The sequence below is a fragment of the Corallococcus sp. CA053C genome (assembly GCF_003611675.1).
GTDB lineage: Bacteria > Myxococcota > Myxococcia > Myxococcales > Myxococcaceae > Corallococcus.
The window spans coordinates 1-47,669 of the sequence record NZ_RAWA01000028.1 but is presented as its reverse complement, the minus strand read 5'-3'; the positions used below and the strand labels follow the sequence as shown (position 1 = coordinate 47,669).

Annotated in this window: 45 protein-coding genes and 1 pseudogene; 27 read left to right on the top strand and 19 right to left on the bottom strand. The window is 70.5% G+C overall.

The genetic code is table 11. The features are described 5' to 3' along the window. Positions 1-58, top strand: a pseudogene (locus D7V97_RS46745) (hypothetical protein); the annotation flags it as partial. 58 nt (positions 59-116) lie between these two features. Here the strand turns inward: D7V97_RS46745 and murQ are convergent. The 4 genes from murQ to D7V97_RS06300 form a co-directional block, all read right to left on the bottom strand. Beyond that, entirely contained in the window at positions 117-1,262 is a 1,146-nt protein-coding gene (gene murQ, locus D7V97_RS06315) for an N-acetylmuramic acid 6-phosphate etherase (RefSeq protein ID WP_233582542.1), read from the bottom strand. A gap of 17 nt (positions 1,263-1,279) precedes the next feature. Continuing rightward, positions 1,280-1,471, bottom strand: coding sequence for a 50S ribosomal protein L28 (gene rpmB, locus D7V97_RS06310; protein WP_120609685.1), 192 nt, complete (start codon positions 1,469-1,471; stop codon positions 1,280-1,282). Between the two features lie 104 nt (positions 1,472-1,575). Further along, complete coding sequence (locus tag D7V97_RS06305; RefSeq protein WP_120609684.1) at positions 1,576-3,096, bottom strand: NAD(P)-binding protein; 1,521 nt, start codon at positions 3,094-3,096, stop codon at positions 1,576-1,578. Between the two features lie 86 nt (positions 3,097-3,182). After that, the gene (locus D7V97_RS06300; RefSeq protein WP_120609683.1) at positions 3,183-3,872 is read right to left on the bottom strand and encodes an HAD family phosphatase; all 690 of its coding nucleotides are present in this window, start codon (positions 3,870-3,872) and stop codon (positions 3,183-3,185) included. Between the two features lie 83 nt (positions 3,873-3,955). Here D7V97_RS06300 and D7V97_RS06295 point away from each other — a divergent pair, with 83 nt between their 5' ends. Then, a complete protein-coding gene (locus D7V97_RS06295) occupies positions 3,956-5,035 on the top strand; it encodes an enoyl-CoA hydratase/isomerase family protein (RefSeq protein WP_120609682.1) in 1,080 nt (359 codons plus the stop codon). Here the strand turns inward: D7V97_RS06295 and D7V97_RS06290 are convergent. The 3 genes from D7V97_RS06290 to purM all read right to left on the bottom strand — a co-directional run bounded on the left by D7V97_RS06290 (position 5,032) and on the right by purM (position 7,330). Continuing rightward, entirely contained in the window at positions 5,032-5,538 is a 507-nt protein-coding gene (locus tag D7V97_RS06290) for a DUF523 domain-containing protein (protein WP_233582541.1), read from the bottom strand. The two genes, D7V97_RS06295 and D7V97_RS06290, sit on opposite strands and share 4 nt — an antisense overlap. Before the next feature lie 92 nt (positions 5,539-5,630). Then, positions 5,631-6,296, bottom strand: coding sequence for a phosphoribosylglycinamide formyltransferase (gene purN, locus D7V97_RS06285; RefSeq protein ID WP_120609680.1), 666 nt, complete (start codon positions 6,294-6,296; stop codon positions 5,631-5,633). Next, entirely contained in the window at positions 6,293-7,330 is a 1,038-nt protein-coding gene (gene purM, locus D7V97_RS06280) for a phosphoribosylformylglycinamidine cyclo-ligase (protein ID WP_120609679.1), read from the bottom strand. The genes purN and purM overlap by 4 nt, the downstream gene beginning before the upstream one ends. Positions 7,331-7,415: 85 nt before the next feature. Here purM and D7V97_RS06275 point away from each other — a divergent pair, with 85 nt between their 5' ends. The 12 genes from D7V97_RS06275 (at position 7,416) to D7V97_RS06220 (ending at position 22,172) form a co-directional block, all read left to right on the top strand. Then, entirely contained in the window at positions 7,416-9,785 is a 2,370-nt protein-coding gene (locus D7V97_RS06275) for a CHASE2 domain-containing protein (protein WP_158623291.1), read from the top strand. 93 nt (positions 9,786-9,878) lie between these two features. After that, positions 9,879-10,529, top strand: coding sequence for a Crp/Fnr family transcriptional regulator (locus tag D7V97_RS06270; protein WP_120609677.1), 651 nt, complete (start codon positions 9,879-9,881; stop codon positions 10,527-10,529). Position 10,530: 1 nt separating this feature from the next. Then, positions 10,531-11,286: an MBL fold metallo-hydrolase gene (locus D7V97_RS06265; RefSeq protein ID WP_120609676.1), complete on the top strand. Its 756-nt coding sequence runs from the start codon at positions 10,531-10,533 to the stop codon at positions 11,284-11,286. Between the two features lie 74 nt (positions 11,287-11,360). Continuing rightward, the gene (accD, locus tag D7V97_RS06260) at positions 11,361-12,212 is read left to right on the top strand and encodes an acetyl-CoA carboxylase, carboxyltransferase subunit beta (protein ID WP_120609675.1); all 852 of its coding nucleotides are present in this window, start codon (positions 11,361-11,363) and stop codon (positions 12,210-12,212) included. Positions 12,213-12,225: 13 nt separating this feature from the next. Next, a complete protein-coding gene (locus D7V97_RS06255; protein ID WP_199728718.1) occupies positions 12,226-13,539 on the top strand; it encodes a folylpolyglutamate synthase/dihydrofolate synthase family protein in 1,314 nt (437 codons plus the stop codon). A 9-nt stretch (positions 13,540-13,548) separates the two neighbouring features. Further along, complete coding sequence (locus D7V97_RS06250) at positions 13,549-14,820, top strand: alpha/beta fold hydrolase (protein ID WP_120609674.1); 1,272 nt, start codon at positions 13,549-13,551, stop codon at positions 14,818-14,820. A 92-nt stretch (positions 14,821-14,912) separates the two neighbouring features. Then, entirely contained in the window at positions 14,913-16,433 is a 1,521-nt protein-coding gene (locus D7V97_RS06245) for an AMIN domain-containing protein (RefSeq protein ID WP_120609673.1), read from the top strand. 51 nt (positions 16,434-16,484) lie between these two features. After that, positions 16,485-19,178 carry an LPS-assembly protein LptD gene (locus D7V97_RS06240; protein WP_120609672.1) on the top strand — a complete coding sequence of 898 codons (2,694 nt, stop codon included), beginning with the start codon at positions 16,485-16,487 and terminating at the stop codon, positions 19,176-19,178. Between the two features lie 68 nt (positions 19,179-19,246). Continuing rightward, positions 19,247-19,597: a helix-turn-helix domain-containing protein gene (locus D7V97_RS06235; protein WP_014398120.1), complete on the top strand. Its 351-nt coding sequence runs from the start codon at positions 19,247-19,249 to the stop codon at positions 19,595-19,597. 148 nt (positions 19,598-19,745) lie between these two features. Further along, the gene (locus D7V97_RS06230; protein WP_120609671.1) at positions 19,746-20,480 is read left to right on the top strand and encodes a TetR/AcrR family transcriptional regulator; all 735 of its coding nucleotides are present in this window, start codon (positions 19,746-19,748) and stop codon (positions 20,478-20,480) included. Then, entirely contained in the window at positions 20,429-21,211 is a 783-nt protein-coding gene (locus D7V97_RS06225) for an enoyl-CoA hydratase/isomerase family protein (RefSeq protein WP_120609670.1), read from the top strand. The genes D7V97_RS06230 and D7V97_RS06225 overlap by 52 nt, the downstream gene beginning before the upstream one ends. Positions 21,212-21,278: 67 nt before the next feature. Further along, complete coding sequence (locus D7V97_RS06220) at positions 21,279-22,172, top strand: 3-keto-5-aminohexanoate cleavage protein (protein ID WP_120609669.1); 894 nt, start codon at positions 21,279-21,281, stop codon at positions 22,170-22,172. On the opposite strand, the gene D7V97_RS06215 is transcribed toward D7V97_RS06220, so the two are convergent. Then, the gene (locus D7V97_RS06215) at positions 22,149-23,135 is read right to left on the bottom strand and encodes a M23 family metallopeptidase (RefSeq protein ID WP_120609668.1); all 987 of its coding nucleotides are present in this window, start codon (positions 23,133-23,135) and stop codon (positions 22,149-22,151) included. The two genes, D7V97_RS06220 and D7V97_RS06215, sit on opposite strands and share 24 nt — an antisense overlap. Positions 23,136-23,449: 314 nt before the next feature. Between D7V97_RS06215 and D7V97_RS06210 the strand changes: the two genes are divergently transcribed. The 9 genes from D7V97_RS06210 (at position 23,450) to D7V97_RS06170 (ending at position 29,857) form a co-directional block, all read left to right on the top strand. Then, positions 23,450-23,959 (top strand): hypothetical protein, encoded by a 510-nt coding sequence (locus tag D7V97_RS06210; protein ID WP_120609667.1) that lies wholly within the window; start codon positions 23,450-23,452, stop codon positions 23,957-23,959. A 22-nt stretch (positions 23,960-23,981) separates the two neighbouring features. Further along, on the top strand, positions 23,982-24,746 hold the full coding sequence (locus D7V97_RS06205) for an endonuclease/exonuclease/phosphatase family protein (RefSeq protein WP_120609666.1): 765 nt from the start codon (positions 23,982-23,984) through the stop codon (positions 24,744-24,746). A 147-nt stretch (positions 24,747-24,893) separates the two neighbouring features. Beyond that, positions 24,894-25,364: a phage holin family protein gene (locus tag D7V97_RS06200; RefSeq protein ID WP_120609665.1), complete on the top strand. Its 471-nt coding sequence runs from the start codon at positions 24,894-24,896 to the stop codon at positions 25,362-25,364. Then, on the top strand, positions 25,354-25,569 hold the full coding sequence (locus D7V97_RS06195) for a DUF3618 domain-containing protein (protein ID WP_120609664.1): 216 nt from the start codon (positions 25,354-25,356) through the stop codon (positions 25,567-25,569). The genes D7V97_RS06200 and D7V97_RS06195 overlap by 11 nt, the downstream gene beginning before the upstream one ends. Before the next feature lie 68 nt (positions 25,570-25,637). After that, positions 25,638-25,835, top strand: a complete 198-nt coding sequence (locus tag D7V97_RS06190; protein ID WP_120609663.1) for a hypothetical protein — start codon at positions 25,638-25,640, stop codon at positions 25,833-25,835. 37 nt (positions 25,836-25,872) lie between these two features. After that, entirely contained in the window at positions 25,873-26,256 is a 384-nt protein-coding gene (locus tag D7V97_RS06185; RefSeq protein WP_120609662.1) for a hypothetical protein, read from the top strand. Positions 26,257-26,309: 53 nt separating this feature from the next. Continuing rightward, the gene (locus D7V97_RS06180; protein WP_120609661.1) at positions 26,310-26,621 is read left to right on the top strand and encodes a YtxH domain-containing protein; all 312 of its coding nucleotides are present in this window, start codon (positions 26,310-26,312) and stop codon (positions 26,619-26,621) included. Between the two features lie 106 nt (positions 26,622-26,727). Continuing rightward, a complete protein-coding gene (locus D7V97_RS06175) occupies positions 26,728-28,833 on the top strand; it encodes a putative metal-binding motif-containing protein (protein WP_120609660.1) in 2,106 nt (701 codons plus the stop codon). 28 nt (positions 28,834-28,861) lie between these two features. Beyond that, positions 28,862-29,857 carry a hypothetical protein gene (locus D7V97_RS06170; protein ID WP_368668883.1) on the top strand — a complete coding sequence of 332 codons (996 nt, stop codon included), beginning with the start codon at positions 28,862-28,864 and terminating at the stop codon, positions 29,855-29,857. A 6-nt stretch (positions 29,858-29,863) separates the two neighbouring features. On the opposite strand, the gene D7V97_RS06165 is transcribed toward D7V97_RS06170, so the two are convergent. Further along, positions 29,864-30,730 carry a hypothetical protein gene (locus D7V97_RS06165; RefSeq protein ID WP_120609659.1) on the bottom strand — a complete coding sequence of 289 codons (867 nt, stop codon included), beginning with the start codon at positions 30,728-30,730 and terminating at the stop codon, positions 29,864-29,866. 104 nt (positions 30,731-30,834) lie between these two features. Here D7V97_RS06165 and D7V97_RS06160 point away from each other — a divergent pair, with 104 nt between their 5' ends. Further along, complete coding sequence (locus D7V97_RS06160; RefSeq protein ID WP_120609658.1) at positions 30,835-33,441, top strand: adenylate/guanylate cyclase domain-containing protein; 2,607 nt, start codon at positions 30,835-30,837, stop codon at positions 33,439-33,441. Between the two features lie 16 nt (positions 33,442-33,457). On the opposite strand, the gene D7V97_RS06155 is transcribed toward D7V97_RS06160, so the two are convergent. The 7 genes from D7V97_RS06155 to D7V97_RS06125 all read right to left on the bottom strand — a co-directional run bounded on the left by D7V97_RS06155 (position 33,458) and on the right by D7V97_RS06125 (position 41,346). Further along, positions 33,458-33,820 carry a ferredoxin gene (locus tag D7V97_RS06155; RefSeq protein WP_120609657.1) on the bottom strand — a complete coding sequence of 121 codons (363 nt, stop codon included), beginning with the start codon at positions 33,818-33,820 and terminating at the stop codon, positions 33,458-33,460. Between the two features lie 171 nt (positions 33,821-33,991). Beyond that, positions 33,992-34,762 carry an NADH-quinone oxidoreductase subunit I gene (locus D7V97_RS06150; protein WP_120609656.1) on the bottom strand — a complete coding sequence of 257 codons (771 nt, stop codon included), beginning with the start codon at positions 34,760-34,762 and terminating at the stop codon, positions 33,992-33,994. 48 nt (positions 34,763-34,810) lie between these two features. Next, the gene (locus tag D7V97_RS06145) at positions 34,811-36,232 is read right to left on the bottom strand and encodes a complex I subunit 1 family protein (RefSeq protein ID WP_120609655.1); all 1,422 of its coding nucleotides are present in this window, start codon (positions 36,230-36,232) and stop codon (positions 34,811-34,813) included. A 2-nt stretch (positions 36,233-36,234) separates the two neighbouring features. After that, a complete protein-coding gene (locus D7V97_RS06140; RefSeq protein ID WP_120609654.1) occupies positions 36,235-38,115 on the bottom strand; it encodes a 2Fe-2S iron-sulfur cluster-binding protein in 1,881 nt (626 codons plus the stop codon). After that, positions 38,112-39,368, bottom strand: coding sequence for an NADH dehydrogenase (quinone) subunit D (gene nuoD, locus D7V97_RS06135; RefSeq protein ID WP_120609653.1), 1,257 nt, complete (start codon positions 39,366-39,368; stop codon positions 38,112-38,114). Before nuoD ends, D7V97_RS06140 begins: the two co-directional genes overlap by 4 nt. A 13-nt stretch (positions 39,369-39,381) precedes the next feature. Next, entirely contained in the window at positions 39,382-39,900 is a 519-nt protein-coding gene (locus tag D7V97_RS06130) for an NADH-quinone oxidoreductase subunit C (protein WP_120609687.1), read from the bottom strand. A gap of 171 nt (positions 39,901-40,071) precedes the next feature. After that, entirely contained in the window at positions 40,072-41,346 is a 1,275-nt protein-coding gene (locus tag D7V97_RS06125) for an adenylate/guanylate cyclase domain-containing protein (RefSeq protein ID WP_120609686.1), read from the bottom strand. Between the two features lie 152 nt (positions 41,347-41,498). Here D7V97_RS06125 and D7V97_RS06120 point away from each other — a divergent pair, with 152 nt between their 5' ends. Together D7V97_RS06120 and D7V97_RS06115 are read left to right on the top strand one after the other, a co-directional pair. Beyond that, positions 41,499-43,697 (top strand): sulfatase-like hydrolase/transferase, encoded by a 2,199-nt coding sequence (locus D7V97_RS06120; RefSeq protein WP_120609652.1) that lies wholly within the window; start codon positions 41,499-41,501, stop codon positions 43,695-43,697. Continuing rightward, positions 43,687-44,055 (top strand): PaaI family thioesterase, encoded by a 369-nt coding sequence (locus D7V97_RS06115; RefSeq protein ID WP_199728717.1) that lies wholly within the window; start codon positions 43,687-43,689, stop codon positions 44,053-44,055. Before D7V97_RS06120 ends, D7V97_RS06115 begins: the two co-directional genes overlap by 11 nt. An 87-nt stretch (positions 44,056-44,142) precedes the next feature. Here D7V97_RS06115 and D7V97_RS06110 read toward each other — a convergent pair whose 3' ends face one another. Both D7V97_RS06110 and D7V97_RS06105 read right to left on the bottom strand, forming a co-directional pair. After that, positions 44,143-44,706 carry an NADH-quinone oxidoreductase subunit B gene (locus D7V97_RS06110; protein WP_120609650.1) on the bottom strand — a complete coding sequence of 188 codons (564 nt, stop codon included), beginning with the start codon at positions 44,704-44,706 and terminating at the stop codon, positions 44,143-44,145. Between the two features lie 6 nt (positions 44,707-44,712). Then, complete coding sequence (locus D7V97_RS06105) at positions 44,713-45,081, bottom strand: NADH-quinone oxidoreductase subunit A (protein ID WP_120609649.1); 369 nt, start codon at positions 45,079-45,081, stop codon at positions 44,713-44,715. Positions 45,082-45,260: 179 nt separating this feature from the next. On the opposite strand from D7V97_RS06105, the gene D7V97_RS06100 reads away from it, so the two are divergent. Continuing rightward, complete coding sequence (locus D7V97_RS06100) at positions 45,261-46,808, top strand: methyl-accepting chemotaxis protein (RefSeq protein WP_120609648.1); 1,548 nt, start codon at positions 45,261-45,263, stop codon at positions 46,806-46,808. A gap of 16 nt (positions 46,809-46,824) precedes the next feature. Here the strand turns inward: D7V97_RS06100 and D7V97_RS06095 are convergent, their stop codons facing one another. Next, positions 46,825-47,652, bottom strand: a complete 828-nt coding sequence (locus D7V97_RS06095; RefSeq protein WP_120609647.1) for a PHP domain-containing protein — start codon at positions 47,650-47,652, stop codon at positions 46,825-46,827. Between the last annotated feature and the right edge of the window lie 17 nt (positions 47,653-47,669).

The following is a 47,669-nucleotide window of genomic DNA, read 5'->3' as shown; positions in this document are numbered from 1 at the left end:
GCTCCAGCAGGACGAGCCGGACGACTACGTCGTCTCCACCAACGAGACGCACACCGTGAAGGAGCTGGTGGAGATCGCCTTCGCGCGCGTGGGCCTGGACTGGCAGAAGTACGTGTTCACCGACCCGACGTTCGGGGCTGCTTGCCGCGCCGCGTCTCCGCTGCCTGCTCGGAGGTGGGTGCCGCTGGGGGCACTGCCGGGTTCGATGCTCGGAGGCGCTTGCCTCCACGCGTCTCCGCTGCCTGCTCGGAGGTGGGTGCCGCTGGGGGCACTGCGGCGCTCGACGCTCGGCGCAGGCCTCGCCCCGTCTTCGCTGGGGGAGGGGGCCCTGGTACGCCCCGCTTCGGTGCCCGCCCGGACGCAGGAGAAGCGAGCGCCCGCAGGCCCCCGGCCTGGAGTCTGCGCCGCGCCTGGGCCGCCGGAAGCCCGGTGAAGTGCATGGCCAGCGCCAGCTTCACGCTGTCTCCGGACGCATCGAGCAGCGACCGGGCCCGGGCGGGAGGCAGGTCCGTCAGCTCCGCGACCATGCGCGCCGCGCGGGCCCGCAGCTTCGCGTTCGTCGGGCGCACGTCCACCATGCGCCCCCGGTACACCTTGCCCAGCGCCACGAAGGCCGCCGTGGTGATGGCATTCAGCACGAGCTTCGTCGCCGTGCCCGCCTTGAGCCGTGTGGAGCCCGCCACCACCTCCGGCCCCGTGCGCGCCAGCACCACCGTGTCCGCCCGCAGGGCACTGCCGGGTGGGTTGCAGCACACCAGCACCGTGTGGGCCCCCAGGCGGCGGGCTTCATCCAGGGCGCCCCGGACATAGGGCGTGGAGGCGCTCGCGGAGATGCCGCACACCACGTCGCTCGGCGTCGCCCGGAAGGCGCGCACCGCCCTGACTCCCGCGTCGACGTCGTCCTCGGCGCCCTCCACGGCGTGCGTCAGGGCCCGCCTTCCGCCCGCGATGGCCGCCTGGACGCAGGTGGCCGGCACGCCGAAGGTGGGGGGACACTCGCTGGCATCGAGCACGCCGAGCCGTCCGCTGGTGCCGGCGCCCACGTAGAGCAGCCGGCCGCCAACGCGCAGCGCTTCCGCCACGGTCCGGGCCGCCGCCGCGACCGCGGGCAGGGCCTCACGCACCGCGTGGAGGGCGATCAGGTCTTCTTGATGCAACCGTCGAACGACCGCCTCGACAGGGAGGAGGTCCAGGTCATCCGCGCGGGGGTGGAGCCGTTCGGTGGGCGGAAGCGCTGCCTTGATAGCGCGCGTCGTGCCCACCGGAAGGACCCCGGACTTCAGGCGGCCTTGGTCACCTTGCCCGCTTTGATGCAGCGGGTGCAGGCCAGAACGCGCTCGATGCTGCCCGAGACATTCGCCCGCAGCTTCTGCAGGTTCGGCAGGCTCCGCTTCTTGGTCTTGTTGTTCGCGTGGCTGACGTTGTTACCCACCAGCGGACGCTTCCCACAGAGGTCGCACTTCCACGCCATGACTGCTAACTCCTTGAAAACTGGGGCGTTCTACGGCAGCCCTAAAAGAGCGGCGGACCCTACCAGAAACAGTCCGAAAATCCAGCCGGATCCGTGCCGGACGCCTACCGCTTGAGAGGATCCTTCTTCTTCAGCATGTCCTGCACCAGCTTCGCGGCCCGCATCCCCGCGAGCAGCTCGCCCTCCAGGCCCAGGCCGGGCAGCACCTCGCGGCCCGCGAGGATCACGTTCTTGGCCGGCGTGCGCTGATTCAACCCCGTGACGCCCAGGAAGGCTTCCGACTCGAAGCTGTAGAGGGGGTGGGGCATCAGGCGGCTGCCGCGCACTCCCCCGGCGTCCAGGTAGGGGGCCGACCGCAGCGCCCGGTGCTGCTTCGTGAAGGGCATCAGCCGGTCCAGGTGCTCGTCGATCTTGAGCGCCAGGGCCTGCAGGTGCTCCTCGCCCAGGTCGCGCGCGGAGGCCGGCACGAAGGCGCCCGCGCACACCACGCGCACGCCCTCCACGTCCTTGCTCGTCCCGGAGGAGACCGTGCGCGCCGGGTGCTGCTGCACGAGCAGCGGGCCCAGCTCCGGGTCCTGGGTGTCCACCAGCACCAATTCGCCCATGCCGCGCGGGAGGGCCGCTTCCGGCACCACCCAGTTCACGGCGAAGAGCAGCGACTTGGTGTTGGACTGGTCCAGGTGCTCCAGCAGGCCCCGGTGGTGCTTCTTGTCCGTCACCAGCCGGCGCAGCGCGCCGGAGTCCGTGGCCGTGACGAGGCAGGAGGCCCGGTAGAGCGTGTCCGAGCGCACCAGCTTCACGCCCGCGAACTTGCTGCCGTCGAAGGCCAGCTCCTCCACGATGAAGCCCGCCGGGTTGTCGCGGCCCAGCACGTCGCCGCCCAGCTCCGCGAGCCGCCGGGTGAGCACGTCGCGCAGGGCGTCCATGCCGCCGGGGTAGGTGGAGGGCGAGGTGAGCACCTGCGACAGGGCCCGGGTGAGCGACAGGGGCGCGGAGGGCTTCTCCAGGTGCACCAGGAAGGGCAGCAGGCCGCGCACCAGCGACAGCGCGGGGTCCTCGCTCGCGAGCCGGGGCGTCGCCGTGAGGCCGGGGTGTTCCTTGATGAGCCCCTTGAGCTTCCAGGCCTCGAAGAAGCCGTCGGGGGGCAGCTGGGGGCCCTCCTTGAAGAAGGCGTCGGTGGCCTCGTGCTGGGCGGCGCTGCCCGTCAGGGCGCCCTGGATGCCCTCGCCGGCCTCACCGAACTCGCGCGTCAGCTCCGCGCGGCGGCGGGCGGCGTCCGCCGTGAGGTCCACGCGGTTCCTGGGCAGGACGAGCTGGAGCTCCGGGACGTGGGGGCGCAGCGCCCGGCCGATGGACGTCGCGAGCCCCAGTTCGGCGAGGGCCTCTTCCACCACGGGCATCGCCTTGAGGGGCGGCGCGACGAAGGGGGCGTAGGGGAGCACGAAGCCGTCGTGCTCGTAGCCGGGGCCCATGCCGTCGTGCTCCACCAGCAACACGCGGTGGTTGCGCTTCGCCAGGAGCGCGGCGGCGAGCGCGCCTCCGACCTGGCTGCCCAGCACGATGACGTCGTACACGTGCCGGGACGGGCCCGAGGGGAGCTTGAGTTTGGCGGCGGACGTCGACATGGCGGCCGAACACTACACAACGTCACCGCGTCTGGCGCCCTTTTGGCACGCGCCCTTCCGGGTCCGACAGGCCCCCCGGCTTGCCCTCAGGGACGGGCGTCGAAGAGGCGCGCCAGCAGCGCCGGCGGCAGTGTGTCGAAGTCGGCGGCGGTGAAGTGGGCTCCCGCCTGCTTGAGCTTTTCGGCCGTGGTGGTGGTGGTGATGCCCACCGTGACCATGCCGGCGGCGCGCGCGGACAGCACGCCGTTGATGGCGTCCTCGAAGGCCACGCACGCCTCCGGGGGCACCTTCAGCGCCTCGGCCGCCGCGAGGAAGATGTCCGGCGCGGGCTTGCCGCGCTTCACCTGTTCGGCGCCGACGACCGCCACGAAGAGCGGTCGCACCCCGAGCCCATCCAGCACCAGCTCGCGGTTGCCCTGCGGCGCGGCGGTGGCCACGGCCATGGGCAGGCGCGCGTCCCGCAGGCGGTGGAGGAACGCCTCCGCGCCCCGGTGCAGCGCCAGGTAGGGCCGGTAGATGGCGCGGTAGTGGGACTCCTTCTCCTCCGCGAGCGCGTCCAGCTCCGCCACGGACAGCGTCCGCCCGAGCAGCTCCGGGAAGATCTCCTCGTTCTTCTTGCCCGCGAAGTCGTTCTGGAACCGTTCGGCGGTCAGGCCTTCCAGGCCGAGCCTCCGGGCGAGCGTCACCCAGGCCCGGTTGTGGAAGTCCATGTTGTCGACGAGCGTGCCGTCCATGTCGAAGACGGCGGCGCGCAGGAAGGGCGCTGCGGAAGTCATTTTCTCCCCATACCTTTTTTAGGCGCCATGTCACCCCCGGAATCTCCCAAGCGTGCACGGCCGGGCCTGATATCCCCGCGCGCATGAGCGAGGACGTGCTGCTGGAGACCCGGGGGCCCGTGGGCCTTGTCACCCTCAACCGCCCGAAGGCGCTCAACGCGCTCTCCCTGGAGATGTGTCGGGCGCTCCATCCCCGGCTGGACGCATGGGCGGGGGATCCGTCCGTGAAGGCGGTGGTGATCCGCGGCGCGGGGGGCAAGGCGTTCTGTTCGGGAGGAGACGTGCGCGCGGTGGCCGGGTCGCTCGGGCGCCCGGAGGCGGAGGGGGAAGGCCCCCTGTCGCGTGAGTTCTTCCTGGCGGAGTACGCGCTCAACCACCGGATCCACCACTTCCCGAAGCCGTTCATCGCGCTGGTGGATGGCATCTGCATGGGCGGTGGGCTGGGGCTGTCGGTGCACGGCGCGTTCCGGGCCGTCACGGAGCGGCTGGTGCTCGCGATGCCGGAGACGGGCATCGGCCTGTTCCCGGACGTGGGCGGGGGCTGGTTCCTGCCGCGCTTCCCGGGCGAGACGGGCACGTACCTGGGGCTGACCGGCGCGCGGTGTGACGCGGCGGACGCGGTGTGGCTCGGGTATGCGACGCACCGGGTGGAGTCCTCGCGGCTGGAGGAGGTGCTGGACGCGCTGGTAGCCGCGGACTGGAGCGGGCCGGGTCACCACGTGGCGGCGCATGTCCTCGCGGGCTTCATCGCGGAGCCGGGGACTTCGGCGCTCGAAGCGCGGGCGGGCGACATCGCTCGGTGCTTCCGGGGGGACCGGGTGGAGGACCTCCTCGCGGCGCTGGAGCGCGAGGGTTCGCCGTGGGCGGAGGAGACGCGCGCGACGCTGCTGCGCATGTCGCCCACGAGCCTCAAGGTGACGCTGCGCCAGCTCCGCGAGGGTCGCGGCAGGGACTACGACACGATGGCGCGGGTGGAGTACCGCTTGAGCCAGGCGCTGACCGCGCGGCCGGACTTCCGGGAGGGGATCCGGGCCGTGCTCGTGGACAAGGATCAGAAGCCGCGCTGGAGCCCGGCCACGCTCGCGGACGTGACGGATGCGGAGGTGGAGGCGTGCTTCGCGCCGCGTCCGGGGGATGAGTTGGTGTTGCCCGCGCGGGGCTAGAGGTCTTCGTCGCTGACGACGGTGCGCCCGTCCGCGCGCAGCAGCGCGGTCGTGATGCCTTCACCGGGCCGCAGCACGCCGGTGTCGTAGACGCGCTGGCTGCCGCACGAAGGGCTCTTTTCCTTCAGCAGCGCCACCGGGACGTCGAACCGCCGCGCGGCGTCGAGCGCCATCCGCGCGCCCTCCTGGAACGCGGCGGTGCGGTCCTCGCGCGTGTCCCGAGTCAGGGCCCGTGCGCGGCCGGCCCAGACGTCCACGCCCGTGCCACCGGACAGGTCCACGGGAGGGCGGGGGATGCCCATGCCCGCGGCGGCCTCCGGACAGATGGGGACCACGGCCTTGCCTTCGAGTGCCGCGAGCACCCGCTCCGAGCGCTGCGAGCGTCCGTCGTACCGACAGGCTTCGCCGAGCAGGCACGCACTGACGAGGACCACGGGCGCGTCGCGCAGGGCCTTTCGGCGTGTGTCGCGGGCGGCTGCTTCGGACGCCTGCGCATGATCCACCGCGCCGCCGCATGCGGACGGATCCGCTGATCCCGAAGCCGTGGTGTTCGCAGCAGGACCCTCGGAAGCAGCAGGCCCCCGCACCGCGTCCTTCACTTCGGGGCACCCGGACTGCGCAGCGCGCGTCCATCCCCGGTGACGATGGCATCCACCCGCGTGCGCATCCCGTCCAGCGTCACCGCGCCCGTCACGGCCAGCCGCACCGCGAGCGGATACAGCCGATGCTCCTCCGCGAGGATGCGCGCACTGAGGCTCGCCTCGTCATCCTCCGGCAGCACCGGCACCGCCGCCTGCGCGATGATGGGCCCCGTGTCCGTGCCCGCGTCCACGTAGTGCACCGTGCACCCGGCCACCTTCACGCCACGCTCCAGCGCCTGCCGCTGTGCATGCAGTCCCGGGAACGCGGGCAGCAGGGAAGGGTGGATGTTCAGCACGCGCCCGGGGAAGTGCTTCAGGAAGTCGGCGCTCACCAGCCGCATGAAGCCCGCCAGGCACACCCACTCCACGCCCGCGTCGGCCAGCACGCCTCGCAGCGCGGCCTCGAAGTCCGCCTTCGACCCGAAGCCCTTGTGATCCACCACCTCCGCGCGCACGCCCGCCTGCCGCGCGCGCTCCAGCCCGTAGGCGGTGGGCACGTTGGAGACCACGCACGCCACCTCGGCCGGGAAGTCCTCCTGCCGGGCCGCGTCGAGCAGCGCCTGCAGGTTGCTCCCGCCGCCACTGACGAGCACCCCCAGCCGCGCCCGTCGCGCGCTCATGGGTCGATGACCGCCGTGGCCTCGCCCTGGCCTGCTTCCACCCGGCCCACCTCGGACGCTTCCACGCCCCGGCCGCGCAGCACCTCCAGCGCCTTCGCCACGTCCTCCTTCGCCACCACGACGATGAGGCCCAGGCCCATGTTGAACGTGCTGAACATCTCGTCGCGCGCGACGTTCCCCGTCTTCGCGATGACGTCGAAGATGGCCGGCTTCTTCCACGTCGACTCGCTCAGCACCGCGCGCGTCCCGTCCGGCAGGCACCGGGGCAGGTTGCCCGGGATGCCGCTGCCGGTGATGTGCGCCATGCCCTTCACCTTCACCGCCTGGCACAGCGCGAGCGCGTCCTTCACGTAGATGCGCGTGGGCTCCAGCAGCGCGTCACCCAGCGGGCGATCCAACCCCTCGGGCGTCACGTCCAGCGGGAGCTTCGCGTCGTCCAGCAGCACCTTGCGCGCCAGCGAGTAGCCGTTGCTGTGCAGGCCCGACGACGTCAGCCCGATGAGCGCATCCCCCGGCTTCACCGTCTTGCCGTCGATGATGGCCGAGCGCTCCACCACGCCCACGCAGAAGCCCGCGACGTCGTACTCGCCCCGCGCGTAGAAGCCCGGCATCTCCGCCGTCTCCCCGCCCAGCAGCGCGCACCCCGCCTGCTCGCACCCCAGCGCGATGCCCTTCACCACCTCCGCCGCCGCGTCCACCTCCAGCTTGCCGGTGGCGAAGTAGTCGAGGAAGAAGAGCGGCTCCGCGCCACAGGTGAGGATGTCGTTCACCGACATGGCGACCAGGTCGATGCCCACCGTGTCATGGCGCCCCGCGAGGAAGGCCACCTTGAGCTTGGTGCCCACCCCGTCGGTGCCCGCCACCAGCACCGGCGCCTGGTACTTGCCGGGCGGCAGGGCGAACAGACCGCCGAACCCGCCCACCCCGGCCAACACCTCGGGGCGCGTGGTGCGCGCGGCATGGGGCTTGATTCGTTCGACGAACGCGTCGCCGGCCTCGATGTCTACTCCGGACTGCTTGTAGGTCGTTCCCACGGGCCGGCCTTGTATCCCTCCCGGAGCCCCCTGTCTCGGGCCTCGGAGCCCCCGTGTCAGGTTTGCGGCTACCATGCCCCCCGGCATGAAGACCGTCCTGTCACGCCACCGCTTCGAACTGCTCGCCCTCCTGGTGGCCGCGCTCTTCTGTGGGCTCCACGCCTGGGTGGAGGCCACGCCCGCCATCGGCCTCGTGTCCGAAGGCGCTCCGCCCGTGCCCCTGCTGGTGCGCGGCGTCCACGTCCTCGAAGGCCGCATCACCGACCTCCAGTTCCAGGTGCGTGGCCCGCGGGCCCCCCACCCGGACGTCACGGTGGTCGCCGTGGACGAGCGCAGCGTGCAGCGCCACGGCCGCTGGCCCTGGCCCCGCGAGAAGCTGGCCCTGGCCGTGGATCACCTGCGGGAGGCCGGCGCCACCGCCATCGGCCTGGACATGGTCTTCGCCGACGAGGACCCCGGTGCCGCCTCCCAGGCGCGCGCCGAGGCCGCCCGCACCCTCGACCGCGTGCTCCAGGAGTCCCCGGAGGCCTTCACCGTGGCCCCGGCCCTCGCCACCTGGAGGAAGCAGCTGGCCGCGAGCGCCACCGACACCGGGGACGCCGCGCTGGCCGCCGCGCTCGCGCGCACGCCCCAGGCCGTGCAGGGCGTCATCGTCTATCCCTCCGGGGACCAGGCCCTCTTCGCGGCCCAGGAACAGGAGCGCGCCCCGCTCCTCGCGCCGCACCTCTTGCGCCGGTTCTTCAGCCCCCTCACGCCCGCCGCCGGTATCGCGCACGACTTCGCCGGGGTGCCCGGGTGGCGCAACCACTCCGCGCAGACGCCGCTGCCGGAGCTGGCTCGTGCCAGCGCTCGCCTGGGCTTCTTCAGCGCCGTGCCCGATGCGGATGGGACGCTGCGCAGGCTGCCTCCGCTCGCCAAGCTGGAAGGGGCAGGGGGCTTCCTGCCGTCGCTCGATGTGCAGGTGGCCGCCGCCTACGTGGGCGCGGAGGCCGTGGAGCCGATGCTGGACGTGGACACGGGCCGGCTCGTGGGCCTGCGCCTGCGACGGCCGCATTACGCGCACCGCTACGTCCCGCTGCCGGAGTCCGAGCCCTTCCTCCTGGTCAACTACCCGGGCGACGCCAGCGTCTTCCCCACGCTGAGCCTGGGGGACGTGGTGGACGGCCGGTTCGACGCGGCCGCCGTGCGCGGCAAGGCCGTGCTGGTGGGCCTGACGCTCACGGGCAACTTTGATCAGCGCGTGACGCCGTTCCGCGAGCTGGAGCCCGGCGTCTTCGTCCACGCGGCCGTCCTCTCCAACATCCTCCGGCAGGACTTCCTCACCCGGCCCGCCACGGCGTGGCGGCTGGAGGCGGCCTTCATGCTCGCGGCGGCGTGGGTCCTGGCCCGGCTGCTGCCGCGCGTGCGCACCGCGTGGATGCTGGTCGCGGCGCTGGTGCTGGTGGCCACGTACCTCCAGGTGGATCAGACCCTGTTCGGCATCGGCCTCCAGGTGGCCACGGTGGTGCCCGTGGCCTCGCTGATGACCACCGCCGTGGGGCTCCTGTTCCTGAGCTACCTCTCCGTGGACCACGAGAAGGCCCGCCTGCGCCACGCGTTCCAGCACTATCTGGATGCGAGCGTGATGGAGCAGGTGCTCGCCCACCCGGAGCGACTCAAGCTGGGCGGCGAGCGCAAGGAACTCACCGTCCTCTTCTCCGACATCCGAGGCTTCACCACGCTGTCGGAGCGGCTGTCACCGGAGCGGCTGGTCGCCCTGGTGAACGAGTACCTGACCCCGATGACGGACGTGGTCTTCCAGCACGGGGGCACGCTCGACAAGTACATCGGCGACGCCATCATGTGCTTCTGGGGCGCGCCGGTGGATCAACCGGACCACGCGCTGCGCTCCTGCCGCGCGGCGCTCGCGTTCCTGGACACACTGCACGCGCTCAACGCCCGCTGGCGCGAGGCCGGCCAGCCCGAAGTCGACATCGGCGTGGGCATCCACACCGGCTTCATGAACGTGGGCCACATGGGCACCCACGACCGCTTCAACTACACCGTGATGGGCGACGCGGTGAACCTCGCCTCCCGCCTGGAGGGCCTCAACAAGGAGTACGGCACCCGCGTCCTCATCTCCGAACACACCCACGCGCTCGTGAAGGACCACGTCACCGCCCGCCGCCTGGGCGCCGTGCGCGTCAAGGGCAAGCGCGAACCCGTGGGCCTCTACGAACTGCGCGCCCTGGGAGCGCCTTCACCCGTGGACGTGGAGGTCCTGGCCACCTTCGAGGACGCGGTGACGTGCTTCTCCGCCCGCGACTGGGACGGCGCCAGCGAGCGCTTCCAGGCCGTGCTCGCCCGCTGGCCAGAGGACCCTGTCTCCCGCCGCTACCTGGACGCCGTGGCTTCCTACCGCCTCCAGCCGCCTCCCGGGGACTGGGACGGCGTCTTCACCGCGACGACCAAATAGGTCGGGCCCAGGAGCAGGAGGCCTCAGCGGCCTGCGATATCGCTCTCGCGATATTTGACCGGTGGGGTGGGGGCTGATTGACTCGTTGGTCAGATGGGCGCCGAGGAAACCCTCTTTCAAAGATTTGGCAAGGAGTTCCCCAAGGGCACCGAGCTCTTCCGTGAGGGAGAGATCGGCAAGGAGATGTTCGTCATCCAGTCGGGGAAGATCGCCATCTCCAAGCGCGTGCGCGACGTGGAGAAGGTCCTTGCCGTGCTGGGGCCGGGCGAATTCTTCGGGGAGATGGCCATCATCTCCAACAAGCCCCGGAACGCCTCCGCCGCTGTCTACGACGACGCGAAGCTGCTCGTCATCGACCCCAAGACGTTCGAGGCGATGATCCGCGGCAACGCGGAGATCGCCGTCCGGATGATCAAGAAGCTGGCCGAGCGCCTGTCGGAGGCGGACGCGCAGATCGAAAACCTGCTCCACGGGGACCCGGCCAGCCGCGTGGTCCACCAGATCCTCCAGGCCTGCCAGACGCGGGGCCGGCCGCTGGAGGAGGGCGTGGAGATCGACTTCGCGGTGCGCGAGATGCCCCGGCAGATCGGCGTGGGCGAGCCCGCCGTGCGCAGCATGCTGGACCGGATGGAGCGCGCGGGGCTCATCGAGCGCAGCGGTGACAGACTGACCGTGTATGACACGGCACGGCTGCATGACTTCCTCAACTACCTCGAGATGAAGTGGAAGTTCGGAGACCTCTAGCGTGAAGCTGCAAGTCCTCGGGTGCCACGGTGGCGAGCTTCCCACGTGCAGGAGCACCTGCTTCCTCGTGGACGACGTGCTCGCGCTCGACGCGGGCGCACTCACCGGGACGCTCACGCTGGAGCAGCTCTGCAAGGTCGACGACATCCTCGTCGGCCACAGCCACTTCGACCACGTGAAGGACCTGCCGCTGCTCGCCGACCTGGTCATCGGCCGCAGGGACAAGCCCGTCACCATCCATGCCTCCCGCGAGTGCGCCAAGGCGCTGCGCGAGAACATGTTCAACAACGCGCTCTGGCCGGACTTCACCCGCATCCCCACGCGGCTCAAGCCCGTCCTCGCCATCAAGACCTTCCGCGCCGGCAGCACCTTCCAGGTGGGCCCCTACACCGTGAAGAGCGTGCCGGTGAGCCACCCCGTGGAGTCGTGCGCCTTCATCATCTCCGACGGGAAGTCCTCGCTCGCCATGAGCGGCGACACCGGCCCCACGGACAAGCTGTGGAAGGCCCTCAACGCCACCAAGGATCTGAAGGCCCTGCTCCTGGAGGCCAGCTTCCCCAACAGCCTCCAGGCCCTGGCGGACATCTCCGGCCACCTGACGCCCGCCACCGTGGGCTCGGAGCTGCGCAAGTTCGACCGCAACGGCGCCCAGGTGATGCTCTACCACCTGAAGCCCGCCTTCGTGACGCAGCTCAAGAAGGAGCTGGCCCCCCTGCCCGTCAACGTCCTGGAACTGGGGGAGATCTTCCAGTTCTAGCAGGCCCTGTGCCGCGGCGCGCCGTACGGGGGTATTGACGGTGGGCGGCAGGCGGATTAACCCCCGGTGCCCTCATGGCCTGGTTCTCCAAGAAGCCCCGCATCGCCGTCGAAGCCGAGCCCGCCGCAGAGCCCCAGCCGTCCCGCATGCAGGGCCTGTGGGCCAAGTGCGAGAGCTGCGACGAGATCATCTACCGTCAGGAGCTGGAGAAGAACTGGATGGTGTGTCCGCACTGCGAACACCACCACGCCTGGACGGCGCGCTCGCGGCTCGCGGCCACGTTGGATCCGGACTCCTTCGAGGAGTTCGACAAGGGGCTGGAGCCCCTGGACCCGCTCGGCTTCAGCGACACCAAGAAGTACAAGGACCGGCTGAAGTCCACGCGCAAGAACCTGGACGAGAACGACGCGTTCATCTCCGGCGTGGGCCGCATCGAGGGCCACCAGGTCTCCGTGGGCTGCTTCCTCTTCGAGTTCATGGGCGGCTCCATGGGCTCGGTGGTGGGTGAGAAGGTGACGCGCGTGTTCGAGCGCGCCTACGAGCTCAAGTGCCCCGCGCTGGTGTTCTCCGCGTCCGGCGGCGCGCGCATGCAGGAGGGCATCTTCTCCCTGATGCAGATGGCGAAGACGTCCGCGGCCATCGCGCGCTTCCGCAACAGCGGCAAGCCGTACGTGTCGGTGATGCTCAACCCCACCACCGGCGGCGTGGCCGCGTCCTTCTCCTGGCTGGGCGACATCATCCTCGCGGAGCCGCACGCCCTCATCGGCTTCGCGGGCCCGCGCGTCATCGAACAGACCATCCGCCAGAAGCTGCCGGAGGGCTTCCAGCGCTCGGAGTTCCTGCTGGACCACGGGATGATTGACGCCATCGTCCACCGCAAGGAGCTGCGCACGAAGCTGGGCCAGCTCCTGGGCCTGCTGGGGTAGGGCGCTTCCCGTCATGGACGCGCCCTCCACCCCCGAGGAGGCCCTGCGCTTCTTCCAGGCGCTCAACCCCTCCGGCATCAAGCTGGGCCTGGAGCGGGTGAAGGACGCGTTGGCCGCTCTGGATCACCCGGAGCGCGACTACCCGGCGCTGCATGTCGCCGGCACCAACGGCAAGGGCAGCACCTGCGCCTTCGTGGCCAGCGCGCTCCAGGCCGCGGGCCACCGGGTGGGCCTGTACACGTCGCCGCATCTGGTGCGCGTCAACGAGCGCATCCGCGTCGCGGGTGACGACATCCCGGACGACGTCTTCGGGCAGCGCATCCTCGAAGTGCTGGAGCGCTACCCCTCCGCGCTGTCGGATCCGATGACGTACTTCGAGTTCGGCACCGTGGTCGCCCTCTGGCACTTCTCCCGCGAGCGCGTGGACGTGGCGGTGCTGGAGACGGGCCTGGGCGGACGGCTGGACGCCACCAGCGCCGCGAACCCCGTCGTCACGTGCGTCACCCCCGTGTCCTTCGACCACATGGAGTACCTGGGCCACACGCTCCGGGAGATCGCCGGGGAGAAGGCGGGCATCTTCAAGCCGTCCGTGCCGGTGGTGCTCTCGCGGCAGGACCCCGAAGCGCTGGACATGCTCCTGCTCCGCGCGGAACAGCTCGGCGTCCCCGTCCGCCTGGAGGGGCGCGACTTCGAGTTCGACGTGCGTGACACCGGCAGGCTTGCGTACCAGGGGCTCGCCTGGACGCTCGAGGACCTGACGCTGTCCCTGCGCGGGCCCTACCAGCGCCAGAACGCCGCCGTAGCGCTGGCCTGCCTGGAAGAACTCCAGGCGCGGGGCGTGGCCGTCACTCCGGAGGCCGCCCGCGTGGGGCTGGCCACGGCGCGCTGGCCCGGACGGCTGGAGGAGGTGGCCACGCGCCCCTCCGTGGTGGTGGACGGCGCGCACAACCCGGCGGGCGTGGCGGTGCTGCTGGAAGCCCTGCGCGCGCTCTACGCGGGCAGGCCCCTGCACCTCGTGTTCGGCGTGGTGGCGGACAAGGATCGCGGGCCGATGATGCGCGCGCTGTTTCCGCTGGCGGCCTCCGTTCACCTCACGCCGTTGGACACGTCACGCTCGCTCGCCCCGGAGCGCTATGCCGACGAAGCGCGGGCGTTGTGTTCACGCGTCGTCGTGCATGGTGCCCTGGAGGAGGCCCTCGCGGCTGCGCGCGTGGATGCGGAGAGCACCGCGGACGGGCTCGTGTTGTGCACGGGCTCATTGTTCCTGGTAGGCGCGGTGAAACGATTGCTCGCACGAAACCTTGGCGCGATGCAGCACCGGCAGTAACTTTGAAACATGCGCTTGCCGGACTGGAGATCGGCCCTTCCGGGCCCTCCGATGCCCACCGTCGATGAAGTCGACTTCCGGCAACTGTACTCAAAGACGAACTACGTCGTGGAGACGGCGGACGGATGGTCGCTTGTCATCACGCGCTACCGGCCGGTGAAACAGGCGTTCGCGCAGCCGCTGTTCGGTGAGCCGCTGCTCCTCGTGCACGGCTTCTCCCAGAACCGGCACACCTGGACCAGCGGACAGTTCGTCAAGAACCTCCTCTTCTTCGGCGTGGACATCCACATCCTGGAGCTGCGCGGACACGGCAAGAGCTCCATCGCCTTCCAGAAGGAGCGCGCCGAACGCTTCAAGCGCCCGCTGCCCCCGGACCTGGACTACGGCTGGGACCTGGACAGCTACTTCCTCTACGACCTGCCGGCGGCTGTCTCCGGCGTCAAGCGCATCACCCGCCGCGAGCGCGTCTTCTACTGCGGCCACTCCATGGGCGGCATGCTGGGTTACGGCTACGCCGGCATCCACGACGACTTCGAGGGGCTCATCACCATTGGCGCGCCCGCGGACCTGGGGCGCGGCTTCATGCTGCTGCGCATGCTGGCGCACGGCTCGCCGCTCGTGGCGAGCGCGGTGGACCTCACCCTGGGGGGCATGAACCTGGAGCGCCGCGCGAGCGCGTTCGGCAAGGGGCTCCTGGCGAAGGGGGCGGGCGTCTTCAGCCCCAGGCTCCAGAAGCACCTGGCGGCGGACACCCCCAGGTCGCTCGTCTTCAACGCGGTGCCGGTGGACGTCGTCCTCAAGTTCGTGGAGCGGCAGCTCGCGCAGGCGGATGACTCGCCGCTGTATCAACGTTTCACGCGCAAGCTGAACCGGCTCGTCAACACCGAGCGCGTCAGCCGCGACGACATCCGCTGGCTCCTGCGCGAGGGCGGCGAGCGTGAGCCGCGCAAGGTGATTGAACAGTTCGCCCGGTGGATCCGCCGGGGCGAGATGGTCTGCTACCGCACCGACTACGACTTCAAGCGCGGGTTCGGGAAGATTGAAATCCCCATGGCCATCATCTTCGGGGACCTGGATCCGCTGGCATCGGTGGAGTCCACCCGCAGCGTGTATCGCGCCGCCAAGAGCGAGTACCTCCTGTGGCGGCCGGTGAAGGGCAACAGCCACGTCGAGCTCACCATGGGGCACGACATCCGGCAGATCTGCTACGACATCAAGAACCTCATCGAATACACCCGCACGCACCGCACGCGTTCGCCCGTGCTGCCCCGCTTGCGTTGAAGCCCGGACGTTCCCGCGGGCCTGAAAAGTTGGAGCCCCCCGGCTGCGTGCTAGTTTCACGCCCCTCTGGCGAACGTCAACGGGAGTGGTCGATGAAGGCCTTTGCGGTGTCGCTGCTCGGATGGGTGCTCGTGCCCCTGGTGGCGCTGGCGCAGCAGTCGGCGCCGGCGGACCTCAACACCATCACCGGTATCACCGTCAGCGGTGGGACGGTGGAGATCAACGGTAGCAAGAAGCCGGACTTCAACAGCTTCACCATGACGGACCCGCCCCGGCTCGTCATCGACGTGTCTGGCGCCGTCTTCCAGGGCGTGGAGGCCGAACTGCCCGTGGCCAACGGCACCGTGACGGGCATCCGCACCGCCATGTACGGCACCGAGTCCGCGTCCATCGCGCGCATCCTCATCGGCTATGAGCGCGAGGTGGAGACGGACATCCAGTCCGCCGGCAACAAGCTGGTGGTGAAGGTCCTGGGCGCCGGAGGCGGCACCGCCGTCGCGGCCAACACGCCGCCCCCGCAGCAGCAGGGCACGGCGGAGATCGCCTCCGCGACCAACACCCCCGCGGGCGCCAATGCCCAGGACGCGGCCCGCGCCGCCGCGTCGGACCGGGACGCGCAGGACAAGGCCGCCAAGGCCGCCGCCGACGCCGCCCGCGCGGACCGCGAGGCCCAGGAGAAGGCCGCCGCCGAGGCCGCCGCCCGCGCCAAGGAGGACGCCGAGTCCGAGCGCAAGAAGCAGGAGGAGGCGCGCCTCGCCTCGCAGCGCCAGGACGAGGAGCGCCGCGCGTCGGAAGCGGCCGCCATCGCCGAGCGCAAGCGCCAGGAGGAGGACGCCCGCGTCGCCACGAAGCGCGCGGAGGACGAGCGCCGCGCCACCGAACAGGCCGCCGCCGAGGCGAAGCGCCAGCAGGCTGAACAGGCCCAGGCGTCCGCGAAGAGCACCGCCGAGGAGCGCCGCGCCGCCGCGCAGGCCGCCGCCGAGGCGAAGCGCCAGGAGGCCCAGTCCGCCGCCGAGGCGAAGCGCCAGCAGGCCGAGGAGGCCCGCACCGCCGCCGCGGATGCGAAGCGCCAGAAGGCCGAGGAGGCCCAGGCCGCCGCCCAGGCCCGCCGCGAGGAACAGCAGCAGGCGCGCGTCGCCGCCGCCGAGGCGAAGCGCCAGCAGGCCGCCGAGGCCCGCGAGCGCCGCCAGGAGCGCACGGTGGCGTCCCGGGAGTCCACCCCGCGCCCCAGCCAGGGCAGCGCCGCGCGCGAGCCCCGGGAGAGCGGTGGAGGCGCCACGTCGTCGCGCCGCAAGACGATGACGCTGGTGGGCTTCCAGCAGCAGCCGGACAGCTCGCGCGTGTTCGTGCGCACCAACGAGCCCGTGCGCTACACCGTGAACGACGCCAGCAACCAGGTGGTGCTGGAGCTGGAGAACACGCGCGTGGTGGAGTCCAACAACACGCTGCCCCTGGACACGCACTTCTTCCCGTCGGCGGTGTCGCGCGTGGAGGTGTTCTCCGGCGCGGGCCACAGCGTGCGCGTCGTCATCCAGCTGAAGCAGGGGGTTCGCTACCAGACACGTCAGGAAGGCGGGCTCATCACCCTCGACTTCCCGCGTCCGGGCCGGTAGGACGGGCAGGGCGCCGTTGCCGGCACGGCGCCCACCTCCGACGCACCCCGCATGACCTTCCTCGCACCGGTTGCCCTGACGCTCCTGGTGTCGGCCCAGATTCCGCTGGCCACCCAGGTGGAGTTGCCCACCGGCGAGGTGGTGGAGCTGGCGGCCGACTACGTCGTCTACGAGTCGGACGTCCTCACCGCGCGCGGCCACTGCGAGCTGAGAAGCGGCCCCAACGTCCTGCGCGCGGACGAGGTGACGTACAGCGAGGCCACCCAGGTGGCCACCGCCACCGGCAACGTCATGTTCGTCAGTGGCATGATGGCCGCCGTCGCGGAAGACGTCCGCGTGGACCTGCGCTCCAACGAGGCCAACGTGAAGGGCGGCCTCTTCATGCAGAAGAAGGGCGTCACCCCCGAAGCCCTCCAGGCCGCCAAGACGCCGGACGAGCTGCGCAAGCTGGGGGAGACGCCCATCCTGATGAGCGGCACGCGCATCCGCCGCACCGGGGAGGCGGCCTTCTCCGTGGACGGGCTCGCCTTCACCCCGTGCCAGTGCGGGCCGGGGGAGCCGGGCTGGCGCGTGGAGGCCAAGGAGGCCAACGTCGTCATGGGCGAGCGGGCCATCCTCACCTGGCCCGTCGTGTACGTGCGCTCCGTGCCGGTGTTCGCGCTGCCGTGGCTCTACCTGCCCCTGGCCGAGCGGCGCACGGGTCTGCTCATCCCCCGGCCCTCCAACTCCGGGCTCAACGGCTTCGCGCTGGACGTGCCCGTCTTCGTCACGCTGGGGGAGAGCTACGACCTCACCTTCACCCCGGGCTATTACACGGGCGGCGGGGATGTGAACGGCCCGTTCCAGGACGCGGAGGGCAACCCCATCCGCGAGACGCGCCCCAACGGCGTGCAGGGGCCGCGGCTGCTCACCGAGTTCCGCTACGTCCCCAGCGACCACACGCGGGGCCGCGCCACGCTGGGCTTCCTCTATGACTTGCGGCCCCGCCTGGATCCCACCACCGCGGCGTTCTTCCGCGTCTGGGACCGCTCCAAGCCGGAGGCGCCGGTGCTGACCCCGGAGATCATCCGGGACCGGCGCGGGCTGCGCGGCGAGGCGTCCTGGCAGCACACGCAGGAGCTGGGCGACGGCTGGCGCGACCGGGTGGACGCGTACTTCGTGTCGGACGGCTTCTACACGCGCGACCTCACCGCCGACGTGCTCGTGCAGAACTACAGCTACCTGCGCAGCACGGCCGTCGTGTACCAGCGCCAGGACGACCGCTACCTGGGGCTGGACGTGTCGCTGCGCCAGGACCTGCGCTACCCGTACCGCTTCTTCAAACCGAACCCCATCCCCGCGGAGGCCACCCCCTACAACACCGTGCCGGTCGAACCGCACGGCCCGACGACCTTCCAGCGGCTGCCGGGCATCACGCTCGCGCTGCCGGACCGGCCCCTGTTCGGGGGGCTCGCGACGGGCGGGTTGCAGGTGGAGTACAGCCGGCTCGCGCCCCTGCGCAGCGCCTTCGCGGATGATGGCCGGGACGCGCTCTTCGCGCCCCTGGGCCAGTGGCGCCCCGCGTCCGCGCCGCTGAACATCAACTCCTTCTACCTGCCCAAGGACGACCTGGAGGGCAACGGCCGCTTCGACACCACGGAGCGCGAGGCGCGCGACCGCGTGTCGCTGTTGTCGCGCGTGTCCCGCTCCTACGGGCTGGGCACCTGGGCCCGGCTGACGCCCTCGCTGGGCGTGCGCCAGGACGTCGCCGTGGGCGAGTACTCCGGCCGCACCTCCCAGCGCGGCTACCCCCTGGCGGACCTGGTGCTGGACTCGCAGCTGGCCCGCACCTTCACGGACAAGGACACGCTCTACCGCCACACGCTCTCGCCTTCAGTAAGCCTGCGCTACGTGCCGGGCGGCTGGGGCCAGGGCCTCACCGCCACGCGGCCGGTGGGCTCCAGCCCCGTCCCCGTCGTCTACGACGAACTCGACGCCGCGGTGCCGCTCCAGTCCGACGGCCGCGTGCGCGGCTTCCTCCACGCCGTGCTGGCCGTGGATCAGACGTTGCGCGTGCGCAAGGGCCCCACGAACCGCGAACCGCTGCGCCTGCGCATCGGCCAGGGCTTTGACTTGTCCCGCCACGCTCCCGTCGCGGGCCGCGACACCGTGGGCGGCGGCGTGCTGCGCGACACCTTCGCGCGCCTGTCCGCCAGCGCCGGCGTCGTCACCGCGGGCGGGCTCGTGCGCATGGACCCCACGACGGGGGACATCACGCAGCTGGGCGCCGACTTCACCATCGACAACGGCCGGGGCAACGCGCTGTACGCGCGCTATGACGACCTGCTCGCCGTGAAGCAGCTCTCCCTGGACCGGGGCCTGGATCCCTTCGCCCAGGGCCCCGACTTCGTGCGCCGGGGCGTGGACATGCTGGTGGGAGACGCACCCCGCCCCCTACCGTCCCACACCGATCAACCCGACCCCTCTCCGACCGAACGGGCCCAGGCCCTCACTGTCGGTACGCGAATCAAGCTCGGATTCGGGCTCGGGTTGCGATACGAAGCATTGGTGCAGCCGCTGTATAAAGATGTGAATTCCCAGGAAAGTCAGCCCCTTGCACAGCAGACCTTCGGCGTGTCCTATGGACCCGCCTGTGACTGCTGGCGTATCGAGGGGGTGATGATCCTGAGGCGCAATCAGTCGCCGGAATTCGCAGGCATCAACCTCAGTGTCGCCGGTTTCGGGTCCTTTGGTTCAGGTGGGTAGGAATCACCCGCCGTGCGCGATGGTTGCACTCACCTCGGAACATTCCCCCCCCCCAGGAGTCGTCTTTCGTGTCGGACCTCGGAAAAAGAATTGGCCAGCGCATTCGCGAGCTTCGCACGCAGCGCCCGGAGCGATGGACGCAGGAAGAGCTCGCCGAGCGGGCACAGATCAGCGTGTCCTTCCTGTCCATGATCGAGCGCGGCGAGCGTGTACCCCATGTGGAGACCCTCGCGGCGCTCTCCAACGCCCTCAGTGTCAGTCTCGGTGAGCTCTTCACGGGCACCGAGCAGACCCCAGCCCAGACGGAGGACCTGTTGCGTCCCCTGTCGGACTTCGCCCGCGCCCGGGGCCTCAACGCCCGCGACGTGGACCGTCTGCTGGGGGTCGCCCGGGTGATGTTCAACGGCTCGGCCGCCTGAAATCACACCTGGCAGGCCGCTGCCCGTGAGCGCCTTCCGCCCGCCACCCCCTCGGCGTGGCGGGAGGCCCCACGTAAGGATTGACGCCGGAGGTCCGCGTCCGTACCGTGGCTGATTGATTCTTGAATCAACCAGCCGTGGAGGACGCGTGGGCCAGCAGAAGTCGGCGTCGGAAGGCGGGACGCGGGAGAGCGAGCGTCGCCGGACCATCCTGCGTGCCGCCATCGACGTGTTCGCCCGCAAGGGCTACCACGGCTGCCGCATCGCGGACGTCGCCAAGGAGGCGGGCGTCGCGTACGGGCTCGTCTACCACTACTTCAAGAACAAGGATGAGCTGCTGGAGACCGTCTTCGAGACGGGCTGGAGCGGCTTCATCGCCCGCGCGCGCCTGGTCGCGGAGAGCGAAGGCCCGCTCGTGGAGAAGGTGCGCCGCATCGCGGACGTGGCCTTCGAGGCCTACCGCGTCGACCCGCGCGCGGTGAAGGTCCTCATCCTGGAGATCGCCCGCAGTCCGGCGGGTGCCCGCATCAACCGGCAGACGGCCTTCGTGGACGTCATCCGCCTGAGCGCGCAGATGTTCACGCGCGCGAAGGAGGCGGGTGAGCTGCGTCCGGACGTGGATCCGCTGCTCGCCTCCGCGCTGCTCTTCGGCTCCATCGAGATGGGCCTCACGGCCTTCGTCGTGGGGCTCGCGGACGCGCGTGACACGGTGATGCTGGAGCGCGCCAAGGCGCAGATCGCCGACTCCTTCCTTCACGGCGTCCTCGTCCCCCGGAGTGAGCCGCCGCAGGGCGAACTTCCGAAGAGCGAGGCCCCTCCAGAGGTGTCCACATGGAAGCGGGAGAAGTCCGGTACGAAGTCCAAGGCCCCCAAGCGCACCTGACCATCGACCGGCCCAAGGCGCGCAATGCGCTGTCGCCGGGCGTCATCCAGGGACTCAACGACGCGCTGGACCGCGCGGACGCGGACCCCGCCGTGCGCGTGCTCGTGCTCACCGGCGCGGGTGAGAAGGCCTTCTGCGCGGGCGGGGACCTGGGGCAGTTCGGCGGAGACGGCGGCTTCCTCGCCACCCATGAGGGCCGGCGTGCCTACGGCCGGCTGCTCACGCGCTTCCAGGACGTGCGCAAGCCCACCGTGGCGCGCGTCAACGGACATGCGTTGGCGGGCGGGCTGGGCCTGGTGCTCGCGTGTGACCTGGCCGTCGCCGTGGAGGGCGCGGAGCTGGGCACCCCCGAAATCGACGTGGGCCTCTTCCCCATGATGATGATGGCGCTGCTCCAGCGGCACCTGGGCCGCAAGCGCGCGCTGGAGCTGGTGCTCACCGGGGACCGGCTGCCCGCGCGCGAGGCGCTGGCGCTGGGGCTGCTCAACCGGGTGGTGCCGGCCGCGGAGCTGGACGCCACGGTGGCCACGCTCGCGGGGAAGCTCGCGGGCAAGAGCCAGGCGGTGCTGGCCCTGGGCCGGCGCGCGTTCTTCACCGCGGAGGACCTGCCGCTGCCGGCCGCGCTGGAGTTCCTGGCATCGCAGCTGTCGCTCAACGTGCTGTCGGACGACACGGCCGAGGGCGTGACGGCCTTCCTCGAGAAGCGCCCTCCGCAGTGGAAGGACCGCTGAAACCCCTTCGCAGCTCATCCCCCCGGCTTCTCTCCCCACGACTTCTCCTGAAGGAGGTCTCGATTCCATGGCTTCGCTGAACGACAAGGTCATCGTGACGTGCGCGCTCGACGGCGTGCTGACGAAGCGCGAGCAGTGTCCCTACATCCCGTACTCGCCGGTGGAGCTGGCCGAGGAGGCCCGCCGCGCGTACGAGGCGGGCGCCGCGGTGGTGCACATCCACGCGAGAGACCCGGAGACGGGCGAGCAGTCCTGGAGCAAGGACATCTACCGGCAGATCCGCGACGAGGTGAGGAAGCGCAGCCCCATCATCGTCAACTTCTCCACCGGCGGCTTCAACATGGGGGTGGAGGGCGACGACGAGAAGCGCTCGCGTCTGGAGTACGTGCACGAGGTGGGGCCGGAGATGGCCGCCCTCAACATGGGCTCGATGAACTACGCGAAGTATTCGGAGAAGCGCAAAGGCTTCGTCTTCGACTTCGTGTTCCCCAACCCCTTCTCCGACATCCTGATGGCCGCGGAGGCGATGAAGCGCGGCGGCAGCAAGCCGGAGCTGGAGTGCTTCGACGTGGGGCACATCCACAACGCGCAGCCGCTGCTGGCCATGGGCGCGCTCAAGCCGCCGCTCCAGTACAGCTTCGTGATGGGAGTGCTGGGCGGTGTCGCGCCCACGGCGGAGAACCTGGCGCACATGGCGCGGCAGGTGGGCCCCACCGACACCTGGGAGGTGATTGGCATCTCCCGCGTGCAGTGGCCGCTCTTGATGGCCGCGCTGGTGCTGGGCGGCAACGTCCGCGTGGGTCTGGAGGACAACTTCTACCTGGACACCCAGGGCAAGGAGATGGCCAAGGGCAACGGTCCGCTGGTGGAGAAGGCCGTGCGCATGGCCCGCGACGCCGGCCGCGAGCCGATGACGCCCGACGAGGCGCGCCGCGCGCTATCGATTCCCCAGGTCTGGTGAGCTGGTCGCGACGCCCGGCGTCTCCTGGGCGCCGAAGAAGTCCAGCTTGAGCAGCGTCTGGCCATCCACCCACCGGTCATCCGCCTTCACGCCCCAGTGGAGGTGGGGGCCGGTGACGCGGCCGGTGCTGCCCACGAGGCCCAGCTCCTCGCCCGCCTTCACCTTCGCGCCGTCCTTCACGCCGATGCGCGACAGGTGGAAGTACGCGGTGTAGAGCCCCGCGCCGTGGTGCACGAGCACGGTGTTTCCGGAGGCGTAGTTGTCGCGCGCCATCACCACCGTGCCGTCGTTGGCGGCGAGCACCGGCGCACCCGGGTCTCCATCCAGGTCCACGCCGAAGTGCTGGCTCTGCAGCTTGCCGTTGAACGAGCGCCGGTCGCCGAAGGGCGCCGTCACCTCGTCCTTGCGAGGCCACGCGAAGTTCTGCCCGAACAGCGGCGTGCGGAACGGCTGCGCGAACGCCGCGGCGAACGCCTTGCGGTCCGCCTCCATGCGCGCCTTCACCGCCTTGGGCGGCGACACGTACTTGCTGGCCACGCGCAGCTCGCGCTCGCGGTAGCCCGGCGCGCCCACCTCCAGCGAGCCCGACAGCGCCACCGGCAGGCCCCGGCCGGGGGCCGTCACGTCCACGCCCACCGTGCCGGCGGACTGCTCCACCGGAAGGCTGGTGAGGGCGGCGTAACCGTCCTGCCACGCGAAGAAGCGCAGCGGCCGGCCATCGAGCGTCCCCGTGGGGAGCCCGGACGCGCCGCGCACCGTTACCAGCACGGGGTCTCCGGGCTTCGCGCTGACGGGCTGGAGCGACAGGCGGGGGCCGCTGACGGGCTTCACCGGCAGGGGCGCCATCTCTCCCCGGACGACGGCCGGTGGGGAGGCAGGCGACGGGGTGGCAAGCACCGAGGGACCGGAGGCGAGCAGGGTGAGGAGCAGGAGGCGGGACGCGGAATGATTCCGGGCGGGCATGGGCGCTTCTTTACACCACGCGCGCGCGGAACCTTCCCGGAGCGGCGTCACGGGTGTTGGTTGTCTGCTTCTCTGGACGGAAGGGCTTGCCCGGATGCCTCCTGGTGGACGTCTGGAAGGCCGTCCCGGAGGCAGGCTGCGAAAGCGTGCCTTTGTCGGTACTTGCGTGCCCTGGGAGGCGAAACCCTGTTCCTGGTCGAACGAAGGGCAGGCAGGCTTCCCGGTTCCATCAAGTCAAGGCGTTACGGACGGCGAAGGGCTCCCTAGCTTCAGTCCATCAACGCAGCGCATCGATTTTGGAAAGGAGAGCGCGCATGCCTCGCTCCTACAGCTTCGACCACTTCCAGGTGCCCAAGACGCTGCCCGTGCAGAAGCGCGGCCTGCGTCAGCGCGACAAGGAGCAGCTGGCCCAGTCCTCGCGCGTGTCGGTGGACGACCAGGAGGGCATCCACTACGGCAAGAGCCACGCGCAGACGGAAGAGATCTTGATGGCGCGCAAGATGGAGCTCCAGCTCGAGGAGCTGGCCCGTCCGGAGCCCGACGCCAAGTTCTCCCACGCGCAGCCGGCGCGGGCGAACGCCAAGAAGCGGCGCAAGGAGGCCGCGGCGCCCGCCATCGGGACGACGGCGCCCATCGGCGCCCTGCCCACCACGAAGGAGCCGCTGCCCTCGCAGGGCGGGCTGTCGGACCTCGTCGGCGATGCGCGCCGGCAGCTCAAGGCCATCCAGACGGGCGTGGGCGACGTGGCGTCGGCCGTGCAGCGGCTGGCCTCGCTGCCCCTGGAGGTGGTGCGGTTGGCGGCCCGCCGGATCATCCCGGCATGAGAGGAAGGAGGGTGGACGACGCGTGGAGCTGACCCTCGTCTCCTACAACATCCACAGTGGCATCGGCGTGGACGGGGCCTTCGACCTGTCGCGCGTGGGCGCGGTGCTCCGCGAGGTGAACGCGGACATCGTCGCCCTGCAGGAGGTCGGTGACTTCCGGGGCAAGACGTCCCGGGAGGACCAGCCGGAGCACCTGGCGGAGCTGCTGGGCATGCACATGGCCTTCGGACCCAACGTCGTCCGCAACGGCCGGCGCTACGGCAACGCCATCCTGAGCCGGCTGCCGGTGCTCAAGTCGAAGAACTACGACCTGAGCGTGGCGGGCCGGGAACCCCGGGGGGCACTCCGCTGCGACCTGGACCTGGGGGACAGCAAGCAGCTCCACGTCTTCTGCCTCCACCTGGGCCTGTCGGTGAGTGAACGGCGGCGGCAGGAGTCGCTCCTGCTGTCCGCCGACCTGCTCCGGGACGCCGCGCGCAAGGACCCCATGGTGGTGTGCGGGGACTTCAACTCCTGGGGCAACGGCCCCGTGTCGTCGCTGGTGCGGGAGGCCATCCACGACGCCGCGTTCGAACTGGGCGCCGCCGCGCGCACCTACCCGACGCGGCTGCCGCTGTTCCGGCTGGATCGCATCTACGTGGACTCGGGCGTACGGCCGGTGTCGGTGACGCCGCACCGCACGCCGCTCAGCCGGGTGGCGTCGGATCACCTGCCGCTGGTGATGCGCTTCGAGGCGCCCATCTCCGTGCAGCCGCCCGTCGCGCCGCCGGTGCAGCTGATCGGCTAGGCTTGCCCGGGTCCGGAGGGTTCTCGCGTTGAGTGGCCGACGCTAGCGAACGCCGGACAGTTTCACCGCGCCGTGGTTGTCGCGGCGAGCAGGGGTGCCTAGGTTGGCGCCCACGCGCACAGGATGTGAGCGTCGGCCGGAGAGCGCATGCACGTGGGCAGTGAACAGACGGATCGCGGCGTCGCCGCGCTCGTCGGGCGCATGGCGGACGGCTTCAGCAAGCTGGTGACGCAGCACCTGCAGTTGGCGCGGTTGGAGATCGCGGAGGACGCGAAGGCGGTGGGCCTGGACGTGGCGAGCATCGCCGTGTTCGTGCCCTTCCTCCTCGTGGGCTACGCGTTCGTCTGCGGGGCGCTGGCGGCTGTCCTGGCCACGTGGCTGGGGTGGGCGGGGGCGCTCGCGCTGGTGGGCGGGTTGAACCTGGGCGGAGGCGTCTTCGGCATCCTCCGCGCGGTGAAGCGCATGCAGTCGCGCCAGATGATGGATGACACCACGAGTGAGCTGTCGCGCAGCATGGCGGCGCTCACCACGACGCGCCCCCCGGAGGCGGCGTCCAGCGTGAATACGCTGAAGAACGACACGGGGAAGGTCTTCAAGGAGCCGCAGCATGGCCGCTAGCAATGGACAGCTTCCGCGCAGCAGCGCGGCGCTTCGCGAGGAAATCGAGCGCACCCGGGCCGACCTGGCCACGTCGGTGAGCGCGCTGCGCGAGGAGGTGGCGGTGGCCACCGACTGGCGCCAGTGGGTGCGGCGTCATCCCTACGCCTGCGTGGGGACCGCCTTCCTCGTGGGGTACGTGGTGGGCTCGCGGCGCCGAGGTTGAGCGCCCGCGCGGCCGGATGAGCACATTTCTGGAAGCAATCGAGAACCAACGCACAGCAGAGGGCCTTCATGGAAATCAATCCGCAGCAGATGGCAGACCGGGCGCGGCAGCTTCAGGATCAGGTGTTGCCGCAGGTGGATGAGGCGCGGCAGAACCTGGTGGACCTGAATCGTCAGGTGGTGGGCTTCATCCGGGCGAACCCCGGCACGTGCCTGCTGGGTGCCATCGCGGTGGGTTTCCTCGTGGGCCGGATCGCCTCGCGCTAACCGCCCTTCGGGGACGGTTCAGGAAGGGAGCACGACCATGACGACGTATTCGGGCACGACGGGCGGCAACGGCTCGGCGGAACACGGCGATGACGCGGGCTTCGGTCAGCGCGTGGATCAGCTGGGGTCGGACGCGCAGCAGTTCATCGACAACGCGCGCAGCGCGGTGGCGGACCTGGGCCAGACCCTGGACCTGAAGGGCCGCGTGGAGCGCAACCCCTATGGCACCCTGGCCATCGCCGCGGGCGTGGGCTACGTGCTGGGCGGTGGCCTCTTCACGCCGCTGACGGCGCGCATCCTGAAGCTGGGCGTGCGGCTGGCCGCGCTCCCGTTCGTGAAGGACGAGCTGCTGGGCATGGCCGAGTCGGCCTTCCAGGGCTACCAGTCCGGTCGCGGCACGCCGCCGTCGGGCAGCGTCTAGTCATTCCCAGCGCCACACGGCTTTCCCACTGAAGCAAACCCCCGGAGTCGCACATGCTGAGCCTGAAGGACCTGAAGAAGCTGGACCGTGACGACCTGCTGGACCTGGTTGGTCTGGAGACGCGGCGCACCACCGCGGAGACGACGCTGCCCGCGCTGGGCATCTTCGCCGCCGGCCTGCTGGTGGGCGTGGGCGTGGGCCTGCTGATGGCGGACAAGCCCGGGCAGCAGCTGCGCGGCGACCTGCGCACGAAGCTGCAGGGTGGCCAGGACAAGCTCGTGGGCGCCATCAACAGCGCGCGCGGCACGGAGACGCAGACCGCGGCCACCGGCTCCACGGTGCCCCCGGGTTCGCGCACGACCTGATTCCGGGTTGGCGTTGAAGTCCACGGGCCTCTTCCCGCTGCAAGCGGGGAGGGGCCTTCGTGTTTCCGGGGCAGGCGGTGACAGGGAATGGCCTAGGATTCACGGCATGTCCCGTTTTCGCGTCGTGATGTGGGTGGCATTGCTGGCGGTGTCCCTGGTGCGGTGCACCGTGCCGTCGCTGGAGGACCTTTGGCGCGAGCGCGGGTTCTGCGCGGTGGGGGACGCTGAGTGCGGGATGCTACGGGTGCGCGTGGACGCGACGGGTTTCGTGCCCGGGTGTGTGCGGTTCGTGGCGAAGGACGACGCGAGCGAGGAGACGCGCACGGTGTCGGTGCCCTACCGGGGGACGGCGCAGCAGGGGAAGACGCTGACGCAGGGGTTCTCTCCGCTGAAGACGTGGAGCCTGGCGGTGTCGGTCTCCGTGGAGGCGTTCGAGCAGACGTGCGAGGGGACCGCGGTGACGACGCAGCGGCGTCAGTCCACGCTTCGTGAAGGCGGTGTCTCCGAGCTGGCGTTCGCTTTGGTGGCGACGGACGCGGACGGGGATGGGTACGTCGGCACTGCGACTGGGGGCACGGATTGCCGTGACACGGTGGCGACGGTGAACCCCGGGGCGACGGAGCTTTGCAACGGCGAGGACGACAACTGCAACAGCGTGTCGGACGACGGGCTTGGATTGGGAGAGGCCTGCACGACGGGGGAGGGGTGCACGGGCGTCCGGAGCTGTGGAGAGAACGCTGCGGTGATCTGTGTCGCGCCTTTCGTTCAGTACGCCTGGGCAGACGAGGACCTGGATGGACATGGAGACGTGAAGCAGGGACAGGTGCCGGTCTGTACCGCGCAGCTTCCTTTGAACCGTTTGCCGCTCAGTGCGCCCCATGACGACTGTGATGACAGTCGCGGCAATGTGAAACCCGGTGCCGTGGAGGTCTGTAACGGCCTGGATGATAATTGCGTGGGAGGGAGCGACGAGGGTTTCAATGTCGGCGGCACTTGTCTCAACGCGCAGACGCAATGCTTTGGTTCAATTCAGTGTAATGAAAGTGGCACTGGGAGCCGATGTCAGCTGCCGAGCCCGGCTCCCACCTGGTATCCGGATGACGACAATGACAGTCATGGTCAAGCTGACGCTGGCGTGGTGTCATGTGTCCAGCCTGGTTCGGGATTTGTGCTGCAGGGAGCGGATTGCGATGACGGGAATCGATTCATCTTTTTCAGCGCGCCGGAGTTGTGCGACGAGCAGGACAACAACTGCAACGGCGTGACGGATGAAGGCGCCTGCACTGGGGGGCCTCCTGGATGGATTACGCAGTCCATCGGCGGTCCGGGAACGGACTGGCTCAATGTCGCGACCTACGGCGATGGAGGCGTATGGATCGTTGGATCTGACTCAGCGCGTGCTGTGAAAGTACCGGGGTCCAGTGGCTTCAACATCCTGCCTGGAAAATGCGCCGACGGGACCTCTACCCAGAATCTTGGTGGTGTCTGGGCACACCCTCAGACGGGCGTTGCCTATATCGGGCATGACGAAGGCGGTTTGATTGTACAGGAGCCCTCCAGTTCATATTGCGGCCCCCGAACCTATTTGCTGGAAGGCAAAGCCGATGTGACGGGACTTCAGGGATTTGTCAGGGCGGGCCAGGGCGTTGAAATCCATGGCGTCACAAGTGAATGGAGTGGCCCAAGAGGGGCTATGTTCACCTGGGATGGGGGGGCTTCGTCGATTGGTCCTTCGCAGGTAACTGACGCAGGCCCCTTGAAGGACATCAACGGTGTGTCGCCTGATGTCATGTTTGCGGTAGGAGGGCAAAACTCCTCGGTGATTCTCCGGTATTCACCGTCCCAGCGCGGCTGGCTCAAAGAGCCGAGCGTGCCCACGACTGGACGCTTGAATGCGGTCCATGTCGTCAGCCCGAGGCTCGCATACGCCGTTGGAGAGGACGGAACACTGCTGACCTGGAACGGTGTGACGTGGAGCGTCGCCGCCGGGACGCCCGGTGTGAGTGATAACTTCACGGAGGTGCTCGCCTTCGGAAGGAACTCCATCTACATCGTCAGTGAGCAAGGTGTGATCTACCGGTACAATGGTTCCGAATGGAGGACTGTAAGTCCTGGTTATTCACTGTATGGGATTCATGGCAGCAGTCCGGAAGACATCTGGGTCGTAGGTCGGTTTGGCCGTGTCTTCCGCTATCCCTATTGGCCGCAGTGACCATGCCTTCGCACCAGGAGCACGCACCGTGAGCGCCGGGAAGAAGCCACCGCCGTCCAAGTCTCCCCCGCGCCCGTTGCGCCACGACACGCCCGTGGATGTCCCGGCCGTGGAGGCGCCCCCTCCCGCGCCGAAGGCGGACCTGGCCCCCCGAAACACAGACGGCCCGGAGTCCGCGCTGGGCCAGCTCCGCACGCTGGAAACGCTGGAGTCCACCTACGACGCGTGGGCGGAGCTGAAGCGCGACCACGCGGCCTCGCTCATCCAGTTCCGTGAAGAACAGGCGCGCCTCGCGCAGCAGGGCTCCTTCCTCCTGGGCGCCGTGCGCGCGGCCGGCATGGACACCGGAAGCAACACCCCGGGCCTCCAGCCGCAGGGTGCCGCCAGTGACTTCCTCCGCGACGCGGAAGCGAAGCTCGCCAGGGCTCGCGACGCCGTGACCCAGCGCGAAGCGGAGAGCGAAGCCCGCTATCAAGCGGCCTTCACCGAAGTGCGCACCACGCTCCTGGATCGTGTCCGCCGCTACCTCGCGAGCAGCCAGCCCCACCTCACGCTGCTCCTGCGCCGCGTGGGAGCGGAGCGCTCCATCCTGCACGTCGCCCGCGTGGGCCCGGATGAGGCCGTCCTGCTCTGCTACCTGCTCACGCAGCGCGTGCCGTCCCGCTACGGCTTCCTCTTCGACGACTCCACCGAGGACCTGGCGCTCGCACCCGCGCCGCTCTACCCGGAGGAATCCATCCCCGCCGACGCCGTGCGCCCGGACGCGCAGGGGCTCCTGCGCGTCATCGACGCCAGCGTGGACGTCCTGCCGCTCAAGGGCTTCGTGCCCCTGCGCGTGCCGCGACCGGGAGGAGGGGAGGACTTCTTCCGCCTCCTCCAGCGCGGCGCCGTGATGGAGGTCGAGATCGCGGACGGCCCGGACTTCCGCAGCATCCTCACCCGCGAGGAGGCGGAGCGCTTCGCGGGCCACCTCTTGCGCCTCAAGCTGGAGGGGCGCCTGGGGCTCGACATCGAGACGGGGTAGCCCGCCTCAGTTCGTCCGGAAGATGCCCACTTCGGACGTGCCCGCCAGCACGACGCTGCCCAGGAAGAGGTTGTCGGACTCCGCGCCGCCCATGCGCACGGCCTGGAAGATGACCAGGTACGTCTGCCTCGGGTTCGGGAACGCGGTGGCGGGAATGGTGACGCGCGCCTCGCGGTAGGTCGCCGGCACCGCCGCCAGCTGGAGGAACTCCACCGGCGTCGTCGGCGCGTTCGAATACGTGGGCTCACCCTTCTGCCCATCCGCGCCCACCGGCACGACCGTCACGAAGCCCAGCGTGCGGTCCTGGTTCGCGGGCGGCGCCGGACGGTCGAAGCCGAACGCCGTGTTCGCCGCGATGCGCACGAAGCCCTCGGCGGGATGGAACGCGGTGATGGCCTCCTTCGTCGGGGAGTCCTTCACCTGCGCCTCGTACCGCGTCCCTCCCTGCATCGCGATGAACGAATACGTCGCCCCGGACGCATACGTCAGCGCGTCCGTCGAGCTGCTCGTCACGCCGTAGCTGCCGCCGCCCTGGGCGTTGAGGGGCACCGCCGCCGCCGAGCCCGCCTGGAGCGTCACGGTGGCGCCAGCGAGGCCCTCCGGCTGCGCGTTCTCCCCTGATTTCGTCCCGAAGAAGAGGAACGCCGCCGTCTCCCCGGGGAAGGACACCACGTCGCCTCCGTCCGGCCCTCCGTACGTCCCCGCGTCGTAGCCCGCGAGCGCGGAGGTCGACACGTCCACCTGCGGCGTGGCGAGCAGCGTGCCCACCATCACGTGGTCCGCGGCGAGCTGGTTGCCCGTCTTCTCCAGGTCACAGGCCAGGGGCGACATCAGGGACAGGACGGCGACGGCGGACAGCAGCAGGCGTTTCATGGGCGGCTCTGGCTCTTTCAAAGGGGAAGCGGTGGGGCAGCCAACCATACCGCGCGTGTCCCCCGTAGGCGCTCGGCCCCGAAGCGGTATCCTGTGGGCCGCCCGTGCAACGTCTCCGCATCCACTCCGCCGGCCGTCGCTTCCTCCAGCGCCTCGGCTTCTCGCTTTTGCAGGCGGCCCTGTTCGGTTGCCTGCTGGGGCTGCTCGTGTCCCAGCGCGTCTCACGCCCCGTGCGCCCGGACGACACGCCGGGCCCCACGCTGTCGCCCTCGGGCTTCGTGGACATGCTGTCGCGCTGGCTCGACGACGGCGAGCGCGTCTTCTACGACTGGCGCATCCGCCAACTGGGAGAACGCTCCGAGCGCTCCGACCGCGTGGTCCTCGTCTCCATCGACGACGACACCCTCGCCGAGGCCCAGCAGGGCCCCCGCGCCGACATCGCCGCGTACCCGTGGCCGCGCCAGGTCATGGGCGGCATGGTGCATCGGCTGGTGGAGGAGGGCGCCTCCGTGGTGATGCTGGACTTCGCCTACCCGGAGCTCAGCCCGCGCGCCTGCGTCACCCCGGCCCGCACCGGCCGCGGCGCCCTGTCCCAGGACGACGACGCCCTGCGCGCCCTGTTGGATCAGGACCCCGGCCAGTCCGTGCTCGCGTTCCGCTGGGGCACGGAGGGCACTCGCACCCTGCCGCCCACCGGCCGCCTGTGGCCCTACCGCGTCCGTCTGGGCAGCTACCCCGGCCCCACCGAGGCCCGCGTCCGCGCCCAGTCCGTGCTCGCCCTCCAGCGCCCCGCCTTCCTCATCCCCGCCGGCAAGGGGCTGGAGGTCTGGGCCGGCGTCGCCGACGAGGGCGAGGGCCGAAGCCTGGGCGAGCAACTGGGCACCCTCGCCGCGTCCATCCAGGAGCGCCGCGCCGCGGACGACGCCTTCCGCGTGGCGCCGGTGGACCTGTTCCTCTCCCTGGCCTCCGTGCAGGTGGCGGGCCTGGATCCGGAGAAGCTCCTGGAGGTGCGCCAGCTCCAGCACCCGGTGACGCCGCTGCTGGGCGCCTCCAGCGGCTACGGCGCCACCACGCTGCCCGCGGATCCGGACGGCGTGGTGCGCGGCGTTCCCCACCTCATCGCGTACAGCCCGCACGGGGGCGAGCGCCACGTGCTGCCCTCCCTGCCGCTCGCCGCGGCCATGCGCCTCGCGGGCACGCAGAAGCTGCGGTACGCGGATGGGCGCCTCCACATCGGGGACAAGTACTCCGTGCCCATGGACGCGTCCGGCTACAGCCTGCTGCGCTGGGAGGCCCCGTCCGCCACCCGGGGCGCTCGCGGCCCGCTGGCCCGCTCCATCCGCGCGTGGAACGTGCTGCTCAACCTCTTCGACACGCAGACGGAGCGCCCCGCCCGGTTCGACCACGACCTGGACGGCCGCGCCGTCATCCTCACCAACACCAGCAGCTACGCGCCGGAGCGGCGGGTGACGCCCATCGGCCCGGGCATCGCCAATGGCGCCATCCTGGGACAGGCGCTCGCCAACATCCTCGCCTCGGACGGCATCACCCGCGTGGCGCCGCGCGTGGACATGCTGGCCACCATGGGCCTGGCCTTCATTGGCGCGTTCCTGGCGCTGTCGTTCAGCTGGCTGTTGCGCTCGGTGAGCGGGGCCGTGCTCTTCGTCGGCGTGGTGCTGGCCGCGGGCGCGGGCTACGTCGCCGCCGCTGGCTGGTTCTTCGTCAACGAGCGCCAGTGGGTCGCCGTGGCCGGCCCCCTGTGGTCCATGGGGCTCGCGTTCCTCTTCACGACGATCTACGCCTTCCGCACCGAACAGGACGTGCGCGACTTCGTGCACAGCGCGCTCGGCCGCTACGTGAGCCCGGAGGTGGCGCGGCTCGTCGCGCGCGACGTGAGCCTGATGCGTCCGGAGCGTCGCAAGATGTCGGTGTACCTCTGCGACATCGAGGGCTTCACCCGCCTCGCGGAGGCGCTGCCCCCCGAACAGCTCGTGCCCCTGCTCAACACCTTCCTCACGGAGATGACCGCCGTGGTGCGCGCCACGGCGGGGCAGGTGGACACGTACATCGGCGACTCGGTGCTGGCCTTCTGGGGCGCGCCCGTGCGCACGGACCGCCACGCGCACCTGGCCTGCGAGGCCGCGCTGAAGCTCCAGGCGGTGCTCGCGCAGAAGCAGCCCCTCTGGGAGAAGCAGTTCGGCCACCGGCTGTCGGTGCGCGCCGGCATCGACACGGGCGACCTGCTGGTGGGCGACATGGGCAGCGAGCTCAAGTCCCACTACACCGTGATGGGGGACGCGGTGGGCATGGCCGGCCGGCTGGAGGCCGCCAACAAGCAATACGGCACCCAGGTGCTCGTGGGCGAGTCCACCGCGCAGCTCGCGAGCGACGCCTACGTCTTCCGCGAGGTGGACCGCGTGCTCGTGAGAGATCAGCCCAACCCCGTGCGCATCCACGAGCTGCTGGGCCGCCGGGGCGAGTTCTCCGGGGAGAAGCAGGCGGGCATGGCCCTCTACGAGAAGGCCCTCACCGCCTACTACGCGCGCGACTTCCTCACGGCCCAGGAGCTGTTCCGCCGCTGCGGCGTGGAGCACGGCGACCCGGTGGCCCGCGTCTACGTCCAGCGCTGCCAGGGCCACATCCAGAATCCGCCGCCCGCGGACTGGGATGGCGTCATCCGCTGGCGCCGCCGCAGCTCCGACCGGGGCTAATCGGCTTCAGTCGGCTTCAGTCGTCGTCGCCGGAGTCGGGCTGGCCGAACAGCTCGCGCACCGGCACGTCGTCCTGGATGTGCTCGGCCATCACGCGGCGCATCTTCTCCGCCGTCATGCCGGAGTAGTAGACCTCTCCGGGCCACCCCATGAGCTGGTAGTCCTCCGGGGACAGCAGGTCGCGCTTGCGGCCCGTGTCCTCGCGCACCACCACGTTGGGCCCCATGTGGCAGAAGCCGTAGCAGCCGCCCCGGTACAGCTCACAGCGCGCCTGGAGCCCGCGCGCCACCAGCTCCTCGCGCGCCGCCACGTGCACCGCGTCCGAGCCGCCCTCGCGGCAGCTCGCGCCCTTGCACACCGACAACCGGTAGCGCTTCACCGCCGGGCCTGCCGTGCCTGCTTGCCGCCAGGTGCATTGAAGAGCTGCAGCGTCACCAGATGACCCCAGAAACGGCGTCGGCCCGCCCTTCCGTGTTCGAGTGGAAGGAGGCGGGCCGGGAGGCTTGTGAAGGGGGCGGTGGATGACCGCCCCCCGGGTGCGGCGAAGAGGCTACTTGAGGAACTTCGTCACCTGGATGGGACCCTGCTGCGTCACCACCGTCTGCCCACCGGGGCCCACGGCCTTGGCGTGGCCATGGCCACCGCCGTGCCCCGCGCCCAGCGAGTGCGGCGTCTTCAGCTCCACCAGGCCCTCGCCGATGCGCGTGTGCGCTTCCTTGTGGACGTGGTGCGGCTCCGCGGAGCTGTCGCGCTTGTTCCACGGATCCGACGGGTGCGAGACGGCCGGCCCCTTGAGCAGCTTCGGGATGTCGTAGACGAAGTTCTGCCGCGTGTACTCGGAGGGCGTGTGCATGTACGTGTCCATGCGGATGGCGTCCTTGGGGCACGCCTCCACGCACAGGCCACACACGATGCAGCGCAGCTCGTCGATGACGAACTGGGTGGGGTACTTCTCGATGACCGCCGACTCCGAATCCGGGTCCGCCGTCTCGTACTCGCCCGCCTCGATGTAGATGCACTGCGCCGGGCAGATGGTGGCGCACATGTAGCAGGCCACGCAGCGCGGCTTGCCGTCGTCGCGCGGAACCAGCCGGTGCAGGCCGCGGTAGCCCTCCGGGTAGATGGGCTTCTCTTCCGGGTACTCCACCGTCGTCATCATGTTCATGCCCGTGCGGTCCTGAACCTGGGGGTTCGTGTCGCGCGTGCCGAACATGTTGCGGAAGAAGTGACGGGTGGTGATGGCCAGCCCGCGCAAGAGCTCGGGGATGTACATCCGCTCGCGGATGTCCGTGCGCGGATCCTGGGAAGCATTGAACGCCATGGTGTCTTGTCTCGCTTCCGGCGAAGGGCTTGTGCCGGACGGGCGCCGTTAGTGCGCGCCCGCCGGGGAATGGGAGTGGGGGTCCGCGTGCGCGGGCAGGCCGTGGGCGTCGTGCCCATGGCCGTGCGCGGTGGCGTGCGCCGCGCCCGCCTTGGCACCCTGGGTCATCGTCAGGGCCACGACGAAGCCGATCTCCAGCAGGCCCACCACGGCCAGCGCGCGCAAGGAAGGATCCCACAGCACGAGCGCGCCGCTGACGAACACGTTCGCCAGGCCCGCGGGCAGGAGGATCTTCCAGCCCAGGTTCTGGATCTGGTCGTACCGGAAGCGCGGGAAGGTCCAGCGGATCACCAGCTGCACCCAGATGAGCAGGATGACCTTGATCCAGTACACCGTGCCCAGGATGGTGCCGTACAGCCAGCCGTGCTCCTGCATCAGGGGCTGCGACGCCAGCCACTCGCCGCCGAAGGGCAGGTGGTGGCCGCCGAAGAAGAGCGCCGCCGTCACGCCGGCCAGCACCACGACCTCCATGAACTCGGAGATCATGAACATGCCGAACTTCATGCCGGAGTACTCCACGAAGTAGCCGATGATCTCCGACTCACCTTCGGGCGCGTCGAACGGCGCGCGCTTGGTCTCCGCGAAGGACGCCACGAAGAAGGCGATGAAGCCCAGGGGCTGGATGAAGATGCCCCACGCGGGCAGGCCCAGGTCGAACGCGCCGTCGGAGCGCCACAGGTAGCGCGCCTGGCCGGTGCCGGCGACGAGCGCGTTGCCCACGTCACCCACCAGCGCGGGCAGCTGCACGGAGGAGAACGCCAGGAACAGGCCCACGAGCGACAGGCCCAGCGCCACCTCGTAGGAGATCATCTGCGCGGAGGCGCGCACGCCGCCCAGCAGGGCGAACTTGTTGTTGGAGGACCAGCCGGCCAGCGACGTGCCGTAGACGGCGAGCGACGCGATGGCGAGCACGTACAGCATGCCGAAGTCCGGCGTGGCCACCACCATGTCGATGTGCCGGCCGAACACCATCACGGACGGGCCCGCGGGCACCACCGCGAACAGCGCGAACACCGGCGCGAACGCGAGGATGGGGCCCAGGTTGAAGAGGAACTTGTTCGCCGTGCCGGGAACGAAGTCCTCCTTGGTCAGCATCTTCAGCACGTCGGTGATGATGTGCGGGATGCCGCCCAGGGAGCGGTTGCCCAGGCCCGGGATGGCCAGGCGCGCGCGGTTGGGGCCCACGCGGTCCTGCATGAACGCGCTCCACTTGCGCTCGGCGAGCGTCAGGAGCGTGGCGATGATCATCACGAAGGTGAGCATCAGGAAGAGGATGTTCGTGAGGCGGCTGGCGCCCTCGAACAGGTATTCCTCCGCCAGGTAGCCCACGAGGTACGCCGTGGCCACTCCGCCCGCGAGGGCGAAGATGCAGAAGGCCATGGCGAACAACATGGTCAGGATGCGGCTCATGGTCAGATGCCCCTCACGCGCGGCGCGCCGAATTCACGGTAGCCCGGCGGACGGCCGTCGGCTCCCGACGGCAGCGGATTGATGCCCGGCTTCTCCCGGTCCGGCGGAGAGGCCTTGTCCCAGTTGAACTCGGCGAACTCGGCCACCTTCGCCGCGTGCGCCCGCCACACCTCGCGCGCGGACGTGTGAGCGGCCTCGCCGCCCAGCTCGCGCGTCAGCTCCGTGGCCCACTTCCAGTGCGGCACCGCGTCCCCCTTGGAGGGGTACGCCTTGCGGAAGCGCTGGGTGATGCCGTCCTGCTGGGTGAACGTGCCCTCGTCCTCGATGTGCGCGCTCGCCGGCAGTAGCACCGTCGCCTGCGCCGTCACGGGGGACTCGTTCTGCGCCTGGGCGACGAACACCTCCAGCTTCGCCGCGACCTCGGCGAAGGCGGCCGCGTCCACCGGCACTTCCGTGCCCACCGCGTACAGCGCCTTCACCTTGCCGGCGTTGATGGCGGCCGTGAGCTCCTCGAAGGGCTTCACGGTCAGCCCCAGGCCCTTGGCGACGAGCGCGAGGCCCTGGCGGTTGGGGTTCTTGTCCGCCGTCATCAGGTAGTGGTCGGCCTGGCCCTGGGGCCGGCCGCCCACGAACACCGCCGTCGCGCCGAGCGTCGCCTTGGCGAACGTCAGGCCCGCGAGCAGGTCCTCGTTGGAGGCCAGCGGCGAGGCCAGCACCGCGAGCTGCGAGGAGCCCGCGAGCGGCTTGAGCGCCTTGGCCGCGGCGACGACGGCGTCCCTGCGCGTGAGCGCCGGCTGCACCGTGTCGCGCGTCCCCGTGCGGCGGCCCACCTGGGCGGCGAGCACGCGGCCCACGTTCAGGTCCTTGTACGACAGGCGGCCCTGGTCGCACATCCAGCTCTTGTTGATGGCCTCGTTCTCACGCGGGCGGTAGCGGTAGGTGTCCTGGGACATCCAGTCCGCGGAGATGCTGCAGCCGCGCGAGCAGCCCGTGCACACGGACGGCGTGGCGGACAGGAACCAGGAGCGCGCCTTGAAGCGGAAGTCGCGGCTGAGCAGCGCGCCCACCGGGCACACGTCCACGGTGTTGAGCGAGTAGTTGCTGTCCAGCTCGTTGCCCGGGAACACGTCGATGCGCTCGTGGCTGCCACGACCGAAGACGCCCAGCTGCGGCTCCTTCGGGATCTCGTTCATGAAGCGGACGCAGCGCGTGCAGATGATGCAGCGCTCCTGATCCAACACGACGCGGGGCCCCAGCACCTTGCGCTTGGTCTTGAGGGCCTTGGTGCCCTCCAGGCGCGAGGGCCGGTAGTCGTACTTCATGTAGTAGTCCTGCAGCTTGCACTCACCGGCCTGGTCGCAGATGGAGCAGTCGACCGGGTGGTTCAGCAGCAGGAACTCCATCACCGCGCGCTGCTGCTCCTTGACCTTGGGGGTTGTGGTCTTGATGACCTGACCCTCGGCCATGGGCGTCTGGCACGCGGGGACGAGCTTGGGCGCGTTGGACGCCTCGATGAGGCAGATGCGGCAGTTGGCCGCGATGGAGAGGCGCGGGTGGTAGCAGTAGTAGGGGATCTCCGAGCCGACCGACTTGGCCGCCTCGATCATGTTCGTCCCCGGCTTCACCACCACTTCCTTGCCGTCCACCACCGCCGTCACGAAGCCCGGGTTCTTGGGCTGCGGCTTGGGCGGGGGGCCACCGGCCGGCTTCGGCGGAGGCGTGCCGGTGGGGCCACTGGCCGCCACGGGCGGGGTGTCCAGCTTCGCGCCGGCGGGCGGGTTGGACGGCTCCGAGCCGACCTTGGCCGCGGGCGAGTCGGTGGGCGCGCCCTTGGGGGGCGTCTGCGCGTCACCGGTGGGCTTCTTCGTGTCGTTGTCGCTCACTGCTCGACCTCGCCGCCGATCATGTTGATGGTGTCAAAGGTGGGAACGAGGTCCGCCAGCATCTTGCCCTGGATGATGTGCGGCAGCGCCGCCAGCACCGGGAAGCCCGGGGCGCGGACGTGGACCTTGTACGGACGACCGCGGCCATCGCTCACCAGGTACCAGCCGAGCTCGCCGTTGGAGGCCTCGGTGGCGTCGTAGACTTCACCGGGGGGCACCTGGATGCCCTCCATCACCAGCTTGAAGTGCGCCATCACGCCTTCGATGGTGCCGTACACCTCCGGCTTGGGCGGCAGCGCGATGCGCCAGTCGTCCACGATGATGGGACCCGCCGGGATGGTGTCCAGCGCCTGCCGCAGGATGCGGATGGACTGGCGCATCTCTTCCAGGCGCACGAGGTAGCGGTCGTAGTTGTCGCCGTGCTCGCCCACCACCACGTCGAAGTCGAAGCGCTCGTAGACCCAGTACGGGTGCGTCTTGCGCAGGTCGTGGTCCACGCCGCACGCGCGCAGCGCGGGGCCCGTCCAGCCGTAGTCGATGGCGTCCGCGGCGGTGATGACGCCGGTGCCCTTGGTGCGGTCCACGAAGATGCGGTTGCGCGTGAGCAGCCCGTCCATCTCCTGGAGCAGCTCCTCCGTGCGGGTGAGGGTCTTGTGGACCTTCTCCACCCAGCCCTCGGGCAGGTCGCGGTTGATGCCGCCCACGCGGCCGAAGCTGGTGGTGAGACGCGCGCCGGTGAGCTCCGTGACGCGGTCCTGGAGCAGCTCGCGCGCCTCCATGCCGTAGAGGAACGGCGCGAAGCCGCCCATCTCCAGGCCGGTGGCGCCCACGCACGTCAGGTGGTCGGTGAGCCGGTGCAGTTCGCTGCCGATGACGCGGATGTACTGGGCGCGCTCGGGGATCTCCAGGCCGATGAGCTTCTCCACGGCGTTGAGGAACCCGAAGTTGTTCATCATCGCGGACAGGTAGTTGAGCCGGTCCGTGTACGGCAGGCACTGCGTCCAGGTGACGTTCTCGCAGCTCTTCTGGAAGCCGCGGTGGAGGAAGCCGATCTCCGGATCGATCTTGACGATGGTCTCGCCCTCCAGCTCCACCTTCAGCCGCACGGTGCCGTGCGTGGCCGGGTGGGAGGGGCCCATGTTGATGACCATGTGCTTCGACTGGAGATGGGACTCGAGCTCCGACTCCTCGTGGGCGAACCCATCCGTGTCGGGGTTGTAGCTCTGCGCTTCGGGCTTGTGGCTGTCGGCCATGGGGGAGGTCTCGTCAGGCGACGCCGCTGGTGCCGGGGCCGCGGAAGATGTCCTTGATGGGGCGCTCGGGGATCAGCGGCTGGCGGTCGCGCAGCGCGTAGTCCTTGCGCAGGGGGTGACCCTGGAACTCGTCGTACAGCAGGATGCGGCGCAGGTCCGGGTGGTCCACGAAGCGGATGCCGTAGAAGTCGAACGCCAGGCGCTCCCACCAGTTCGCGCCGCGGTACAGCGGCGTGAGGGAGGGGACCTCCGGACGCGTCTCCGTGACGCGCACCTTCAGCCGCACGTGCTCCTTCCGGCTGAGCGAGTAGAGGAAGTAGACGATCTCGAAGCGCGGATCGTTCTCCGCCAGGTGCAGCCGGTCCACGGCGTCCGCGGAGCCGAACAGCTTGAAGTCCAGCTCCGGGTCCATCTTCAGGAACGTGGCGACCTTCGGCAGCCACTCCGCATGGATGACGGCCCAGGCTCCGCCAGCGCGGTCGACATAGCGCTCCGCGACCGCCTCGGGAAACTGGGCGGCGACCCGGTCCAACGCGAAAATGCTCAAGGGGGGCCTCGATCTACGACAGAGGAAACCGCGGCTTTATAAGGACCGTTCGCGGGACGCGTCAACGTAAACCCTCAACCATGTAGGCCACTTAGGTGGCCCAGTAGCCCGCGTCGCGATCCACCCCCTGCCGGGTGGCAGACAGGCGCCACAGGCTCAGGCTGCCGCTCCGGGCCCCATGGCCGGGGTACCCTCGTCGACGACGGGGATGAACGTCACCACGGGCTGGCTCTTGCCGGGGACGATGGCGGTGGGAGCGGGGGCCCAGCGGAAGGCGTCACCGGCCCGCTCGCGGGTCGCCTGGGAGACGAGCACCGGCACCCCGAAGCCCTTGGTCAGCCGCTCGATGCGGTTGGCCAGGTTCACCGTGTCGCCAATGGCGGTGTACTCCAGGCGCCGGGATGGCGAACCGATGTTGCCCAGCACCACCGGGCCCGAGTGCACGCCCACGCCCATGCGCAGGCCCTGCTCGCCCCGGGCGGCGCGCTCGGCGTTGACCGCCTCCAGCTCCCGCACCATGTCCAGCGCGCACCGGGTGGCGCTCCGGGCGTGGTGTGCGTCCGGCAGGGGCGCGCCGAAGTACACCATGAGTGCGTCCCCGATGAACTTGTCCAGCGTTCCGCCGTGACGGAACACGACCTCCACCATGCGCCCGTAGTACTCGTTGAGGATGGTGACCACCTGCTCGGGGGGCAGCCGTTCGCTCAGCGAGGTGAAGTCGCGCACGTCCGCGAAGAGCACCGACACCTCGCGCAGCTCCGGGGTGGGGGTGTCGCGGTCCTGGAGGCGTTCGGCGACGGCGGGGGAGAAGTAGCGGCCCAGCCGCGCGCGCTGGAGCTCCTCTTGCGTGACCGCGGCGGACAGCAGGCGGATCCGCTGGAGCAGCCGGGCCGCGCCCGCCGCCGTCATGCCCAGCATCACCGCGCCGGCCACCTGGGCGCCCACGCCGATGGCGGCCTCGCGCTGGAGCAGCACCTCCGCGACGATGGCGAACGCCGTGACGAGCAGGGTGACGGAGCGGCGCAGGCTCAGCGCGGACAGCAGCACCAGCGCCGCGAAGATGCCCAGCGTGAAGCCGGCCACGCCGCCCGGGGAAGGAGACACCGGCAGGGCCAGGTGCTGCAGCGCGTACACCGCGGGGACGTCCACGAACGCGACGGACAGCGACGCCCAGCGGGACATGCGCGTGGACGCCGTCACGGCCACGGCCACGAACGCGGTGCAGACGAGGTACAGCGCGAACGGCCCCAGGTAGACGTCCCAGTCGTGCAGGTCGCGCCCGCGGCCCAGGTAGACCGTCATCGCGAAGAGGACGCCCACCGCGGCCAGGCGCACCCACGCCAGATGGCGGCCGTTGGCTTGACGCTCCACGTCGAGTGCTCGGCGCACGGACTGCTGGAGGCTGTCACTGGGCGTGGTGTTGGAAGACAAGGGGGCCCCCCGGCCGAACAAGGCATCGACCTGGAACAATCCGGCGCCATCTTGCAACGGGGAGGCCCTGCACGCACCTCCGGGAGTTCCGGAAAGGCCGGAGGAACACAAACGTGGCCAGGAAAGGCCCGGGCAGGGTAGACGCAGGGGCCATGTCCGTGCGGTCCGTTGCTTCCTTGCTCCGCGCTGCGTCCGGGCGCCTGGCCCTGGGCGCCTCGTTGGGGCTCCTGTTGTTTGTCGCGGAGACGGCCTGGCTGCTCAAGGCCGGGGTCGTGGGCGTGGACATCCCGCTGGATGGTCCCTACGCGGCGCTCGCGGCGGCGGTGCGTCCGCTGCTGCCGGGCGTCGTCCTGCGCGTGGCCACCGTCTACGTCGTCGTGGGAGGTCTGCTGGGGCTTGGCGCGGCGGTGCTGGCCCTCGCCTGGACGCGGCGGGGAGGCTGGAGGGCGGCGGGTGCGACGGTCCTGCACTGGGTGGCGCTGTTCCTGTTCTGGGCGTGGGACCGGGCCCTCGCGAGGCCCGCGCTCTTCGACGACCTGCCCACGCTGAGGCCCGTGCTGGCGTGGCTGGTGGATCACGGAGAGCCGTGGCAGGCGCGCGCGGCGGCCGGGGCGTGGGTGGGGGTCCACCTCGCGGTGCTGGGCGCGCGGGGCGTGTTGGCGCTGCGCCGTCGCGCTGCGTCCGGGGCTTCGGTTCCGGAGGCCGGGCGGGGAGGGCGCTTCTGGGCAGGGGCCCTGGTGGCCGTGGGAGCCGTGGTGGCCCTCGTCGTGGTCGCGGGCCAGGGAAGGCGCTCCGTGGCGCCCTCGGGCCGGCAACCGCTGGTGGTCGTCATCGGCATTGATGCGTTCCGGCCGGACCGGCTGGGCCCCACGGGGCGCGGGGTGGCCCCCCACGTCGAGCGCTTCCTCCAGGACGCGACGCTCTTCACGCGGGCCTATACGCCGGTGGCGCAGACGGAGCCCGCATGGCGCTCGCTGCTCACCGCGCGCTGGCCGTACCGCACCGGCGTGCGCTACCCGCTGACGTCCGACGCGCGCGTGGTGCTGGCGCCCACGTTCGCGGATCGGTTCTCGCAGGCCGGGTGGCGCACGGTGTTCGCGACCGACTGCTCGCGCTTCCACTTCGAGGGCCCGGCCTCCGGCTTCACGCAGCGCTGGCAGCCGCCGCGCGGCGCGCTCAACTTCGCGCTGGAGAAGCTGCGCTACCGGGCGCTGGGCCTCTTCGCGGACAACACGCTCGGCGCCGCGTGGGTGCCGGAGTTCATCGACAACCGTGCGCTCGCGGGCATCCATGATCCGATGGGCTACGCCGAGCGCCTGTCCCAGGGGCTCGTGAACGAAGCGGCGTCAGGCCCGCTGCTCTTCGCCTTCCACGCCACGGCGGCGCACTTCCCGGGCGACCCGGTGTACCCGTTCTACCGCCGCTACCTGCCCCCGACCGAACCCCTGGAGCGCCGGCTGCGGATGCACTTCGCTCCGGTGGCGCCGGGCGCGAAGGGGGCGTGGACGCGCGAGGGCTCCGAGGGGCTCTACGACGAGCTGCTCGCGCAGGCGGACGCGCAGGTGGGGACGCTGCTGGACGCGCTCCGTCGCTCCGGCCGCTACGACGACGCGCTCGTCGTGCTGCTGTCGGATCACGGCGAGAGCTTCTACGCGGACCGGCCGGACCTCGCGGGCGCCACGTCCGTGCACGGCGCGCGCCTGGGCGACGAGGAGAACCGCATCCTGCTCGCGGTGAAGCCGCCCGGCGGACGCGGCCTGGGGCCCGCGGAGGTCGACGCGCTGGCGCGACTGGTGGACGTGGGGCCCACGCTCTTGGAGCTGTCCGGCCTGCCCGCGCTGCCGGAGGCGGACGGTGCTTCGCTCACGCCGCTGTTGAGAGGCGAGGACCGGCCGCTCGCGCCCCTGTACGCGGAGACGGGCTACACGCACGTGAGCCCGGAGGTCTTCGACCCCGGCCACTGGCCCGGCGCGCCGCGCACCTTCGACGCGTACCGGCTGCGACCGGATGGCGTGGTGGAGATGGGCGACGTGGCGGACGCGGCGGTGCTGCGGGAGAAGGACGCGGGCGCCTTCGACGGCCGGCGCTGGTGGGTGGATCGGCCGCAGGCGGACGGCAGCGTGCGGCGGACCTGCTCCGGCGAGTGTGAAGGGGCGGACGCGGAGGCCCTGGCGGCCTGGCTGGACGATGTGCGGGAGCGCGCCCCGGAGTCCGCTTCACGTAGAGTCGCCGGCCATGTCGACGACCGAAACCCCCGGCCTCCAGGAAACGTACGCCCCCCACAACGCCTGCTTCGGGTGTGGCCCGGCCAACCCGAAGGGGCTGCGCATCCGCAGCCGCGTGGAGGGTGAGCTCGTCGTCGCGGACTGGACGCCGCAGGAGCACCACCAGGCGTTCCCGGGCGTGCTCAATGGCGGCATCATCGGCGCGCTGCTGGACTGTCACTGCAACTGGACGGCGGCGTACCACCTGATGAAGGGGCAGGGCGCGGCGTCCCCGCCGTGCACCGTCACCGCGGACTACGCCATCGTCCTCAAGCGCCCCACGCCCATGGCCGGGCCGGTGCACCTGTCCGCGAAGCCCGTGGACATCCAGGGCGACCGCGTCGTCGTCGAGGGCACCCTCACCGCGGGCGGCAAGGTGACGGCCACCTGCCGGGGCACCTTCGTCGCGGTGAAGGAAGGCCACCCCGCGTACCACCGCTGGTAGCCGTCAAAACGCCGCGGGCCCCGACACCCGCCTCTTGTGAGAGAGGCGGCGCGGGGCCCGTTCGGACACAGCGATGGTAGACGACGGCTACTTGCCCGCGGACAGCATGCGGGCGTGGTCGGACGCCGTCTGGTTGGGCTGGCCGGTGTCGCGCAGCCGGTGCACCTGGTTGCCGATCTTCTCCTGGAGCAGCATCAGGCCGTCCAGCACCTGCTCCGGACGGGGCGGGCAGCCGGGGATGTAGACGTCCACCGGGATGATGCGGTCGATGCCCTGGAGCACCGCGTAGTTGTCGTAGAAGCCGCCCGAGGACGCGCACACGCCGAACGCGACGACCCACTTGGGCTCGGTCATCTGCTCGTAGACGCGCTTGAGGATGGGGGCCTGCTTCAGGTTGATGGTGCCCACCACCATCAGCAGGTCCGCCTGGCGCGGCGAGAAGCGCGGGAACTCCGCGCCGAAGCGCGAGATGTCGTGCCGGCTGGCGGCCACGGACATGTACTCCATGCCGCAGCAGGCGGTGGCGTACGGGTACGTGAAGAGGGAGTACTTGCGGGCCCAACCCAGGCCCTTGGACACCAGCTTCTGGAAGAAGCCCGTGGCCTCCTCCCGGCGGGTGACCATGATTGGAGCAATGTCGGTGTCAGCCATGATTCCTCAGCTCTCCCAGTCCAGGGCGCCCTTCTTCCAGACGTAGATAAGGCCCACGACCAGGGTCGACGCGAAAACCAACATCTCCGTGTAGCCGAACCAGCCGAGCGCCTGGAAGTTCACCGCCCAGGGGTACAGGAACACCGCTTCCACGTCGAACACGATGAACAGAAGCGCGATCACGTAGAACTTCACGGCGAAGCGCTGGCGGGCCGGACCGCTCGACTCCGAGCCTGCTTCGAAGGGGGCCGACTTGGTGCTGCTCGGGCGCTTGGGGCCCAGGCGGCTGGTGACCTGCGGGATGATCATCGCGAGGACGCCGGCCAGCAGGAGCACCACCGCCAGCGGCAGGTACGGTGCGAGGGGTGTAGTCATCGGGCGCGGAACCTAATGACTCCCCGGGCGCCGTGTCAAAGGGAAACGCCCCCGCCCCCGGAGCGCCAACCCCTTGAGAAGACGGCCGAATTGCCGCCTTCATCCCGCCTGCGTTTGACGCTCGCCGGGGCCACGCCTAGCGTCACCCCTTTCCGATCATCGCCTGGGGAGCAGCCGACATGTGGGGGCGTCTGAGCTTGCGGATGCAGGTGGCGATCGCGGTGCTGCTCCCGTGCCTCGCGGTGGTGTTCTTCAGCGGGGTGTACTTCCCGGCCCGGCAGCGCACCGCCGCGCTGGAGATCCTGGCGCAGCGGGCCGTGACGGTGGCGACGCTGGTGTCCCGGCACCCGGCGCTCCTCCTCCCGGACTCCGCGCCGGATGCCCGCGCGCGCCGCGCCGACGTCTTCTCCCAGGTGGAGTCCGGCGGCTTCACCCTCCTGTTCCAGGAGCTGTCCCGCGCGGACGGGACGGTGGTGGACGCCCGGGGCAACGTGACGTCCATCCTGTCGCAGCCGGTGACGCCCCAGTCCGGTGGCTGCGCGGTGGCGCGGCTTCCGGAGGCGGTGGTGGTGCGCTGCGAGCACGGCGGGCTCGTGTACCGCGCGGGCTTCGGCACGGAGGAGGTGCGGGCCGCGGTGTCGGCGACGGAGGGATACTCGCTCCTGGGCTACCTGGGCGCCGCGGTGCTGGGCCTGGGCCTGGCCGTCATCATCAGCCGCGCCATCGCGGACCCCGTGGCGCGCGTGACGCAGGTGGCGCGCGACGTGGCCCGGGGCGACGTGTCCCGGGGGGAGTTGGACGTGTCCGCCGCCGGCGAGGTGCGCCTGATGGCGACCTCCTTCAACGAGATGCTGGGCACGCTGCGCTCCACGGTGATGGAGCTGGTGTCGCGCACGGAGCAGCTGTCCAGCGCGTCGCGCGGCCTCATGGGCGCCTCCGCGGATCAGGAGCACGTCATCAGCCAGCAGGCCGCGTACGCGCAGCAGATCGCCGCGACGTTCGAGGAGCTGAGCCGCACCGCCGAGCAGATCTCCTCCTCCACGGAGGTGGTGGAGACGAGCGCGCGGCGCACCCATGACGCGGTCGCCGAGGCGATGGCGGTGGTGGCCCAGGTGGTGGGCGGCATCAGCGACATCCGCATCGAATCCAAGGGCGTGGCGGACGCCATCGTGGGGTTGAACAAGGACCTGCAGCAGGTCTCCAAGATCGCCCAGGTCATCAACCAGGTGGCGGAGCGCAGCGACCTGCTGGCGCTCAACGCGGCGCTGGAGGGCACCAAGGCGGGCGACGTGGGCCGGGGCTTCTCCCTGGTGGCCGCGGAGATGCGGAAGCTGGCGGAGAACGTGTCCGCGTCCGCGCGCGACATCGCCCGCATCGTGGAGAAGGTGCAGGACTCCGGCGAGGAGGCCGCGTCCAAGGCGCGCGTGGGCATGGCCACGAGCGACCGGGGCGTGGAGGTGGCCGAGCAGGCGTCCGCCGTCTTCCTGCGCATCGTGGACCTGGCGCGGGGCACCAGCGAGGCGGCGCGGCAGATCACCATCGCCACGCGGCAGCAGCGTCAGTCCAGCGAGCAGGCGGTGCAGGGGGCTCGCAACGTGGCGGACCTGGTGAAGCAGGGCGTGGACGCCACCGGCCGCACCACGCGCATCGCCCAGGACCTCCAGGCCGTCGCCGAAGGGCTCACCGCCGTGACGAGCCGCTTCAAGACCCAGCAGCCGCGCTCCTGACGGACGCGACGCGCCCTCAGGCCCGGGAGCCCGGCGCGCGGGTGCGCAGCTTCTGGAACAGCTCCGGGGGCATGGCGGCGACGCCCAGGCGGTGGTCCGGCGACACCTCCTCGCCGTGGAAGTCGCTGCCGAAGGTGGGCACCAGGTCGAACTCCGCCGCGAGCGCCAGGTACTTCTGCCGCAGGCCCGGGTTGTGGTCCTGGCTCAGGACCTCCAGGCCGGACAGGCCCGCCTGGGCCAGCGCCTTGATCTCCACGCGCTCCATCTTCGACGAGCCGGGGTGGGCGAGCGTCGCGGTGCCGCCCGCGTCGCGGATGAGGCGGATGGCCTCCGCGCCCTCCAGCTTGAAGCGCTCCACCCACGCGGCGCGGCCCGTGCCCAGGAACCGATCAAACGCGGCCTTCATGTCCAGGCACCAGCCCTGGTTCACCAGCACCCGCGCCAGGTGGGGCCGCCCCAGCTGCGCGTCGCCGGCCACCTTCAGCACGTGCTCCATGCGCACCGGGAAGCCCAGCTCGCGCATGCGGGCGACCATCGCCTCCATGCGGTGGGTGCGCTCGTCGCGCAGCCGGTCCGCGAAGCGCGCCAGGGCCGGGTCCTCCGGGGAGAGGAAGTGGCCCAGGATGTGGGCCTCCTTGCCGTGGATGAAGGCGGACAGCTCGATGCCGGGCACCAGCTCCACGCCATGCGCGCGGGCGGCCTCCCGGGCCTCGGCGAGCCCGGCCACCGTGTCGTGGTCCGTCACCGCCAACACGGTCACCCCCGCGGCGGCGGCGCGCGCCACCAGCGTCGCGGGCGGGTACTGGCCGTCACTGGCGGTGGTGTGTGAGTGCAGGTCGATCATGGCGGGCCCTCCTGGGG

Bases quoted from the DNA above. Each gene is read 5' to 3' on its own strand.
- rpmB (WP_120609685.1), bottom strand. From the start codon at position 1,471: ATGGCGTGGAAGTGCGACCTCTGTGGGAAGCGTCCGCTGGTGGGTAAC.
- D7V97_RS06305 (WP_120609684.1), bottom strand. From the start codon at position 3,096: ATGTCGACGTCCGCCGCCAAACTCAAGCTCCCCTCGGGCCCGTCCCGG.
- D7V97_RS06300 (WP_120609683.1), bottom strand. From the start codon at position 3,872: ATGACTTCCGCAGCGCCCTTCCTGCGCGCCGCCGTCTTCGACATGGAC.
- D7V97_RS06295 (WP_120609682.1), top strand. From the start codon at position 3,956: ATGAGCGAGGACGTGCTGCTGGAGACCCGGGGGCCCGTGGGCCTTGTC.
- purN (WP_120609680.1), bottom strand. From the start codon at position 6,296: ATGAGCGCGCGACGGGCGCGGCTGGGGGTGCTCGTCAGTGGCGGCGGG.
- D7V97_RS06275 (WP_158623291.1), top strand. From the start codon at position 7,416: ATGAAGACCGTCCTGTCACGCCACCGCTTCGAACTGCTCGCCCTCCTG.
- D7V97_RS06270 (WP_120609677.1), top strand. From the start codon at position 9,879: ATGGGCGCCGAGGAAACCCTCTTTCAAAGATTTGGCAAGGAGTTCCCC.
- accD (WP_120609675.1), top strand. From the start codon at position 11,361: ATGGCCTGGTTCTCCAAGAAGCCCCGCATCGCCGTCGAAGCCGAGCCC.
- D7V97_RS06255 (WP_199728718.1), top strand. From the start codon at position 12,226: ATGGACGCGCCCTCCACCCCCGAGGAGGCCCTGCGCTTCTTCCAGGCG.
- D7V97_RS06250 (WP_120609674.1), top strand. From the start codon at position 13,549: ATGCGCTTGCCGGACTGGAGATCGGCCCTTCCGGGCCCTCCGATGCCC.
- D7V97_RS06245 (WP_120609673.1), top strand. From the start codon at position 14,913: ATGAAGGCCTTTGCGGTGTCGCTGCTCGGATGGGTGCTCGTGCCCCTG.
- D7V97_RS06240 (WP_120609672.1), top strand. From the start codon at position 16,485: ATGACCTTCCTCGCACCGGTTGCCCTGACGCTCCTGGTGTCGGCCCAG.
- D7V97_RS06225 (WP_120609670.1), top strand. From the start codon at position 20,429: ATGGAAGCGGGAGAAGTCCGGTACGAAGTCCAAGGCCCCCAAGCGCAC.
- D7V97_RS06220 (WP_120609669.1), top strand. From the start codon at position 21,279: ATGGCTTCGCTGAACGACAAGGTCATCGTGACGTGCGCGCTCGACGGC.
- D7V97_RS06215 (WP_120609668.1), bottom strand. From the start codon at position 23,135: ATGCCCGCCCGGAATCATTCCGCGTCCCGCCTCCTGCTCCTCACCCTG.
- D7V97_RS06210 (WP_120609667.1), top strand. From the start codon at position 23,450: ATGCCTCGCTCCTACAGCTTCGACCACTTCCAGGTGCCCAAGACGCTG.
- D7V97_RS06200 (WP_120609665.1), top strand. From the start codon at position 24,894: ATGCACGTGGGCAGTGAACAGACGGATCGCGGCGTCGCCGCGCTCGTC.
- D7V97_RS06195 (WP_120609664.1), top strand. From the start codon at position 25,354: ATGGCCGCTAGCAATGGACAGCTTCCGCGCAGCAGCGCGGCGCTTCGC.
- D7V97_RS06190 (WP_120609663.1), top strand. From the start codon at position 25,638: ATGGAAATCAATCCGCAGCAGATGGCAGACCGGGCGCGGCAGCTTCAG.
- D7V97_RS06185 (WP_120609662.1), top strand. From the start codon at position 25,873: ATGACGACGTATTCGGGCACGACGGGCGGCAACGGCTCGGCGGAACAC.
- D7V97_RS06180 (WP_120609661.1), top strand. From the start codon at position 26,310: ATGCTGAGCCTGAAGGACCTGAAGAAGCTGGACCGTGACGACCTGCTG.
- D7V97_RS06175 (WP_120609660.1), top strand. From the start codon at position 26,728: ATGTCCCGTTTTCGCGTCGTGATGTGGGTGGCATTGCTGGCGGTGTCC.
- D7V97_RS06165 (WP_120609659.1), bottom strand. From the start codon at position 30,730: ATGAAACGCCTGCTGCTGTCCGCCGTCGCCGTCCTGTCCCTGATGTCG.
- D7V97_RS06150 (WP_120609656.1), bottom strand. From the start codon at position 34,762: ATGGCGTTCAATGCTTCCCAGGATCCGCGCACGGACATCCGCGAGCGG.
- D7V97_RS06145 (WP_120609655.1), bottom strand. From the start codon at position 36,232: ATGAGCCGCATCCTGACCATGTTGTTCGCCATGGCCTTCTGCATCTTC.
- nuoD (WP_120609653.1), bottom strand. From the start codon at position 39,368: ATGGCCGACAGCCACAAGCCCGAAGCGCAGAGCTACAACCCCGACACG.
- D7V97_RS06120 (WP_120609652.1), top strand. From the start codon at position 41,499: ATGTCCGTGCGGTCCGTTGCTTCCTTGCTCCGCGCTGCGTCCGGGCGC.
- D7V97_RS06110 (WP_120609650.1), bottom strand. From the start codon at position 44,706: ATGGCTGACACCGACATTGCTCCAATCATGGTCACCCGCCGGGAGGAG.
- D7V97_RS06105 (WP_120609649.1), bottom strand. From the start codon at position 45,081: ATGACTACACCCCTCGCACCGTACCTGCCGCTGGCGGTGGTGCTCCTG.
- D7V97_RS06100 (WP_120609648.1), top strand. From the start codon at position 45,261: ATGTGGGGGCGTCTGAGCTTGCGGATGCAGGTGGCGATCGCGGTGCTG.
- D7V97_RS06095 (WP_120609647.1), bottom strand. From the start codon at position 47,652: ATGATCGACCTGCACTCACACACCACCGCCAGTGACGGCCAGTACCCG.